This is a genomic window from Phenylobacterium sp., from assembly GCF_028290885.1.
In the GTDB taxonomy this organism is placed as follows: Bacteria; Pseudomonadota; Alphaproteobacteria; order Caulobacterales; family Caulobacteraceae; genus Phenylobacterium.
Window position 1 is genome coordinate 1 of the sequence record NZ_JAQGIZ010000038.1, and the last position, 54,033, is coordinate 54,033.

Annotated in this window: 56 protein-coding genes and 2 tRNA genes (1 of these 58 only partly in view); 22 read left to right on the plus strand and 36 right to left on the minus strand. The window is 70.2% G+C overall.

Going from position 1 to position 54,033, the window contains the following annotated elements; genetic code table 11:
* Window positions 1–53 precede the first annotated feature (53 nt).
* Complete coding sequence (locus JWP28_RS03065; RefSeq protein ID WP_299539853.1) at window positions 54–875, minus strand: SDR family oxidoreductase; 822 nt, start codon at window positions 873–875, stop codon at window positions 54–56.
* 89 nt (window positions 876–964) lie between these two features.
* Here JWP28_RS03065 and JWP28_RS03070 point away from each other — a divergent pair, with 89 nt between their 5' ends.
* Window positions 965–1,462, plus strand: coding sequence for a helix-turn-helix domain-containing protein (locus JWP28_RS03070; RefSeq protein ID WP_299539856.1), 498 nt, complete (start codon window positions 965–967; stop codon window positions 1,460–1,462).
* On the opposite strand, the gene JWP28_RS03075 is transcribed toward JWP28_RS03070, so the two are convergent.
* From JWP28_RS03075 to mutM, 6 genes are all read right to left on the minus strand, one after another.
* A complete protein-coding gene (locus JWP28_RS03075) occupies window positions 1,459–1,815 on the minus strand; it encodes a DUF6481 family protein (RefSeq protein ID WP_299539857.1) in 357 nt (118 codons plus the stop codon). The genes JWP28_RS03070 and JWP28_RS03075 overlap by 4 nt on opposite strands.
* A gap of 88 nt (window positions 1,816–1,903) precedes the next feature.
* Window positions 1,904–3,364, minus strand: a complete 1,461-nt coding sequence (dnaA, locus tag JWP28_RS03080) for a chromosomal replication initiator protein DnaA (RefSeq protein ID WP_299539858.1) — start codon at window positions 3,362–3,364, stop codon at window positions 1,904–1,906.
* A gap of 394 nt (window positions 3,365–3,758) precedes the next feature.
* On the minus strand, window positions 3,759–4,028 hold the full coding sequence (rpsT, locus tag JWP28_RS03085; protein ID WP_299539859.1) for a 30S ribosomal protein S20: 270 nt from the start codon (window positions 4,026–4,028) through the stop codon (window positions 3,759–3,761).
* Between the two features lie 131 nt (window positions 4,029–4,159).
* The gene (locus JWP28_RS03090) at window positions 4,160–4,936 is read right to left on the minus strand and encodes an enoyl-CoA hydratase (RefSeq protein WP_299539860.1); all 777 of its coding nucleotides are present in this window, start codon (window positions 4,934–4,936) and stop codon (window positions 4,160–4,162) included.
* 31 nt (window positions 4,937–4,967) lie between these two features.
* Window positions 4,968–5,837 (minus strand): TraB/GumN family protein, encoded by an 870-nt coding sequence (locus JWP28_RS03095; RefSeq protein WP_299539862.1) that lies wholly within the window; start codon window positions 5,835–5,837, stop codon window positions 4,968–4,970.
* Window positions 5,834–6,712: a bifunctional DNA-formamidopyrimidine glycosylase/DNA-(apurinic or apyrimidinic site) lyase gene (gene mutM / locus JWP28_RS03100; RefSeq protein WP_299539863.1), complete on the minus strand. Its 879-nt coding sequence runs from the start codon at window positions 6,710–6,712 to the stop codon at window positions 5,834–5,836. The genes JWP28_RS03095 and mutM overlap by 4 nt, the downstream gene beginning before the upstream one ends.
* Before the next feature lie 96 nt (window positions 6,713–6,808).
* Between mutM and JWP28_RS03105 the strand changes: the two genes are divergently transcribed.
* Window positions 6,809–7,567, plus strand: a complete 759-nt coding sequence (locus JWP28_RS03105) for a class I SAM-dependent methyltransferase (RefSeq protein WP_299539865.1) — start codon at window positions 6,809–6,811, stop codon at window positions 7,565–7,567.
* 47 nt (window positions 7,568–7,614) lie between these two features.
* On the plus strand, window positions 7,615–9,099 hold the full coding sequence (gene ubiB, locus JWP28_RS03110; RefSeq protein WP_299539866.1) for a 2-polyprenylphenol 6-hydroxylase: 1,485 nt from the start codon (window positions 7,615–7,617) through the stop codon (window positions 9,097–9,099).
* Window positions 9,100–9,106: 7 nt separating this feature from the next.
* Here the strand turns inward: ubiB and JWP28_RS03115 are convergent, their stop codons facing one another.
* Together JWP28_RS03115 and JWP28_RS03120 are read right to left on the minus strand one after the other, a co-directional pair.
* Window positions 9,107–9,613 carry a cupin domain-containing protein gene (locus tag JWP28_RS03115; protein ID WP_299539868.1) on the minus strand — a complete coding sequence of 169 codons (507 nt, stop codon included), beginning with the start codon at window positions 9,611–9,613 and terminating at the stop codon, window positions 9,107–9,109.
* A gap of 69 nt (window positions 9,614–9,682) precedes the next feature.
* Window positions 9,683–10,261, minus strand: a complete 579-nt coding sequence (locus JWP28_RS03120) for a hypothetical protein (RefSeq protein ID WP_299539869.1) — start codon at window positions 10,259–10,261, stop codon at window positions 9,683–9,685.
* A 140-nt stretch (window positions 10,262–10,401) separates the two neighbouring features.
* On the opposite strand from JWP28_RS03120, the gene coaBC reads away from it, so the two are divergent.
* Genes coaBC through JWP28_RS03140 form a run of 4 tightly spaced genes read left to right on the plus strand, consistent with a single transcriptional unit; the run spans window position 10,402 to window position 13,235 of the window.
* The gene (gene coaBC / locus JWP28_RS03125) at window positions 10,402–11,601 is read left to right on the plus strand and encodes a bifunctional phosphopantothenoylcysteine decarboxylase/phosphopantothenate--cysteine ligase CoaBC (protein ID WP_299539870.1); all 1,200 of its coding nucleotides are present in this window, start codon (window positions 10,402–10,404) and stop codon (window positions 11,599–11,601) included.
* Between the two features lie 10 nt (window positions 11,602–11,611).
* Window positions 11,612–12,064, plus strand: coding sequence for a dUTP diphosphatase (gene dut, locus JWP28_RS03130; protein WP_299539872.1), 453 nt, complete (start codon window positions 11,612–11,614; stop codon window positions 12,062–12,064).
* Entirely contained in the window at window positions 12,061–12,699 is a 639-nt protein-coding gene (locus tag JWP28_RS03135) for a hypothetical protein (RefSeq protein WP_299539873.1), read from the plus strand. The genes dut and JWP28_RS03135 overlap by 4 nt, the downstream gene beginning before the upstream one ends.
* Entirely contained in the window at window positions 12,696–13,235 is a 540-nt protein-coding gene (locus JWP28_RS03140) for a GNAT family protein (protein WP_299539874.1), read from the plus strand. Before JWP28_RS03135 ends, JWP28_RS03140 begins: the two co-directional genes overlap by 4 nt.
* Here JWP28_RS03140 and JWP28_RS03145 read toward each other — a convergent pair.
* The 6 genes from JWP28_RS03145 to JWP28_RS03170 form a co-directional block, all read right to left on the minus strand.
* On the minus strand, window positions 13,232–14,674 hold the full coding sequence (locus JWP28_RS03145) for an amidase family protein (RefSeq protein ID WP_299539875.1): 1,443 nt from the start codon (window positions 14,672–14,674) through the stop codon (window positions 13,232–13,234). The two genes, JWP28_RS03140 and JWP28_RS03145, sit on opposite strands and share 4 nt — an antisense overlap.
* Window positions 14,675–14,676: 2 nt before the next feature.
* Complete coding sequence (gene dapB / locus JWP28_RS03150; protein ID WP_299539877.1) at window positions 14,677–15,432, minus strand: 4-hydroxy-tetrahydrodipicolinate reductase; 756 nt, start codon at window positions 15,430–15,432, stop codon at window positions 14,677–14,679.
* A gap of 116 nt (window positions 15,433–15,548) precedes the next feature.
* A complete protein-coding gene (locus JWP28_RS03155) occupies window positions 15,549–16,208 on the minus strand; it encodes a glutathione S-transferase family protein (RefSeq protein WP_299539878.1) in 660 nt (219 codons plus the stop codon).
* Between the two features lie 33 nt (window positions 16,209–16,241).
* A complete protein-coding gene (locus JWP28_RS03160; RefSeq protein ID WP_299539880.1) occupies window positions 16,242–16,715 on the minus strand; it encodes an SRPBCC family protein in 474 nt (157 codons plus the stop codon).
* A complete protein-coding gene (locus tag JWP28_RS03165; RefSeq protein WP_299539881.1) occupies window positions 16,712–17,050 on the minus strand; it encodes a metalloregulator ArsR/SmtB family transcription factor in 339 nt (112 codons plus the stop codon). Before JWP28_RS03165 ends, JWP28_RS03160 begins: the two co-directional genes overlap by 4 nt.
* Window positions 17,051–17,146: 96 nt before the next feature.
* Complete coding sequence (locus JWP28_RS03170; RefSeq protein ID WP_299539883.1) at window positions 17,147–17,599, minus strand: hypothetical protein; 453 nt, start codon at window positions 17,597–17,599, stop codon at window positions 17,147–17,149.
* Window positions 17,600–17,793: 194 nt separating this feature from the next.
* On the opposite strand from JWP28_RS03170, the gene JWP28_RS03175 reads away from it, so the two are divergent.
* The 3 genes from JWP28_RS03175 to JWP28_RS03185 are packed head-to-tail and all read left to right on the plus strand — an operon-like array spanning window position 17,794 to window position 22,130.
* The gene (locus JWP28_RS03175; protein WP_299539884.1) at window positions 17,794–20,085 is read left to right on the plus strand and encodes an NADP-dependent malic enzyme; all 2,292 of its coding nucleotides are present in this window, start codon (window positions 17,794–17,796) and stop codon (window positions 20,083–20,085) included.
* A 45-nt stretch (window positions 20,086–20,130) separates the two neighbouring features.
* Window positions 20,131–21,495, plus strand: a complete 1,365-nt coding sequence (locus JWP28_RS03180; protein ID WP_299539886.1) for an Hsp70 family protein — start codon at window positions 20,131–20,133, stop codon at window positions 21,493–21,495.
* On the plus strand, window positions 21,495–22,130 hold the full coding sequence (locus tag JWP28_RS03185) for a glutathione S-transferase family protein (protein ID WP_299539887.1): 636 nt from the start codon (window positions 21,495–21,497) through the stop codon (window positions 22,128–22,130). The genes JWP28_RS03180 and JWP28_RS03185 overlap by 1 nt, the downstream gene beginning before the upstream one ends.
* On the opposite strand, the gene JWP28_RS03190 is transcribed toward JWP28_RS03185, so the two are convergent.
* The 6 genes from JWP28_RS03190 to acs form a co-directional block, all read right to left on the minus strand.
* Window positions 22,131–23,363, minus strand: a complete 1,233-nt coding sequence (locus tag JWP28_RS03190; RefSeq protein ID WP_299539888.1) for an NAD(P)/FAD-dependent oxidoreductase — start codon at window positions 23,361–23,363, stop codon at window positions 22,131–22,133.
* A 23-nt stretch (window positions 23,364–23,386) separates the two neighbouring features.
* Complete coding sequence (locus tag JWP28_RS03195) at window positions 23,387–26,224, minus strand: pitrilysin family protein (protein ID WP_299539889.1); 2,838 nt, start codon at window positions 26,222–26,224, stop codon at window positions 23,387–23,389.
* Between the two features lie 91 nt (window positions 26,225–26,315).
* Complete coding sequence (locus JWP28_RS03200) at window positions 26,316–27,299, minus strand: NADP-dependent oxidoreductase (protein ID WP_299539890.1); 984 nt, start codon at window positions 27,297–27,299, stop codon at window positions 26,316–26,318.
* Between the two features lie 82 nt (window positions 27,300–27,381).
* Window positions 27,382–28,356 (minus strand): small ribosomal subunit Rsm22 family protein, encoded by a 975-nt coding sequence (locus tag JWP28_RS03205; protein WP_299539891.1) that lies wholly within the window; start codon window positions 28,354–28,356, stop codon window positions 27,382–27,384.
* Entirely contained in the window at window positions 28,353–28,925 is a 573-nt protein-coding gene (locus JWP28_RS03210; RefSeq protein ID WP_299539892.1) for an SRPBCC family protein, read from the minus strand. Before JWP28_RS03210 ends, JWP28_RS03205 begins: the two co-directional genes overlap by 4 nt.
* Window positions 28,926–28,950: 25 nt before the next feature.
* Entirely contained in the window at window positions 28,951–31,278 is a 2,328-nt protein-coding gene (gene acs / locus JWP28_RS03220) for an acetate--CoA ligase (RefSeq protein ID WP_366143782.1), read from the minus strand.
* A gap of 141 nt (window positions 31,279–31,419) precedes the next feature.
* On the opposite strand from acs, the gene JWP28_RS03225 reads away from it, so the two are divergent.
* Window positions 31,420–31,929, plus strand: a complete 510-nt coding sequence (locus JWP28_RS03225) for a hypothetical protein (protein ID WP_299539893.1) — start codon at window positions 31,420–31,422, stop codon at window positions 31,927–31,929.
* 53 nt (window positions 31,930–31,982) lie between these two features.
* A complete protein-coding gene (locus JWP28_RS03230) occupies window positions 31,983–32,732 on the plus strand; it encodes a creatininase family protein (protein ID WP_299539895.1) in 750 nt (249 codons plus the stop codon).
* 188 nt (window positions 32,733–32,920) lie between these two features.
* Here the strand turns inward: JWP28_RS03230 and JWP28_RS03235 are convergent, their stop codons facing one another.
* Genes JWP28_RS03235 through tsaD form a run of 4 tightly spaced genes read right to left on the minus strand, consistent with a single transcriptional unit; the run spans window position 32,921 to window position 35,647 of the window.
* Complete coding sequence (locus JWP28_RS03235; protein WP_299539897.1) at window positions 32,921–33,283, minus strand: Rieske 2Fe-2S domain-containing protein; 363 nt, start codon at window positions 33,281–33,283, stop codon at window positions 32,921–32,923.
* Window positions 33,270–33,554 (minus strand): YciI family protein, encoded by a 285-nt coding sequence (locus tag JWP28_RS03240; protein WP_299539898.1) that lies wholly within the window; start codon window positions 33,552–33,554, stop codon window positions 33,270–33,272. Before JWP28_RS03240 ends, JWP28_RS03235 begins: the two co-directional genes overlap by 14 nt.
* A gap of 3 nt (window positions 33,555–33,557) precedes the next feature.
* Window positions 33,558–34,544: an NAD(P)H-dependent glycerol-3-phosphate dehydrogenase gene (locus tag JWP28_RS03245; RefSeq protein WP_299539900.1), complete on the minus strand. Its 987-nt coding sequence runs from the start codon at window positions 34,542–34,544 to the stop codon at window positions 33,558–33,560.
* Entirely contained in the window at window positions 34,541–35,647 is a 1,107-nt protein-coding gene (tsaD, locus tag JWP28_RS03250) for a tRNA (adenosine(37)-N6)-threonylcarbamoyltransferase complex transferase subunit TsaD (protein WP_299539902.1), read from the minus strand. Before tsaD ends, JWP28_RS03245 begins: the two co-directional genes overlap by 4 nt.
* 118 nt (window positions 35,648–35,765) lie before the next feature.
* On the opposite strand from tsaD, the gene hemC reads away from it, so the two are divergent.
* Window positions 35,766–36,710 (plus strand): hydroxymethylbilane synthase, encoded by a 945-nt coding sequence (gene hemC, locus JWP28_RS03255; RefSeq protein WP_299539931.1) that lies wholly within the window; start codon window positions 35,766–35,768, stop codon window positions 36,708–36,710.
* Here hemC and JWP28_RS03260 read toward each other — a convergent pair.
* Entirely contained in the window at window positions 36,707–36,877 is a 171-nt protein-coding gene (locus tag JWP28_RS03260) for a hypothetical protein (RefSeq protein WP_299539903.1), read from the minus strand. The genes hemC and JWP28_RS03260 overlap by 4 nt on opposite strands.
* 88 nt (window positions 36,878–36,965) lie before the next feature.
* Between JWP28_RS03260 and JWP28_RS03265 the strand changes: the two genes are divergently transcribed.
* The 4 genes from JWP28_RS03265 (at window position 36,966) to JWP28_RS03280 (ending at window position 40,184) form a co-directional block, all read left to right on the plus strand.
* On the plus strand, window positions 36,966–37,670 hold the full coding sequence (locus tag JWP28_RS03265) for a uroporphyrinogen-III synthase (protein ID WP_299539904.1): 705 nt from the start codon (window positions 36,966–36,968) through the stop codon (window positions 37,668–37,670).
* Entirely contained in the window at window positions 37,667–38,533 is an 867-nt protein-coding gene (locus tag JWP28_RS03270) for a mitofilin family membrane protein (protein ID WP_299539905.1), read from the plus strand. The genes JWP28_RS03265 and JWP28_RS03270 overlap by 4 nt, the downstream gene beginning before the upstream one ends.
* Window positions 38,530–40,056, plus strand: a complete 1,527-nt coding sequence (locus tag JWP28_RS03275; RefSeq protein WP_299539906.1) for a heme biosynthesis HemY N-terminal domain-containing protein — start codon at window positions 38,530–38,532, stop codon at window positions 40,054–40,056. The genes JWP28_RS03270 and JWP28_RS03275 overlap by 4 nt, the downstream gene beginning before the upstream one ends.
* 52 nt (window positions 40,057–40,108) lie before the next feature.
* Window positions 40,109–40,184 (plus strand) — tRNA-Thr (locus JWP28_RS03280).
* 462 nt (window positions 40,185–40,646) lie between these two features.
* On the opposite strand, the gene JWP28_RS03285 is transcribed toward JWP28_RS03280, so the two are convergent.
* Window positions 40,647–41,753, minus strand: coding sequence for a DNA methyltransferase (locus JWP28_RS03285; protein ID WP_299539907.1), 1,107 nt, complete (start codon window positions 41,751–41,753; stop codon window positions 40,647–40,649).
* Window positions 41,754–42,537: 784 nt separating this feature from the next.
* Here JWP28_RS03285 and JWP28_RS03290 point away from each other — a divergent pair.
* On the plus strand, window positions 42,538–42,999 hold the full coding sequence (locus tag JWP28_RS03290; RefSeq protein ID WP_299539908.1) for a translation initiation factor 2: 462 nt from the start codon (window positions 42,538–42,540) through the stop codon (window positions 42,997–42,999).
* Window positions 43,000–43,424: 425 nt separating this feature from the next.
* Here JWP28_RS03290 and JWP28_RS03295 read toward each other — a convergent pair whose 3' ends face one another.
* The 3 genes from JWP28_RS03295 to JWP28_RS03305 all read right to left on the minus strand — a co-directional run bounded on the left by JWP28_RS03295 (window position 43,425) and on the right by JWP28_RS03305 (window position 46,783).
* Window positions 43,425–43,961, minus strand: coding sequence for a hypothetical protein (locus tag JWP28_RS03295; RefSeq protein WP_299539909.1), 537 nt, complete (start codon window positions 43,959–43,961; stop codon window positions 43,425–43,427).
* A 78-nt stretch (window positions 43,962–44,039) separates the two neighbouring features.
* Window positions 44,040–45,803 carry a hypothetical protein gene (locus tag JWP28_RS03300; RefSeq protein ID WP_299539910.1) on the minus strand — a complete coding sequence of 588 codons (1,764 nt, stop codon included), beginning with the start codon at window positions 45,801–45,803 and terminating at the stop codon, window positions 44,040–44,042.
* Between the two features lie 53 nt (window positions 45,804–45,856).
* The gene (locus tag JWP28_RS03305) at window positions 45,857–46,783 is read right to left on the minus strand and encodes a TIR domain-containing protein (RefSeq protein ID WP_299539912.1); all 927 of its coding nucleotides are present in this window, start codon (window positions 46,781–46,783) and stop codon (window positions 45,857–45,859) included.
* A 286-nt stretch (window positions 46,784–47,069) separates the two neighbouring features.
* Between JWP28_RS03305 and JWP28_RS03310 the strand changes: the two genes are divergently transcribed.
* Complete coding sequence (locus JWP28_RS03310; RefSeq protein ID WP_299539913.1) at window positions 47,070–47,534, plus strand: hypothetical protein; 465 nt, start codon at window positions 47,070–47,072, stop codon at window positions 47,532–47,534.
* 19 nt (window positions 47,535–47,553) lie between these two features.
* On the opposite strand, the gene JWP28_RS03315 is transcribed toward JWP28_RS03310, so the two are convergent.
* From JWP28_RS03315 to JWP28_RS03325, 3 genes are all read right to left on the minus strand, one after another.
* Window positions 47,554–48,309 (minus strand): Sir2 family NAD-dependent protein deacetylase, encoded by a 756-nt coding sequence (locus JWP28_RS03315; protein WP_299539914.1) that lies wholly within the window; start codon window positions 48,307–48,309, stop codon window positions 47,554–47,556.
* Between the two features lie 194 nt (window positions 48,310–48,503).
* Entirely contained in the window at window positions 48,504–48,788 is a 285-nt protein-coding gene (locus JWP28_RS03320; protein WP_299539933.1) for a DUF167 family protein, read from the minus strand.
* Complete coding sequence (locus JWP28_RS03325) at window positions 48,785–49,090, minus strand: YggT family protein (RefSeq protein WP_299539915.1); 306 nt, start codon at window positions 49,088–49,090, stop codon at window positions 48,785–48,787. The genes JWP28_RS03320 and JWP28_RS03325 overlap by 4 nt, the downstream gene beginning before the upstream one ends.
* 123 nt (window positions 49,091–49,213) lie before the next feature.
* On the opposite strand from JWP28_RS03325, the gene JWP28_RS03330 reads away from it, so the two are divergent.
* Window positions 49,214–49,289, plus strand: a tRNA-Ala gene (locus JWP28_RS03330).
* Between the two features lie 173 nt (window positions 49,290–49,462).
* Here the strand turns inward: JWP28_RS03330 and JWP28_RS03335 are convergent.
* Window positions 49,463–50,929 (minus strand): serine hydrolase domain-containing protein, encoded by a 1,467-nt coding sequence (locus tag JWP28_RS03335; RefSeq protein ID WP_299539917.1) that lies wholly within the window; start codon window positions 50,927–50,929, stop codon window positions 49,463–49,465.
* A 507-nt stretch (window positions 50,930–51,436) separates the two neighbouring features.
* On the opposite strand from JWP28_RS03335, the gene JWP28_RS03340 reads away from it, so the two are divergent.
* The gene (locus tag JWP28_RS03340; protein WP_299539918.1) at window positions 51,437–52,132 is read left to right on the plus strand and encodes a class I SAM-dependent methyltransferase; all 696 of its coding nucleotides are present in this window, start codon (window positions 51,437–51,439) and stop codon (window positions 52,130–52,132) included.
* Window positions 52,125–52,538, plus strand: coding sequence for a GtrA family protein (locus JWP28_RS03345; protein ID WP_299539919.1), 414 nt, complete (start codon window positions 52,125–52,127; stop codon window positions 52,536–52,538). The genes JWP28_RS03340 and JWP28_RS03345 overlap by 8 nt, the downstream gene beginning before the upstream one ends.
* Here the strand turns inward: JWP28_RS03345 and JWP28_RS03350 are convergent.
* Both JWP28_RS03350 and polA read right to left on the minus strand, forming a co-directional pair.
* A complete protein-coding gene (locus JWP28_RS03350) occupies window positions 52,535–53,416 on the minus strand; it encodes a DUF1206 domain-containing protein (protein WP_299539921.1) in 882 nt (293 codons plus the stop codon). The genes JWP28_RS03345 and JWP28_RS03350 overlap by 4 nt on opposite strands.
* A gap of 54 nt (window positions 53,417–53,470) precedes the next feature.
* Window positions 53,471–54,033: the 3' end of a DNA polymerase I gene (polA, locus tag JWP28_RS03355; RefSeq protein WP_299539922.1), read on the minus strand. It continues 2,311 nt past the right edge of the window; 563 of the gene's 2,874 nt are visible here — the last part of the coding sequence; its start codon lies beyond the right edge, outside the window; its stop codon occupies window positions 53,471–53,473.

Genomic DNA, 54,033 nt, shown 5'->3' on the forward strand with positions numbered 1-54,033 from the left:
CGCCCTCTCCCTACTCTCTCCTTCTCTCGCCGCACTCGGGGGAGAGGCGAGGCCTACGCGGGTTCCGCGACGACCGCCTTCACGCCGTAGCGCGGCGCCGGATGGGCGTTGGAGAAGTTCGGCGACATCTTCAGCCGCGCTGCCTGGAACGCGTCCCATTCGGCCGGATCCAGCAGCGAGGGGATGGTGACCAGCTCGCCCCTGTCGAGGCCGGCCAGGGCCGCGTCGACCAGCTCGTCGACGTCCATGGTTCTATTGGGATCGAGGTCCGCCGGGTTGCGGCCGGCGCGCTCCCAGATCTCGGTGCGGGTGGCGCCGGGCAGGACTGCCTGCAGGCGTACGCCCGCCCCGCCGAGTTCCTCGTTCATCCCCTGGGTCAGATAGAGCACGAAGGCCTTGGTCGCGCCGTAGACGACGCTGCGGTACTCGGGCAGCAGGCCGACCACGGAGCCCAGGTTGACGATGGTCCCGCGCCCGCGCCGCACGAAGGCCTTGGCCGCCGCGTTGGCCAGGCGGGTCACGGCGACGACGTTCAGCTGGATCAGGCCCTCGATCCGCTCGCCGTCCTGTTCCAGGTAGCCGCCGAACAGGGCCGCGCCGGCGTTGTTGATCAGTAGCTCGATGGCCTCGTCGCTCGCCAGCCGGTCCTCGATGCGGGCGAGATCGGCCTTGTCGGTCAGGTCGGCGCGGAACACCTCGACGGCGACGCCGGTCTCGGCGCGCAGCTTCCGGGCGAGGTCTTCGAGCCGCGCAGCGTCGCGGGCGACCAGGATCAGGTCGTGGCCGCGCCGGGCCAGGCGGTCGGCGTAGGTCGCGCCGATGCCGGCGGAGGCGCCGGTCACGAGGGCGACGCCAAGGGATTGAGGCTGGGTCATGAGAAGTCTCCTTAGGCGGCGTCCATCGTCGCCTGGGGGCTAGCTGGTGAGTAACTTGCAAAATGCAAGTGACGCCCTAGATTGGCGATATGAAAAACGACCGCTTCGACCGGACGCTGTGTCCCGTGGCGCGCACGCTGGAGCGCGTCGGCGACGCCTGGAGCCTGATGATCCTGCGCGACGCAACGCACGGGCTCACCCGCTTCGACCAGTTCCGCAAAAGCCTCGGCGTCGCGCCGAACATCCTGACCGACCGGCTAGGCCGGCTGGTCGAAGCCGGCTTCCTGGAACGCCGTCGCTACAGTGAACGGCCGCCGCGCGACGAATATGTGCTCACGGAGATCGGACGCGACTTCCAGCCGGTGCTGTTCTCGCTCATGGCGTTCGGCAACCGCCACTTCGCCAAGGAAGGCGTGGCCAGCCAGCTGGTCGACGCCGCGACCGGAGCGCCGGCCGATCCGGTGCTGGTGGACGCCCACACCGGCCGCCGGGTCGACGAGCCCGGCTTCAGGTTCGCCGCCGGTCCGGCCGCCGACGAGGGGGTTTTGACGCGGATGGCCTTCGCCAACCGCAGAGCGACCGCCTAGCGCGCCTTACGGGCCGCGTAACGGGCGTCGCGCTTGGACTGGGCTTCGGCCTTGGTGAGCTGCTTGCGCTCCTTGCGGGCGCCGCGCTTCTCGGCGAGCGCGGCTTCTTCGGCGGCCGCCACGCCCGCCTGGACCGCGGCGTGGGCGTCAGCCGTCGCCTGCACGGCCGCGGCCTTTTCCGCCGCTCGCGCCGCGCGGACATCCTTCAGTTCCGCTGCGCGCATGGCTTCGCGCTCGGCGAACAGCGGGTCGGTGATGGTGGGCTTCGGCTTCATCTTCGCCAGCAGCGCGGCCTTGGCCTCGGCGGCCGAGGCCAGGCGGTCGGTCAGGCTTGAACCCTTCAGGTCTCTCATGGATCGCTTTCAGGCGGAACGGCCGCGATTGCGCGACGGGCCACCCTACAACACTTCGGCCTTCAGAGCCGCCGGAAAGCCTTGAGGACTAACCCCTGAGCTTCCGCAGCAGCACGTCGGTGTCCCGCGCGATCGCCGGGTCCTCGGCCTTCAGCGACTCGATCCGGCGCACGGCATGCAGGACCGTGGTGTGGTCGCGCCCGCCGAAGCGCCGGCCGATGTCGGGCAGCGAGCGGGTGGTGATCTGCTTGGTGAGCCACATGGCCACCTGCCGGGGCCTGGCCACCGCGCGCGCCCGGCGCTCGGAGATCAGGTCGGCCTGCTTCAGGCCGTAGTGCTCGGCGACCACCTTCTGGATCTGGTCGACCGTCACCTTGCGCTCGTTGCACGACAGATGCGGGCGAAGGATGGTCTGCGCCTCGTCGAGGGTGAGGCGGGCGAGATCGCCGCCGACGCGGGCCACCAGCGTATTCAGCGCCCCTTCCAGCTCGCGCACGCTGTCGGTGAAGCGGTCGGCCAGGAACTGCATGACCTCGGGCTTGGCCGAGGGCAGGAAGCGGCCCTGCTGGGCCAGCGTCTGCAGCTTGCGCTCCAGGATGCCCAGGCGAAGGTTGCGGTCCGCCGGCTCGATGCCGCAGACCAGGCCGGCCTGCAGGTGCGAGCGCAGGCGCGGCTCCATCTCCGACAGCTCGGTCGGCGAGCGGTCGGCGGTCATCACCACGCGGCGGCCGTCCTCCACCAGCGCGATCAACGTGTGGAACAGTTCTTCCTGCGTCGAAGTCTTGCCGGCCACGAAGTGCACGTCGTCGATCAGGAGCAGGTCGGCGTTGCGCAGCTCGTCCTTGAAGGCCGCGGTCTGCCGGTCCTGCAGGGCGCGCACGAAGGTGGTGGTGAAGCGCTCGGCGGTGAGGTGGACGACCCGCTTGGAGGGCTCGTTGCGCATGGCCTCCCAGGCCAGCGCGTTCAGAAGGTGCGTCTTTCCGAAGCCGTAGGGGCCGTGGAACATCACCGGGTTGAAGTGGCCGTCGGACCAGGACGCCACGCGGCGGGCCACGGCGAAGGCGAACTCGTTGGAAGGACCCGCGACGAAGGTCTCGAAGGAGAACCGCTCCTGCAGGCCCAGCAGGCGGCCCTGGCGGGCGGCGGCGGGGGCGGCTTCGGCCTCGATCTCGAAGACCTCCGGCGCGACCGGCGCCGGGCTCGCCGCGACCGGCGCGAGCGCCGGCGCAGCGGCCGCCAGGCTGTCGGAATCGAACTCCATGCGTGACTTCAGGTCGAGCCGGCGGCCGAGGGGATCGTTCTGCGCCCAGAGCTCTCCGATCCGGCGCCAGGCGTGGCGGGCGATCCAGTCGCGCGCCACGCCCGTGGCGGCCACCAGGCACACCTCGTCTCCGGTCTCCCGCAGCGCCGCCTGGCCCAGCCAGGAGCCGAACGTCGCCTCCCCCAGCTCGCGTTTCAAGACCAGGCAGGTCTTGGTCCACACGATCCCGGCCGGTGCGCTCGCCATAGCTCCCGCAACCCCCCCGCTCATCATCACAGCCAACCCCATCGTGCCCGCGTCACGGTCTCAGCCCCACGCATGAAACCGCACCTTTTTTTTCAACACACAGGCTCTCGTCCGGCGATCGCTTGCGCTTCGCCGGCGCCCCGTTTTGATCCGGGATCAGATGCAAGACGCCTGTAAGGAGGCTGACACTAATCGGGGGCCGAGGCCGGTCAACGGTGATTCTTCAACGGCCAAGGCGATATTTTAATTGACTCGCGCTGAGCCCTTTTCGCGCCAAGGGAAACGCTCATTTCCGTTCCGTGCGCTGAGTAGATTCGCCGCACGAGTCGCGCCGGAGTGCTCCCTCCACGCACGAAAAACGGCGCCGAAATGGGCGCCGCTGGGCCGTCTAATTCCGATGGGAGAGGCGGGGTATGGCCCCGCTTAGCGGCCTATGTCAGGCGGCCGACATTTTCCGCAGGGCGGCCGCCAGGCGCGAGACTTTCCGGGAGCCGGTGTTCTTGTGCACCACGCCCTTGGAGACGGCGCGCATCAGCTCGGATTGGGCCTTCACGAAGGCGTCCTTGGCCGCCGCCGCGTCGCCCGCGGTCAGCGCCTCGTCGAACTTGCGCAGGAAGGTGCGCACGCGCGAGCGGCGGGCGGTGTTGACTTCGGTTCGGCGGGCGATCTTGCGGACCGCCTTCTTGGAGCCGGGCGTATTGGCCATTCTCTAGAGCTCTTCAAACGTACGCGCCCGGCGAGCCGGGGCGGGGAAAATCGGAGGCGCGGATATACGGGAGGCGGAGCGGCGGGTCAATGGAAGGGCGACGCAATTCGACCTGCCGTCTTCGGCGCCGCCTACTTGCCGGTGAACTTCGCCGGGCGCTTCTCCACGAAGGCCGCCATGCCTTCCTTCTGGTCGTCGAAGGCGAACAGCGAATGGAACAGCCGGCGCTCCATCTTAACGCCCTGGCTGAGCGGCATCTCGTAGGCGGCGTTTACCAACTCTTTCGCGATCATCACCGAATTGGGCGATAGCGCGGCGATCTTCTGCGCCGCTTCCATGGCGGTCGAAATAAGCTCGGCCAGCGGCACGACCCGGCTCACCAGGCCGCAGCGCTCGGCCTCGGCTGCGTCCATCATCCGGGCGGTCAGCACCATGTCCATTGCCTTCGACTTGCCGGCGAAGCGGGTGAGGCGCTGGGTGCCGCCGGCGCCCGGGATGACGCCTAGGTTGATCTCCGGCTGGCCGAACTTGGCGTTGTCGGCGGCGATGATGAAGTCGCACATCATGGCGAGCTCGCAGCCGCCGCCCAGGGCATAGCCCGCGACCGCCGCGATCACCGGCTTGCGGCAGCGGGTCACCCGCTCCCAGTTGGCCGTGATGAAGTCCTCGGTGAACACATCGGCGTAGCTCTTCGAGGCCATCTCCTTGATGTCCGCCCCGGCGGCAAAGGCCCGGTCGGAGCCGGTGATCACCACGCAGCGCACGGTGGGATCGGCCTCGGTCCCGTCCAGCACCTGGGTCAGCTCGTCCATCAAGGCGCCGTTCAGCGCGTTGAGCGCCTCGGGACGGTTCAGCCGGATCAGGGTCACGGCCTCGTGGCGTTCGACGATCAGGGTCTGGAGGGTCATGGGCGCGCTCCTTGAGGTCCAGCCGCCGCCCTTAAGGCCCCGTGACGGAATAGCCAAGCGCCCGCAGGCGGGCCGGCACCCCGTCGGGGCCGATCAGGTGGCCGATGCCGACCACCACCACCGTGTGGCCATGGCCCTTCAGGCGGGCCTGCAGTGCTTTCGTCCAGCTCGCGTTGCGCTCGGTGACCAGCCGGCGGAACAGGCCCGGCGTGGCGTCGCGGATCGGGGCCAGGGCTTCGCGGTCGAGCGCCGTGGTGTCGCCGTCGACCCAGGCCTTCACCAGCACCTGGAACTCATCGGGCTTCTCGTCCATGTCGCGCATGGTTTCGTGGAGCGAGGCGATCTGCTCGTCCATCGCGCCGCCGGAGAGCAGGGCGATCTGCTCCGCCGGAGTCTCGAAAGCCTTCCGCGTGGCCTTCGGGGTCGCCATGGCGGCGATGGTCTTCTCGACGCCCGACGCGGCATCCGCGCCGGCCCTGCGATAGGCCGCGCCGGCCAGGGCGATCTCCGCGAGCCAGGGCTGCAGGCGGTCGAGCAGGGCCGGCGAGACGTCGTAGGCCACGGCGAGCTTGCCCATCAGCTCGGCGTCTTTCGGCGGCAGCAGCTTGAACAGCGACTGGTCGGGTGGCAGCACGCCGTTCTGCCCGGCGAGCGCGGCGGTCTGGGCCTCGCTCTGCGGGTCGATCGGCAATTCGAACCAGATGTCGTCGGCGGCCTTCAGGGCGCGGTCCAGCGCCGGCGGGGACCAGTCGAGCCCGTGCGGCAGGATGTGCACCGAGCCGAACAGCATGATCTCCGAGTTCTTGTCCTTCACCACCCAGACGGGCGGCATGGCCCCGGCCTGGCCGGCGACGGACAGGGCGGCGACAGCGCCGGCGATCGATCTCCACGCGCGGCTCACCTTTGGCAGACCGGGCAGTGGAAGGTCGAACGCCCCGCCTGGAGCTTGCGCGCGATGACGCCGTCGCAGCCATCGTTGGGACAGGGCCGCCCCTCGCGGTCGTACACTCGGAAGCGGTGCTGGAAGTAGCCCAGCGCGCCGTCGACCTGGGCGTAGTCGCGCAGGGTCGAGCCGCCAGCGGCGATGGCCTCGCCCAGCACCGTGCGGATGGCGAGGACCAGCTTCTCGAGCCTCGGCTTCGAGATCCCTCCGGCCGGCTTGAACGGCGAGATGCGCGCCCGGTGCAGCGCCTCGCAGACATAGATGTTGCCGAGGCCCGCCACGATCCGCTGGTCGAGCAACAGGGTCTTGGCCCCCTGCTTGCGGCCCTTGAAGGCGGCCTTCAGATGCTCGGCGTCGAAAGCGTCCGACAGCGGCTCCGGGCCCAGCCCCGCGAACCATGGATGCAGCAAGAGCGTCGCGGTGTTGACGAGCGCCATGTAGCCGAAGCGGCGAGGGTCATAGTAGGTCACCCGCGCGCCGGCCTCGGTTTCGAAGACGATATGGGCGTGCTTGGGGTCCGGGTCGGGGGCGTAGTGGAACTGGCCTGGCCCGACCGAGCCCTCCGGCCCCTCTTGCCTGGGCTTGGCGATCTCGAAGCGGCCGCTCATGCCCAGGTGCATGACCAGGGTGTCTTCCCGGTCGAGGGTAGCCAGCAGGTACTTGGCGCGCCGGGCGAGGCGGGTGATCGTGGCGCCGGTCAGCACCTGGACGAAGTTCTCCGGCAAGGGGAAGCGCAGATCGGGGCGGCGGGCCTCGACCCGGGCCAGCCTCTGACCCTCCAGCACGGGGGCCAGGCCGCCCCGCACCGTCTCGACCTCGGGAAGTTCCGGCATGGTGACGGCTTGGCACGGCGGGCGCCGCGCGCCAAGGGCCTTGGAGCCCCCAATAGGCTTGGAGCACAGGAGGCGTGGGGCTAAGAGGCTGGGCCCATGACCGGACCTGGCGCCACCTTCGGCTTCCGCGACGTCGACCCGACCGAAAAGCCCGGCCTGGTGCGGGGCGTCTTCGACCGCGTGGCGCGCCGCTACGACCTGATGAACGACCTGATGAGCGGGGGCGTCCACCGACTGTGGAAGGACGCTGCCGCCGCGCGGCTGAACCCGCAGCCCGGCGAGACCATCGTCGACTGCGCCGGCGGCACCGGCGACATGGCGCGGCGCTTCGCCCGCATGGCTCGCCGCGCCCAGCTACGCCGCGGCGGCCCCGACGCCCAGGTCGTGGTGATCGACTACAACGCCGAGATGGTCGCCGCCGGCCGGGAGAAGGGCTCCGAGCCGGAGATCTGCTGGGCGGTGGGCGACGCACAAGCCTTGCCGCTGCCCGACGCCAGCGCCGAGGCCTATGTCATCGCCTTCGGCATCCGCAACGTCACCGATATCGCCGCGGCCTTGCGCGAGGCGCGGCGGGTGCTGAAGCCCGGCGGCCGGTTCCTCTGCCTGGAGTTCTCGCGGCCGACAACGGAGGCGTTGCAAAAGGCCTACGACGCCTATTCCTTCAAGGTGATCCCCGAGGTGGGCGCGCGCGTCGCCGGCGACCGCGAGGCCTACCAGTACCTGGTCGAAAGCATCCGCCGGTTCCCCGACCAGCGCCGGTTCGCGGCCATGATCGGCGAGGCCGGCTTCGGCCGGGTGGACTACACCAACTTCACCGGCGGCGTCGCGGCCCTGCACACCGGGCGGGTGATCTAAGAGATGGGCTGGGCCCTTCGGTGACGGCGGGGCGCGCCTTCGGCCGCATGGTTGGCGCGGCCTGGATCCTGGTGCGCAACGACGCCCTGCTGCCGCGCGAGCTCGACGCGCTCTATCCGCCGTCTGTCAGCACGCTCGCCAAGACCCTGCGGCTGTTCGCCGGCCGCGGCGCGCAGAGCGGCCGTCCGGGAGAGCGGCTGGCGCGGTCGCTGGAGGGCATGGGGCCGGTGGCGATCAAGCTCGGCCAGCTGCTCTCCACCCGCGGCGACTTCTTCGGCCGGGAGTTCGCCGAGGACCTGTCGCGGCTGAAGGACCGCCTGCCGCCGTTTCCGACCGCCGAGGCCCGCGCGGAGGTGGAGCGGGCGCTGGGGCGGTCAGTCGAGAGCCTCTATGCCGAGTTCGGCGAGCCGATCGCCGCCGCGTCCCTCGCCCAGGCCCACGAGGCCAAGATGCTGGACGGGCGCAAGGTGGCGGTGAAGGTGCTTCGGCCCGGCATCGAGCGGCGGGTCGCCGAAGACGCCGAGGGGCTGACGCTGGCAGCGCGGCTGATCGATCGTTGGATCCCGCTGGCGCGGCGCCTGGAACCCAAGGCCTTCGCCGAGACGGTGGTCCGGGCCACGCTGCTGGAGCTCGACCTGCGGCTGGAAGCGGCGGGGGCCGACGAGCTGCGCGAGGTGATGGCCAAGGACGGCTACATGAGCGCGCCGCCGATCGTCTGGGAAGGCGTCGGCAAGCGGGTGCTGACCATGGAGTGGGCCAGGGGCTGGCCGCTCTCGGACCCCGCCGCCCTGACCCAGCCCGGGCTCGACCGCAAGGCCATGGCCGACAACCTGATCCGCGCCTTCCTGGCCCAGGCGCTGGACCACGGCGTCTTCCATGCCGACCTGCACGAGGGGAACCTGTTCGCCGCCCCGCCGGCCCAACTCACCGCCGTCGACTTCGGGATCATCGGACGGATCGGCGCGCCGGAGCGCCGCTACCTGGCCGAGATCCTCTGGGGCTTCCTGGAGCGGGACTACGAGCGGGTGGCGCGCGTCCACTTCGACGCCGGCTATGTGCCGCGCCACCACAGCGTCACCGCCTTCGCCCAGGCGCTGCGGGCGGTGGGCGAGCCGGTGTTCGGCCGCGCGGCGACCGAGGTGCCGATGAGCCGCGTCCTGATGCAGCTCTTCGAGATCACCTCGCTTTACGAGATGCGCCTGCGCCCCGAGCTCGTGCTGCTGCAGAAGACCATGATGACGGTCGAGGGCGTCGCGCGGCGGATCTATCCCCACCACGACATCTGGTCCGCCGCCGACCCGGTGGTGCGTCGCTGGATGGCCCGCGAACTCTCGCCCGCCGCCCGCATCAGGCGCTTCGTCGACGAAGCCGCCACGGCGCTGCGCAACATCGCCCGGCTGGTGGAGAACCCGCCCGCGCCGGTGGCGGTCGAGGTGGGTGACTCCGGCTGGGAGCGCTCGGCGCTGCTGTGGTTCGCCATGGGCGCCGCCGTCGCCGGAGTGGCCTTCCTGGTGGCGCCGTATTTTCGTTAGCTGAGCCTCAGTCCTCGATCTTCGTCCGCGCCATCCACTCGGCCTGGGTCAGCCGCTCGGCGCCGTCCTCGCCGAACAGCTCCATCTGGCCGTTGCGGAAGACCATTGTCTTGCCGATCGACGGCATGTCGGCGACCTCCACCGGGTCGCGCCGCCCGCCGGTCAGGTAGAGGAGGTCGCCCGGCCCCTTGGACTTTAGCGAGTGGACCACTCCGTCAATGGGGAAGCCCACGAAGTCGCCGGGTCCGACCGGATGGCCGACGCCGTCCAGCACCATCTCGCCCGCGCCCTCCAGGATGAAGACGAACTCCTCCGACACCGTGTGCGCGTGCGGAATGAAGCTCTCCTTGCCCGGCGGGATGCGGATCAGGTGGACGCCGAGCTGCGTCATTCCCGCCTGATCACCTAGCGGGACCATCCGCATGTCCGACGCCGGATTGAACGGATGCCGTCCGCGCCAGACCTGCGGCCAGTCGGTCTGGCCGGTGCGCACGATATGCTTCGGGTCGGCCACCGCCTCGTCTCCTGGGTGTCGAACGTCAACCCGCAGGCGGAGCTACGGTTGCTCGCCGCCTCGGCGGGCTCAGGCCTGATCGTCGGCGTTTTGGGACTTGCGGCCGGAACGCGCCGATTGGCTGTGCGCCTCGCGGTCTTTCTGCTTTTCCCAATAGGCCATGCCGTCGTCCGGCTTGAACATGGTGCGCGGCGCGCCGTCCTTGTTGGCCACGGCGAAGACATTGCCCTTGGGGTCGTAAAACAGCGTGTCGCCGTTCTTGCGCGTCAGGGTCAGCGTGCCCTTCGGCGGATGGCCCACGAAGGCGTGCGCCCTGGTGACGAACTGGTCGAGCGAATGGGCTCCGAAAGCCTCGCCGTTGCGTTCGAAGGCGCGCTGCGCGCCCTCTTCGGCCGAGCTGCGCCGGCTGGGGGCCCACACGGGCTTGCCGTCGTCGGCGGCCGCCACGACGTCCTTGCGGTGATCGACCTTCGGCGCGTCGCCTAGGCTGCGGTCGGAGCCATAGGACCGGTCCGGCGCGTTGGCCGTCGCCATCTGGTTTCCCGCGGCCTGTTTGCTCACCGCCGAGGGGCCGTTGTCGCAGGCGCCGAGCAGCGCCATCGCCGAAATTCCAAGCGCCAGGGACAGCGCCGTCTTCAACCCAGCCATCGTGTTCTCTCTCCAAAAACAGCAAAGCTTGCGAACAAAGAAAGAACAACTTGCAACAGTTGTCGAGTCCAATTTGCCGGATTTGTCCCGCGGCCCCATCTGGCATAAGGCTGGCGGGCGTCGAATGAGGGGCCAAGGCCTTGCCAAGTACTTGGGGCGAAAAGCGGATTCTCCTGATCGTCGGCGGCGGGATCGCGGCCTATAAGGCGCTCGAGCTGACCCGCCTGCTGCGCAAGGCGGGCGTGGCCGTGCGGCCGATCCTGACCAAGGCGGGGGCGGAGTTCGTGACCCCGCTGTCGCTCTCGGCGCTGGCTGAGGACAAGGTCTATGCCGAGCTGTTCTCCCTGACCGACGAAGCCGAGATGGGCCACATCGAGCTCTCGCGCTCAGCCGACCTCGTGGTGGTCGCCCCGGCCACCGCCGACCTGATGGCCAAGGCGGCCAATGGCCTGGCCAACGACCTAGCCTCGACGACCCTGCTCGCGACCGACAAGCCGGTGCTGATGGCCCCGGCCATGAACGTGCGGATGTGGCAGCACGCGGCCACCGTGCGGAACCTCGCGACGCTTGAGGCCGACGGGGTGGTGTTCGTGGGCCCCGACGAGGGCGCCATGGCCTGCGGCGAGTATGGCCCGGGCCGCATGGCCGAGCCGGCGGCGATCTTCGAGGCGATCATGGCGATCCTGCCCGGCGTCCGGCCGTTGGCCGGCAAGCGCGCGCTGGTGACCGCCGGCCCGACCGCCGAGGCCATCGACCCGGTGCGGGTGCTGACCAACCGCTCGTCCGGCAAGCAGGGCTATGCGATCGCCGGCGCGCTGGCGGCCCTGGGCGCCGAGGTGGTGTTGGTCAGCGGACCGACGGCCCTGCCGACGCCCGCCGGGGTCAGCCGGGTGAACGTGGAGAGCGCCCGCGAGATGCTGACCGCGTGCGAGGCGGCCCTGCCGGCCGACATCGCCGTCTGCGTCGCCGCCGTGGCCGACTGGCGGCCCGCCGACGCCGGGGGGCGCAAGCTCAAGAAGGGCGCCGGCGCCCCCGAGCCCATCGCCCTCGTCGAAAATCCCGACATACTTGCCTTGCTGTCGAAAGATGTTCGTCGGCCCCGCCTGGTGATCGGCTTCGCGGCCGAGACGCACGATCTTGAGGCCAACGCCCGGGCCAAGCTCGGCAAGAAGGGCTGCGACTGGATCGTCGCCAACGACGTCAGCGTGGCGGGGACCATGGGCGGCGACGACAACGCCGTGGCCATCGTCAGCGTCAGCGGAATCGAGCGATGGGAGCGGATGGCCAAGGGCGAGGTGGCCCGGCGTCTCGCCCAACGCATCGCCGCCGAGTTTGCTTGAGGGAGTTCGCGTGAACCCGACCGTTCCGATCCTGCGCCTGCCGCACGGCGAGGGCCTGCCGCTCCCGGCCTACGAGACCGGCCAGGCCGCCGGCATGGATCTGCGCGCCGCGGTGCCTGAGGACGAGCCCTTCGTCCTGCGCCCCGGTTCGCGGCATCCGATCCCCACGGGCCTCGCCTTCGCCCTGCCGCCGGGGTTCGAGGGCCAGGTGCGGCCGCGCTCGGGCCTGGCGGTCAAGCACGGCGTCACCTGCCTGAACACGCCGGGCACCGTCGACGCCGACTACCGGGGCGAGGTGAAGGTGATCCTGATCAACCTTGGCGAGGAGGACTTCGTCATCCGCCGCGGCGAGCGCATCGCCCAGTTGGTGATCGCCCCCGTGGTGCAGGCCGTCTGGTCGGAGGTGGCGAGCCTCGACGAGACGGCGCGCGGCGCCGGCGGTTTCGGCTCGACCGGCCGATGAGCGAGCAGCCGGCCCGCAAGAGGCGCCTGCCGTTGCGCTGGCTTTCGCTGGCGGAGCTGGTGGGCATCGTGGCCGTGGCGATCGCGGCGCTCGGCTATTGGGACAGCCACCGCGAGCGAACCCAGACCGACCGCGAACGCGCCGCCGCCGAGCAGGAGAAGCAGGCCGAGGCCAGGGCCGGGGCCCTGAAGCTGTCGTTCCTGATGACCGGAACGCCGGAGAGTGGCGGCGACCGCCTGCGGCTGGCGACGGTGCACCCAGAACAGGTGATCCAGACCCAGACGCTCAGCTTCCCCAGCGACGTGCGCGGCGACGCGGTGCAGACCACCGGCAATCCGCGCATCGAGGCCGGCTGGTTCGAGGGCGGCCTCGACAGGGCGCTGCACGCCCGCGGCTCCAAGGCGCGTCAGGGCCGGCTGCCGGTGGGCATCGTCACGGTGTTCATCGAGGACGGGCAGACCAAGACCGACCGCGCGCTCTACCTGGTGGGCTACAGCCTGCATCCGCGCGTGCTGCGCAGCGACAAGGTCGAGCTGGAAGGCCTGTCGCTGGTCCGGCGCGGGGTGGGCGAAGACGTGCAGGCTGCCGTTGACGCCCTTTGGGCGCGCGAGGCGCCGGCGCCCGCCAAGCCGTGAACCGCTCCGGCCTGGCCTCGGCCAACTATGAGCTGACGCCGCTGTCTTCCGCCGACCGGGCCGACCTCTTCGCCCACCTCTCCGACGCCCGCACCGTCGAGCACATGGACATCGAGCCCTTGGCCGACCTGGCGGGCGCCGACGCGGTGATCGCCTGGGCGACCGGCCTCGCGGCCTCCGGCGACGGGATCCGCTGGGCGATCCGCGACCGGACCGGCGCCTTCGTCGGCACGGCGGGCTTCAACGCCCTGGTGCGCGAGCGCGGGTCGCGCGGCGAGGTGGCCTACGACGTGGTCCGCCCGCGCTGGCGGCAGGGCGTGATGGCGGAGGTGTTGCCACTGGTCCTCGGCCACGGGTTCGGGGCGCTCGGCCTGCATCGCATCGAGGCCATGGTCACCCCGGGCAACGTCGCCTCGGCCGCCCTGTTGGAGCGCCACGGGTTCGCACGCGAGGCGGTGCTGCGGGACTACGCCTTCTGGAAGGGCCGCTACTGGGACCAGTGGCTCTACGCGCGCCTCGCGGACGACGGGGGCTAGCTCGCCAGCTCCGGGGCGGTGAAGCCGCGGACGTTCTCCTCGATCGCCTGGGCCAGCGCCAGCATGCGCGCGTCGCCGTTCAGGGGACCGATCAGCTGCACCCCGACCGGCAGGCCGGAGCTGGAGGGTCCGGCCGGGATCGCCGTGGCCGGCAGGTGCAGGGCGGTCGCCAGCGAGATCCAGTTGAGCATCGAAGTGTAGGGCATCGCCTTGCCGTCCGACGCTGTCAGCCTACGCCGGCCGAACGGGCGGTGGTCATGCGGGAAGGCGGTGATCGGGGCGATCGGCGACAGGATGGCGTCGAAGCGGCTGAAGACACCGGCGATCTCATGGCGCAGCCGGGCGCGCACGGCGTCGGCGGCCATCCACTCGCGGTGGGTTGCGGTGTAGGCCAGCGTCATGGCCGCGGTCGAGGTCGGCGCAGCCCCGCGGCTCATCTGCCAACGGGCCCAGCCGCGCAGGCGCTCCATGCCGCGGATCATGCCGGGCGGCATGTCCTCGCCGAGCACGCCGCCGAGCAGCACCTGGTAGGCGCCCATCAGGCTCGGCATGTGCACGGGGGAGGCGATGGGCGTCACCTCCGCGCCCGCCGCGGAAAGCTCGGCGGCGAAGCTCTCGATCGCCGCGCGGACCTCCGGGTCCAGCGGGAAGCTCGGCTCGTCGAGCCAGAGCGCGATCCGGGCCTCCTTCAGGTCGGCCGGCGGGGCCCTGGGCGCCAGCGGCCCGCCCTCGAGCACCGAGAGCAGCAGGCGCAGGTCGCGGGCCGAGCGGGCCATGGGGCCGACGACGTTCAGGTCGCGCTCGCTCCAGGAGCCGGGGGAGGGCGGCACGTGGCCGTGCTGGTCGACCAGGCCCCAGGTGGGCTTGTGGCTGTAGACGCCGCAGAAGCTCGCCGGGATGCGCAGGGAGCCGCCGATGTCCGAGCCGATCTCCAGCGCCGTGACGCCCGTGGCGAGGGCCGCCGCGGCGCCGCCGGACGAGCCGCCGGTTGTTCGAGCCTGGTCCCAGGGATTGTTGGTGGTCCCGTAGAGCGCGTTGAAGGTCTGCCAGTCGCCGGCCATCACCGGGGTGTTGGTCTTGCCCCAGATCACCGCGCCGGCCTGCCTGGCGAGCTTCACCACCGAGGCGTCCTCGGCCTGGCGCTGGCGCAGGCTCCTGAGCCCCGAAGAGGCCGGCAGGCCGACCACGTCGAGCGTGTCTTTCACGGTCATCGGCAGCCCGGCCAGCAGGCCGAGGGTCTCGCCCTTCATCCGCAGGTCGTCGATGGCCCGCGCCCGCTCCAGCGCCCGTTCCAGGTTCACCGCGACGACGGCGTTCAGTTGTCCATGGGTCTGCTCGTGCCGGGCCAGCGCCGCCTTCAGCAGTTCGACCGCCGAGACCCGCCTGGCGTTCAGCGCCGCGAGCTGGTCGGTGGCGTCGCGCTTGAGGAGGTCGTCCACGATCAACCTCGCCCGGAAAAGCCCAGGACGTCACGCATGTCGTACTGGCCGGGCGGGCGGCCGGCGACCCAGCGCGCTGCGACGACAGCGCCTCGCGCGAAGAGGCCGCGGTCGCGGGCGGAGTGCGACAGGGTGAGGATCTCATCCTCCGCGGCGAAGGTGACGCTGTGCTCGCCGACGATGCCGCCGCCGCGCATGACCGCGAAGCCGATCTCGCCCGCGGGCCGCGGGCCGGTGATCCCATCGCGGCCCCGCTTGGCGACGTTGGAGAGCGCCACGCCTCGGCCCTTGGCCGCCGCCTCGCCCAGCATCAGGGCTGTGCCGGAGGGGGCGTCGACTTTGCGCCGGTGGTGCGCCTCGAAGACCTCGATGTCGTAGGCCTCGGGGCCGAGCTGGCGCGCCGCCTGTTCGACCAGGCCCATGAGCATGTTGACCCCCAGCGAGAAGTTGCCGGCCCGGACGATCGCGACCTTCAGCGCCGCGGATTCGATGGCCGCCAGCTGGGCCGCGTCAAACCCTGTCGATCCGATCACCAGAGCCGGACCGCCGCGGCCCGCGCAGACCTGGGCCAGCGCCGTCGAGGCCGCCGGTGTAGTGAAGTCGATGACCACGTCGGCGGCGGCCAGGGCCGCGTCCTGGCCCACCAGGCCTTCACCCGTCCGCCCGGGTCGGCCGAAACGCGCGGCGAGGCTCAGCGCGGGCTCGGCCTCCACGGCCGCGGCCACGGCCCTGCCCATGCGCCCGAGCGCGCCGGCCACGGCGATCCCGATCTGGGGGCCCTTTATCTGGGTTTGGGGCAGCGGCTTCCCTCCGGCCTGTTTGCAAGAACAGCTAGTCTCGCGAGCCGGAGGGGCCGGTCAAGGCGCCGCTTCAGTCAGGCCGCGGCAGTCTCGGGCAGGTTCATCATCTTGTGCATCGTGGTCTTCTGCACGCTTGGCCGTTCGGCCATGCGGTCGAGCCAGGCCAACAGCGGCGATCCGGCCATGATCTTGGCGCCCTCGGGGGTTTGCACGAGGAGGTCGAGGTGCGAGACGGCCATCAGGTCCGCAAGCGAGACCTGGTCGCCGGCGAAGTAAGGCTTGTCGGCCAGGATGTCTTCCAGGGCCGCGACGCAGACCTCGGCCAGCGGCCCCGCCGCGGCCACCACGGCCTCGTCCACCGGCATGCCGAAGATCGGCTTGACGATCCGGTTGAAGCCGATGCCCATGCTGATCGAGGGCATGACGTACCAGTCGATGATGTTCATCACCTGGTTCATTCGCGCCTGCGCTTTGGGGGCGGCCGGCGTAAGGCTGGGGCCGTCCGACACCTGGTCGATGTAGCGGATCATCGCCTGGGCCTCGTAGAGCCAGAACCCGTCGTGTTCCATGTAAGGAATCCGGCCGAACGGCTGGCGGGCCAGGTGCTCGGGGGTCTTGGTCTTGCCGAACTCCATGGCGGCGAGGCGGTAGGGGACGCCCTTTTCTTCGCAGGCGAGCAGCGGCATGCGCACATAGGGGCTGCCGGGAATGCCGTGGATGACGATGGTGGGCATGGGAATCTCCTCTTCCTGGGTTGATGCGAAGGTTCAGCCGTTCACGACGGCCTTGAAGCTATCGAGGATGGTCCCCCAGCCGCCGTCCATGGAGACGCGGGTCTGGTTGGCCGCCTCGCTGTCGCCGAAGCGCTCGAGGTCGCGGTGTTCGAATTCGACGCGGGTCTCGCCGCTAGGCAGGGCGACGAACCGCACCTCGACCTCGGTCAGCAGGCTGGGGTCGTAGGTCCAGGCCGGGCCGATCCGCCAGGCGAGCACCAGGCGCCCCGGCGGCTCCCAGGCCAGGACATCGCCCCACAACCCTTCGCTGCCGTCCTCGTGCAGGCCGTACCAGCGGCCGCCGACGCCGGGCTCGATCACCGCCTTTTTCAGCGGCGAGGCGCCGATGGAATGGGTCTTCGGCCACCAGCGGTCGAAGCCGTCGGTGAACACCGCGAACGCCTTTTCCGGCGTTGCGCGGACGGTGAAGGTCTTGGCGATCGCGGCGGGTTTGATCGTCTGGCTCACGGCTGTTCCTTGTCTGTCGGGTGGGTGTCTTCGTCATGGCCGCGTTCCACCTCGGCCTTGAAGGCGTCGAGGGCGGTGTCCCAGAACTGGTCGAGCCAGGCGCGGATCTGGCCGAGGCCCTTGGGGTCGATCTGGTAGATGCGGCGCGCGCCGTCCGGCCGATCGGTGACCAAGCCGGCCTCCTTCAGCACCTTCAGGTGTTGGGAAACGGCCGGCCGGCTGACCGGCAGGCCCTGCGCCAGTTCGCCCACGGCCAGTGGCCCGCGCGCGAGGCGTTCGAACACCTCCCGCCGGGTGGGGTCGGCCAGGGCCGCAAAGGACAGAGCGTTAGTCATGGCTTACCGTAAGTCATGACTAACGTATGAGTCAAGCGACGGTGCGATCGAAAGCGCGGGAGCGGGCTCGGCCCGTCCCGGCTCCGGACCCGACGGCTACTTCTTCGGCAGCATCTTCCTGATGTCGGCCTGGCTGGCGTTGATCGTCGCCGCCCCGTTCTGCACGCCGAGCTTCGACGTATCGACGGCGAAGGTGTCGGCGCCCATCTTGATGGTCGCGACGCCGTTCTTCACCTCCGTCACCTGGCCGATGGCGGCGCCGGTGTTGTCCTTCACCGACATGCCGCTGCTGACCTCAGCGCTGGCCCCGACGTTGGCCGCCGCGTTCGTTCCGGACGAGGTGGTCGCACTGGGCGACGTAGCCGAGGACGCGGGGGGCAGGGCGCTGGATGACGTGGTCGCGCTCGGGGCGGTGGAGGTCGCAGGCGGCGGCGCGGCGGTCTGGGGCACAGCCTGTCGCGCGGCGCCGGGCGAGGTGGCCTGGGCCAATACAGGGCCGGCGATGGCGAGCGCTGCCGCCAGCGCCGCATAGGAGAGGGTCTTCGGCATGGTTTCTTCCCGTGTGAAAGGCCCCCGGCCAGCGTCTCCATAGCGAGCGTGGCCGGGAATTGTTCCAAACCCGCAATTCGCCCTGCAATATTCGCCAGGAACGCCCAAGCTCGACCAAGGTTGTTTCAGCCGCCCCGGGTCTGTAGGTTCCCGCACTCATCGCAACCGACGCCTTAGGGGGACCCGCCGCCGCCATGAGCGACGCCGAGAAACGCACCTTTACCGACGAGGAGGCCCTTGCCTTCCACCGGTACCCGACGCCGGGAAAGATCGCGATCGCGGCCACCAAGCCGATGGCGACCCAGCGCGACCTCAGCCTGGCCTATTCGCCGGGCGTGGCCGCCCCTGTGCTGGCCATCGCCGCCGATCCGGACGCCGCCTACGATTACACCTCCAAGGGCAACCTGGTGGCGGTGATCACCAACGGCACGGCTATCCTGGGCCTCGGCAACCTTGGCGCGCTCGCCGCCAAGCCGGTGATGGAAGGCAAGGGCGTGCTCTTCAAGCGCTTCGCCGACGTCGACGCCATCGACGTGGAGGTGGCCGCCACCGACCCCGACGAGATCATCACGGTGATCAAGAACATCGGCCTGACCTACGGCGGCATCAACCTCGAGGACATCAAGAGCCCCGAGTGCTTCCGCATCGAGACCGAGCTGCAGGAGCTCCTCGACATCCCGGTGTTCCACGACGACCAGCACGGCACGGCGATCATCTCCGCCGCCGGCCTGATCAACGCCTGCCACATCACCGGGCGCGACATCGCCGACGTCAAGGTGGTGCTGAACGGCCCGGGCGCGGCCGGCATCGCCACCCTCGAGCTGATCAAGGCCATGGGGGTCAAGCCCGACAACGTCATCGCCGTCGACCGCAAGGGCGTGCTCTGGCGCGGCCGGTCGGAGGACATGAACCAGTGGAAGTCGGCGCACGCCATCGACACGCCGCACCGCACGCTGGCCGAGGCGCTGAAAGGGGCGGACGTGTTCATCGGCCTCTCCGCCAAGGGCGCGCTGAGCGGCGAGCTGGTGAAGACCATGGCCGACAAGCCGATCATCTTCGCCATGGCGAACCCGGATCCGGAGATCACCCCTGAGGAGGTCTACGCCGTCCGTCCCGACGCCATCGTCGCCACCGGCCGGTCCGACTATCCGAACCAGATCAACAACGTCCTGGGCTTCCCCTACATCTTCCGCGGCGCCCTCGACGTGCGGGCCCGCCGCGTGAATATGGAGATGAAGATCGCCTGCGCCGACGCGCTGGCCATGCTGGCCCGGGAAGACGTGCCGGACGAGGTCGCCGCCGCCTACCACGGCCTGCAATTGAAGTTCGGGCCCGAGTACATCATTCCGACGCCCTTCGATCCGCGGCTGATCTCCTACATCCCGCCGTTCGTGGCCCAGGCCGCCATGGACACCGGCGTCGCGCGCAGACCCATCGAGGACATGGACGCCTACCGCGCCAGCCTCGCCCAGCGGCTCGACCCGACCGCGGCCTTCCTGCAGAAGCTGCAGGGCGCGGTGCTGTCGGGTCCCCGGAAGCGCGTGGTCTTCGCCGAGGGCGAGGAACCCAGCGTCATCCGCGCAGCCTACGCCTTCCAGACCGCGGGCCTGGGCTCGGCCGTGCTGGTCGGCCGCGAGGACCTGGTGCACGAGAACATGCGCGGCGTCGGCCTCGATCCGGCCGAGGTGAAGATCGAGATCATCAACGCGCGGGTCTCCGACAAGAACGCCGAGTACGTCGACTACCTCTATGGCCGCCTGCAGCGAGAGGGCTACCTGCGCCGCGACGTGCAGCGGCTGATCAACCAGGACCGCAATGCGTTTGGCGCCTCCATGGTGGCGCTAGGCCACGCCGACGGGATGGTGACCGGCGTCACCCGCTCCTTCGACCAGGTGCTGGAGGAGGTGCTCCGCGTCATCGACCCCTCGCCGGACGGTCGCGTGATCGGCATGAGCGTGGTGCTGGCCAAGGGCCGGACCATCTTCATCGCCGACACCAGCGTCACCGAGATGCCGGAGGCCGAAGACCTGGTGGAAATCGCCAAGGAAGCGGCCCGCGCGGTCCGCACCCTCGGCTACGAGCCGCGGCTGGCGTTCATGAGCTATTCGACCTTCGGCAATCCGATGGGCCTGCGCTCGGAGAAGGTGCGCGAGGCGGTGGCCATGCTGGACGAGCACGACGGGGTCGACTTCGAGTACGAGGGCGAGATGCCGCCGGAGCTGGCCCTGGAGCCGGAGGCGCGGGTCAACTACCCGTTCATGCGGCTCTCCGGCCCGGCCAACGTGCTGATCATGCCGGCGATCCACTCGGCGGCCATCTCGACCCAGCTGATCCAGTCGCTGGGCGGCGCCACGGTGATCGGCCCGATCCTGCTCGGCCTCGACCGCGCGGTGCAGATCTGCCCGCTCTCGGCGTCGGTCTCGAAGATCCTGCACATGGCCACGGTCTGCGCCTATGACCGCCCGCTGGTGGAGATCGACGCGTAGCGCTGAAGTTTGCTATGGGGCGCGCCCTGCACAGGAGCGCGTCGCGTGAGCTCGACCTTAAGCCTCGGCATCGACTTCGGGACGACCAACACCGTCGTGGCCCTGGCCGACGCGCACGGGCCGGCGCACCTGGTCCGCTTCCCGGCGCCCAATACTTTGCCTTCTGGAGGCGTCGAAGACGCCTCCGGGGGCGAGCTGTTCGCCTTCCGCAGCTGCCTGTCCTTCCACGCCGGCGACCGCCCCAGCGACCGCGCCGTCGCGGCGGGTCCCTGGGCCATCGAGGCCTATGTGGAGGACCCGGCCGAGACCCGCTTCATCCAGTCGTTCAAGAGCTTCGCGGCCTCGGAGAGTTTCAGCGAGACCCAGGTGCTTGGCCGGCGTTACCGGTTCGAGGACCTGCTCTCGACCTTCCTCCTGAAGCTGCGCGCCTATGCCGACGTGGGCATGGCCGAACTGCCGAGCCGGGTGATCGTCGGCCGCCCGGTGACCTTCGCCGGCGCCGCGCCCAGCGAGGCCCTGGCGCTGTCGCGCTATGAGACCGCCTTCGCGCGTATGGGCTTTTCGGAGATCCTCTATGCCTACGAGCCGGTGGGCGCGGCCTTCTTCTTCGCCCGCGAGCTCGACCATGACGCCACCGTGCTGGTCGGCGACTTCGGCGGCGGCACCTCGGACTTCTCGATCATCCGCTTCGAACGCCCCAAGACAGGAGAGGGGGCGGGCGAGATCCGCGCCATCCCGCTCGGGCGTTCCGGCGTCGGGGTGGCGGGCGACGCCTTCGACTACCGGATCATCGACCACCTGGTCTCGCCGGCGCTCGGCAAGGGGTCGAGCTACCTGAGCTTCGGCAAGACCCTGCCGATCCCCAACCGCTACTATTCGGCCTTCGCGCGCTGGGACCAGCTCGCCCTGATGCGCGCCAGCCGCGACATGCGCGAGATCCGCGCCCTGGTCCGCGAAGCGACCGAGCCCGAGAAGATCGCGCGGCTCGTGGAGACGCTCGACGAGAACTACGGCTACCAGCTCTACCGCTCCGTCTCGCGGCTGAAAGAGGCGCTGTCGGCGGAAGAGGCCGCCGAATTCCGCTTCGAGGCAGGCTCGATCTCGCTCGCCGGCACGGTCCGCCGCACGACCTTCGAGCGCTGGATCGCCCCGGAGCTGGCGCGGATCGAAGCGGCGGTAGACGCGGCGCTGGCCAACGCCGCCCTGGCGCCCGAGGGCATCGACCGCATCTTCCTGACCGGCGGCTCGTCGCTGGTGCCGGCCGTGCGCGCGATCTTCCACCGCCGCTTCGACCCCGCGCGCATCGAGACCGGCGCCGAATTGGAATCCATCGCCTCGGGCCTGGCGCTGATGGGCCGCGAGCGCGACCTTTCCCGCTGGACCACGCGGGCCAAGCCTGGAGGCGCCTGATGATCCTGATCGGCCACTACGACAGTCCCTTCGTGCGCCGTGTGGCGATCGCATTGCGCCTCTACAGCATGCCCTACGAGCACCGCGCCTGGTCGGTGTTCTCGCAGGCCTCGGAGATCGCCGCCTACAATCCGCTCAAGCGCGTGCCGACCCTGGTCCTCCAGGACGGTGAGGTCCTGATCGAGAGCGCCGCCATCCTCGACTGGCTGGACGAGGTCGCGGGGCCCGAGCGGGCGCTGATCGCGCAGGACGGCCCCGAGCGGCGGCAGGCCCTGAAGGTCTGCGCGCTCGCCAGCGGTCTCGCCGACAAGGCGGTCAGCCTGGTCTACGAGCGGGCCGTCCACGGACGCGAGACGCCGCTCTGGGTCGAGCGTTGCCGCTCGCAGATCGGCGGCGTGCTGACGGCCCTGGAGGCCGACCGCGCCGGTCAGCAGGGCCCTTGGTGGTATGGCGCGAAGATCAACCACGCCGACATCATGGTGGGCTGCGTGCTGCGGTTCCTGGGCGAGGCCCGTCCGGACGTCTTCGTCGCCGCCGACTGGCCGGCGCTGGCGGCCCATGCGGCGGCCTGCGAGGCGTTGCCGGAGTTCGCCGCGGTGGTCATGCCATTCTTCGTGGCGCCGCCGAAGGCCTGATCAACCGAAAGCGGTGATCGCCTCGTCCGCCGCCCGCAGGCCGGTCTCCCAGGCGCCGTGGACGGTCGAATAGAAATGCGGATGGGTCGCCTCGCCGGCGAAGAAGATGCGGTCGTCGACCGGCGCCGCCAGCGTCGCGCGGCAGCCCGCGCGCCCGGGGAGAGCGTGAGAATAGGAGCCCAGGGCCCACGGGTCCGCGGCCCAGGCCGTCTCGGCGAGGGGATGGATTTTGCGCCGGAAACCCGAGCCCATCAGGGCGCCCAGCTCTTCGACGACGAAGGCGGTCGTGGCCCCGGGTCCCTCGGCCTCCAGCTCCCGCGCGCATCGGCCGCCCAGGAAAGCCTCGATATAGGGCCTGCCGAAGGGGCGCAGGTGGTAGCTGCCGGTCTCGGTGCGGTCGGTGTGGCCGAACAGGTGCCCGTCGATCGGCAGATCGTCCGGCTTGTCCAGGCCGAGGAAGACCTTGTCTGCGAGACCCAGAGGCAGGTCCGCGGCCGCCTCGCTCTTTTCCGGCAGGCTTGGCGAGAAGGTCAGGCGACCATCGGCCAGCGTCGAGGTGGGAACGCAGACGACGATGGCGCGCGCGGTGACGCGGCCCTTCGCCGTGTCCAGGGTCAATTCCCGATCGTCGTGGCGGATCGTCGCCACGGGGCAATGGACGATGATCCTGCCCATGTCGGCGAAGCTGGCGATGGCGGCGCCATAGCCTTCGCTCACCCGCCAGTTCACGCCGGAGTCTTCATAGGCGACGAAGTCCTTGGTGGAGACCTGGTCGAACTCCGCGCCGTTGTAATAGCTGGAGAACGCCTCGATCAGGACGTTCCAGCGTCCGCCCGGCTCGAGGAAGTCCGACCCCGGCCGGTCGATTCCAGCGGCGGCAGCGGCTCGGAGCCGGTCCTCGAAGTGACTCAGGGCAGCCCGGAACGCGCGTTGCTCGTCCGGCGGGAAGTCCCGATTGAACGACTGGCGCATCCAGTGCGGTGGGGTGCGGTCGATCGTAAAGCCCGCCTGCTCGATCGGCTTGGCCAGCAGGTTCTTGTCCGCCGAGTGCACCCAGCCCGCGCCGCAATCCACCGGCAGGTCGGGCCCGGCCAGGACCGTGTGCGTCCGTCCCCCGACCCGCGGGCGGGCCTCCAGCGCAACGACCGAAAGGCCGGTCGCGGACAGCCGGCGTAGCGCCGCGATCCCCGCCGCGCCCGCGCCCACCACCACCACGTCGAACCGGTCCTGCATGGGCTTGAACGCGAAGCGCCGGCCTATTTGCCGGCCACCCTCAGGCTAGACGAATCCAGATCGAGCTGGTCCGCCGGGATCACCTCCAGGTCGGGGCGCTTGGCCTTGAGCGTCGGCGCGAAGGTCTTGGCGTCGCCGGCGACGATGACGCTGGCCTTGGCCGGGTCCATCACGCGGGCGGCGAAGGCCTGCACCTGCGCCGGCGAGACCGCCTCGACCTTGCCGGTGTAGCGGGTGATCTCGTCCAAGGGCACGCCGTAGAGGGCGAGGTTGCCGAGGATGTCGGCGAGGCCGCCGGTGGTGGCCAGTCTGCGCCCGTAGTTCCCCACCAGGTTGGACTTGCGCGCGGTGAGCTCGTCGGCGCTGGCGGGCGCGGTCGCCAGCGAGGTCATCTGCTCGGCTATCAGGTCCAGCACCTGCGGCGCGGACTCGTTCTTGGTCTGGGCCGCGGCCCGGAACGAGCCGGTGCTGCGGTTGACGCTGAGGCCCGAGGACGCGCCGTAGGAAAGGCCGCGCTTGACGCGGATCTCCAGGTTCAGCCGCGAGGAATAGCCGCCGCCCAGCAGGGTGTTGGCGACGATGCCCGGGTAGTAGTCCGGGTCGCTGCGGGCGATCCCCGGCTTGACCAGGGTCACCGCCGCCTGGCCGGTCCCCGGCAGGTCGATGGCGATGGCGCGGGGCTTGGCCGCCGGTGTGATCGTGGGCGGCGCGGGCAGCGGCGTCGGCGGTTTCGCCCAGCCGCCGAAGGTCTTCTCGGCGAGCGCGAACCCCTGCTCGGCGGTGATGTCCCCGGTCAGCACCAGGATGGCGTTGTCCGGCCGGAACCAGGCCTTGTGCAGGGCGGCGAGGTCGGCAGGCTTGATCCTGGCGATCGAGGCCGGCGTCCCCGTGGACACATGGCCGAAGGGCGTGCCGGCGAACACCACCGGGGCTGCGGCGAAGCCCGCGACCTGGCCGGGCTCCTGGTAGGAGACCCGCAGGCCGTCGAGCGCCTGGGCCCGCTGGCGTTCGAGCTCGTCGGCGGCGAAGGCCGGGTTGCGGGTCACGTCGGCCATGATCGCCATGCCGGTGTCGAGCTTGTCGGGCATGACGTTGAGGGTGACCGACGAGGCCTCCAGGTTGGCGCCGGATTCCAGCGTCGCCCCCAGGGCCTCCACCTGGCGGGCGACCTCCCGGGCCGAGCGGGTCCTGGTGCCCTCGGTCAGCATGTCGGCGGTCATGCCCGCCGCGCCCGACAGCCCTGGCGGATCGGCCCAGCCGCCGGTCTTCAGCGTCAGGTCGGCGGTGACCAGCGGCAGGTCGGAGGAGCGCGCCACGATGACCCGCAGGCCGTTGGGCAGGGTGCGTTCGGCGGGCTTGGGCAGCACCGGGGCGACCGGCGGCCCGATCGGCGGCGGCGCCTGGCGCTGGCCTTCCGGCGCGAGCGCGAAGACCGGGCCGGCATAGGTCGCGACCGTCTTCGGCGGCGCGGGCGGCGTGGCCGGGGCCTCGCCCTTCGGCCGCTCGCTCTCCGGACGGTACCGGATGGTCATACGCCGCTGCGGATCGAGATACTTCTTCGCCACCCGTTGGACGTCGGCGGCAGTGACGGCCTGGAGGTCGGCGAGCTCGGTGTTGGCCTTGGCCGGGTCGCCGTTGATGCGCAGGGCGTAGCCCAGCGCAAAGCCGCGGCCGTCGATGGTTTCGCGTTCGCGCAGTTTGCCGGCGACCAGCTCGTTCTTGGCCTCGTCCAGCTCCGCGGCGGTCGGCGGGGCGTCGCGCAGGCGCTTCACCTCCGCCAGCAGGGCGGCCTCGCCCTCGGCGATCGAATGGCCCGACGCCATCACCGCGCCGACCATGAAGGCGCCGGGCTGGGCCGGCAGGTCGGCGTTGGAATAGATCTCGGCCGCCACCTGCTTCTCGTAGACCAGGCTGTCGTAGAGCCGCGACGACTTGCCGGCCGACAGGATCGCGTCCAGCACCTTCAGCGCCGGGGCGTCGGGGTCAGAGGCCTTCGGGCCCAGCCAGGTGATCGCCACCGCCGGCAGCGGCACGTTCGGACCATAGCCCTCGTAGACGCCGGGTCCCCTGCGCGGTGGCTCGACGGCGGTCACCCGCTTGATCGGCTGGGCGGGGTTCTTGAGCGAGCCGAGATACTGGTCGATCCAACCGTCGAGTTGCGCCTCGTCGAAGTTGCCCACCACAATCAGGGCGGCGTTGTCGGGCCGGTAGTAGGCTTGGTGGAAGGCGCGCACGTCGTCGATGGTGGCCGCGTCAAGCTCCTCGATCGAGCCGATGCCGGGCCGGTGGTAGGGATGGGTCTGGTAGGTGGCCTGCGGAACGTAGAGGGTGAACAGCCGACCGTACGGCGACGCCAGCACGCGTTGCCGCAGCTCCTCCTCGACCACGCTGCGCTCGGATTTGAAGTTGGCGTCGTCGACCACCAGCGTGCCCATCCGCTCCGCCTCGGCCCAGAGCAGCCGCTGCAGGTGGTTGGCCGGGACGACCTCGTAGTAGTTGGTGAAATCGTCGTAGGTCGAGGCGTTGTTGAGGCCGCCGACGTCCTCGGTCAGCCGGTCGAAGCTCTCCGCCGGCAGGTCCTTGGTGGCCTTGAACATCAGGTGTTCGAAGAGGTGGGCGAAGCCCGAGCGCCCCTGCGGATCGTCCTTCGAGCCGACCCCGTACCAGAGCTGCACGGTGACGTTGGGGGTGGTGCGGTCGAGCGAGGTCAGAACCACGAGGCCGTTCGGCAGGGTCCGCTGCTTGTAGACGATCGGCGGGACCTTGCTGGCCGGGACCGGGCTCGCCGGCGCGGCGACCGCAGGGGCGGCTAGGGCCAGCGACAGGGAAAGGACGAGGGCGCTGAAGGTTTGGCGGATCATGAGGCTTCCGGAAAATGAGCAGCCGCCATCCTTAGCACCGGCGGACGGTGGCGAAACTTACAGGTCTGTCATCCGGATCGGGAGCCCGGGCTCAGCCAGCCAGCCTGACCAGCATCTTGCCGCTGTTCTCGCCGGCCATCAGGCCGATGAGCGCCGAAGGGGCGGCGGCGATGCCGTCGACGATGGTCTCCTGGTACTTGACCCGTCCGTCCTTCAGCCAGCCGGCCATGTCGCGTTGGAAATCGCCGTAGAGATGCATGAAATCCGGCGCCACGAAGCCCCGCAGCATCACCCGCGAATAGATGATGTTGGAAAGGTTCGAGACCGCCGAGTGGCCGGAGTTGTAGCCCGAGATGAAGCCGCACACCGGAATGCGGCCCAGCGTGTTCATCCGACGCAGCGCCGCCTCCAGGTGGTCGCCGCCGACGTTGTCGAAATAGACGTCGAGGCCGTTGGGCGTGGCCTCTTCCAGCGCCTGGCGGATGGGTTGGGTTTTGTAGTTGATCACCGCGTCCAGCCCGACCTCGTCGCGCAGCCAGGCGGCCTTCTCGTCCGAGCCGGTCGAGCCCACGACATGGCAGCCCTTGAGCTTCGCGATCTGGGCTGCGACCGATCCCACGGCGCCTGCCGCGGTGGAGACGAACACCTGCTCGCCGTCTTTCAGCTGCCCGATGTGCAGGAGGCCGCCATAGGCCGTGAAGCCAGTGCCGCCCAGCGCGTGCATGTGGATGGTGAGCGGCAGGTCCGGGTCCGGCGAGAGCTTGGTCAGGCCCTTGCCGTCCGAGGTGAAATATTCGCGGAAGCCCAGGCGGTTGGAGACCAGGTCGCCGAGCGCGAAGCCCTCGTGCTTCGACTGCACGACGCGGCCCAGCGCCCCGCCCATCATGGCCTCGTCCAGCGCCTGGCCGGCGGTGAGCCTGGGGCGCATGGCTGGGTCCACCGACATGTAGAGGTTCTCGACCAGCACCTGGCCGTCCGCGGCGTCGGCCACCTCGCGCTCGACCAGGGTGAAATCGTCGGGCTTCGGCGCGCCGGTCGGGCGCTGCACGAGATGGATCTCACGGCTCTTGGGCATGGTCGGGCTCCGGAAAATGGATGAGTGCAAATACGCGCGATTTGTGGACCGGCGCCGCCACCCCCTCAAGCGTCATCCCGGTTTAGATGACATCCCCCCAGCGGAGCCTTCGCGCCGCTGCATAACCGGGCTTGTCGCGCTTGGCGACCACACGACCTTCGACCTGGCCGTCCGGCCCGCAGAGCTTCAGCGCGATGCCCGGCTTGCCGACCCGGGGCGGGGCCAGGACGCGGGGCTGGCGCGGGGCGATCGCGACGCCCGGCCGGGCGGCGATCAGATAGCTGAAGCGCTCGTCCTCGAAGGGGACATCGGCGCCCTTGGCCAGGCGATGGTCGCGGCTGCGGGGCAGGCGGACGGAGAAGTGACACCAGTCGTCGCCGACGAGCGGACAGGCCGCCTCGTGCGGGCAGGGCGCCACGATGGCCGCGCCGGCCTCGATCAAAGCGGCGCGGGCGGCGAGGACGCGGCCATACCCAGCCGGCGTTCCCGGCTCCACGAGCGCCAGCACGCCCCCACAGGCAGTCCACAGTTCGTCGATGACCGAAGCTTGTCGGTCGGGTGCGATCTCGGCCAGCGCATAGCTCGCGACGATGAGGTCGGCTTTCGGCCACGGCCCAGGTGAGGTGAGATCGGCGCGGCGGGCTTCCGCGCTCCTCAGCGCGGGCGGGCCCTCGGTGGCGAGCCGCGCGGCCAGCGCCAGGAACGGCGGGCTGGCGTCCAGCCAGGTGATCGAGCCGAGGCCCGGCCATGCCTCCGAGGCCGCCCAGCTCGCCGCCCCTGTGCCGGCGCCGGCGTCGAGCAGGGTCTTCGGCGCGAACTGCGGCGCCATCCGGGCAGCCTCTGCGAACACGGCCGCGCAGGCGGCGTAGGTGGCGGGCAGGCGGGTGAGCGCATAGGCCAGCGCATCGTCTGCCTCGCGGATCACGCCGGAGGACGGGCGGCCCGCGCGATAGGCCTCGGAGGTCCACGCCGCGCGCTCGGCCAGGCCCTTGCGGGGAACCCCTTCCAGCGCCCGGCCGAGGGCGGCGCGCAAGGCCGCCGGCAGGTCCGGGTTCATTGCACCCGGGCCATGGCCTCGCGGCGGAGCGCCAGCAGCGCCATCGGCACGTCATGGCGCAGCGCCAGCCTCGCCAGCCACCCCGGCACGGAGAAGGGCGCCGCCACGTGGGCCTCGTAGGTGACCCGGGTGCTATCGCCGTGCTGGGTCAGCAGCCACTCGCCCTCCAGCACCTTCAGGTCGCCGCCGACCCGGTGGAACGTCATGCGGCTCGGAGGCTCGAAATCCTCCCGGAAGACGCTGCGGATGGAGGGCAGGAAGGTCATCTTGCTGACCTGCTCGCGCACGTCCCAGCGGCCCTGCGGGTCCCGCTCGAGGATGCGGCAGCTCTTCAGGTTGGCGACCATCTTCGGCGCCAGGTCGCAGTCGGTCATCACGCTCCAGATGACCTCGGCGGGCGCGGCGATGTCGATGGCGGCGCGGATCACGCCCGAGGCGCCGTCGGCGCCGGGCATGACCTCGGCGTAGGGCTTGCCGCGGTCCAGCGCAGCCTGGGCCTTGGGCGGCAGCTCCAGCGCCGCCGCCGGCGAGGCCGCGGCGAGCGCTGCGATGGCGAGGAGGACGCGCATGGCGCCGGTCGGGTTCAGTCGGACCTCAGGCCGTCGCCGGCTTCTTCAGGAGCTCATCGAGCACCGCCGGATCGGCGAGCGCGGCCGGATCGCCGAGGTTCGCCAGATCGCCGGCCGCCACCTTGCGCAGGATCCGCCGGACGACCGCGCCTGACTTGCTGCGCGGCAGGGCTGAGAGGAAGCGCACCTCCTGCGGCACGGCGGCCGGGCCGACTTCGCGGCGGATCAGGCCCTTGAGATCGGCCTCCAGGATGTCGGTGGCCCGCGTGTCGCGCGCGACGACCACATAGGCGTGGACCCCGTCGGGCGCGCCGACGCAGGCGGCCTCGGCGACCCCGTCATGGGTCTCCAGCAGGCGCTCGAGTTCGTTGGCGTCGATCTTCAGTCCGTCCAGGTCGATCAGGTCCGGCCCGTGGTCCTCCGCGCGGTTGCGCACCAGGTCGTCGACGACGCTGGGGTCGGCCAGGGTCGAGGTGTCGCCGAGATTGCCGATGTCGCCCTCGGCCACCTTGCGCAGGATCCGGCGCATGATCTTGCCGGAACGGGTCTTCGGCAGCCCCGGCGCGAACTGGATCACGTCCGGCGAGGCGAAGGCCCCGATCTCGCGGCGCACCCAGTTGCGCAGCTCCGGCTCCAGGCTGGTCGTCACCTCCACATGGGCCTTCAGCGTCACGAAGCAGTAGATGCCCTGGCCCTTGATCTCGTGCGGGTAACCGACCACCGCGGCCTCCGCGACCTTGGGATCGGCGACCAGGGCCGACTCGATCTCGGCGGTGCCCAGCCGGTGGCCGGAGACGTTGATCACGTCGTCCACCCGGCCGGTGATCCAATAATAGCCGTCCTCGTCGCGCCGCGCCCCGTCGCCGGTGAAGTACTTGCCGGGATAGGTGGTGAAGTAGGTGGTGATGAACCGCTCGTGGTCGCCGTAGACCGTGCGCATCATGCCGGGCCAGCTGTCCGTCAGGCACAGGTTGCCGTTGATCGCGCCCTCCAGCACCTTGCCGTCGGCGTCCACCAGCTGCGGCTTCACGCCGGGCAGCGGCTTGGCGCAGGAGCCGGGCTTCAGCGCCGTGGCGCCCGGCAGCGGGCTCATCAGCGCCGCGCCGGTCTCGGTCTGCCACCAGGTGTCGACGATCGGGCAGCGCCCCTCGCCGACCACGCGGTGATACCAGAGCCAGGCCTCGGGGTTGATCGGCTCGCCGACCGTGCCGAGCAGGCGGATGCTGCTGCGAGAGGTACGCTTCACCGGCTCGTCGCCCTCGCGCATCAAGGCGCGGATCGCGGTCGGCGCCGTGTAGAAGATCTCGACCTTGTGCTTGTCGCAGACCTCCCAGAACCGCGACGAGGTCGGGTAGTTGGGCACGCCCTCGAACATCACCGAGGTCGCCGCATTGGCCAGCGGCCCGTAGACCACATAGCTGTGGCCGGTGACCCAGCCCACGTCGGCGGTGCACCAGAAGACCTCGCCCGGCCGGTAGTCGAACACCAGCTCGTGGGTGTGCGCCGCCCAGGTCAGGTAGCCGCCGGTAGTGTGCAGCACGCCCTTGGGCTTCCCGGTCGAGCCGGAGGTGTAGAGGATGAACAGCGGGTCCTCGGCGTTCATCGGCTCGGGGTCGCACTGGTCGGAGACCGTGGCCTTCACCTCGGAATAGAAGACGTCGCGGCCCTCGGTCATCGGCACCGCGGCGCGCGTGCGGCGGACCACGATGACGTCGGTGACGCCCGGGCACGAGGTCAGCGCCTCGTCGACGTTCTTCTTCAAAGGCACCGGCTTGCCGCCGCGCAGGCCCTCGTCGGCGGTGATCACGATCCGGGAATCGCAGTCCTGGATGCGCCCGGCGATGCTGTCGGGCGAGAAGCCACCGAAGATCACCGAGTGGATCGCCCCGATCCGCGCGCAGGCCAGCATGGCGTAGGCGACCTGTGGGATCATCGGCAGGTAGATGGTGACGCGGTCGCCTTTCTCGACGCGCTTGGCCTTCAGCACATTGGCCATGCGGCAGACTTCGGCGTGCAGCATGGCGTAGGTGATGAGGTCGCTGGTCTCCCCGTCGTCGCTCTCCCAGATGATCGCCGTCTGGTCGGCGCGCTCGGGCAGGTGGCGGTCGATGCAGTTCACCGAGACGTTCAGCATGCCATCGGCGTACCAGCGCACCCGGAAGTCCTTGGCGTCGAAGGAGACGTCCTTCACCTGGGTGAACGGCTTGATCCAGTCGAGCCGCCGGGCGACGTCGGTCCAATAGCCGTCGGGGTCGCGCTCGACGCGCGCCACGGCGGCCTCGTAGCCCGCCGCATCCATCAGGGCGTTCTTGGCCCAGGCCTTGGGGACCGGAAAGACTTCGCTGTCGGACACCTGCGTGCACTCCCGAAATAAGCCGTCCCCAAAGAGCCGTACGCGTGGAGTATGCGGAGAGGGCGCCCCCGCGCAACAACCCCGCGCAACAAGCTGCGGCCACGCTTGCCCGAAGCGGCGAGCGCCGCCATGGTCCGGCGCATGCTTGGCAAAGGTTTGACGGCCGCGCTTTCGGCGCTGGCGTTCGTATTGGGCGGCTGCGGCGTCGACGTTCGGGCCGACGCCGCGAACGGGGTCGCGAAGTTCCTCGACGCCGTCCGCCGCGGCGACCAACCGGCGTTCGAGGCGGCGCTCGACCGGCCCGCCCTGCGCTCCGACCTGCGCGATCAACTGACCGCGCTCGGCCGCGCCAACGGGGTCGACGTGAACGGCGGTCCGTCCGACTTTGCGCTCGACCGGATGATCACGCCGGAGGCCTTCCGCCTGGTGGAAGCCCGCACCGGCCAGGCCCTGCCGATCGCCCCCACCGCGGCCCAGGTGGCGCTCTCGATGGCGGTGCGCGACCCCAACCATGCCTGCGTTCAGGACCCCGGCAAGGGGCGTTGCCTGCTGTCTTTCGCCAAAGAGAACGGCGTCTGGCGGCTGGTGGGCATGCCGGCCACCGACCTGAAGATCGAGGTGCTACCGGAGCCTTCCAAGAAGCGCCCCTAGTGTCCCCGCGCGCGAACGCTTATGCGGGAGGGACGCATCTACGAGGCCCGCCCATGCTGCTGCACCTCTCGACCTGGCAAGAGATCGAGGACTACCTGAAGCGCTCGAAGACGGTGGTGATCCCCATCGGCTCCAACGAGCAGCACGGACCCACGGGCCTCCTGGGCACCGACTGGCTATGCCCGGAGATCATCGCCCACGAGGCGCAGAAAAACTCCGACCTGCTGGTCGCGCCGACCTTCAACATCGGCATGGCCCAGCACCACCTGGGCTTCCCGGGCACCATCGCGCTTCGGCCCTCGACCTTCATGGCGGCGATCGGCGACTGGTGCCGCAGCCTCGGCCTCGCCGGCTTCGAGAAGCTCTATTTCCTGAACGGCCACGGCGGCAACGTCGCCACCATCGACGCCGCCTTCTCGGAACTCTACGCGGAGGCCACCTACGCCCAGCGCAACCGCGGCTTCGCCTGCAAGCAGAAGAACTGGTGGGAGCTGAGGGGCGTGCTCTCGCTCGCCAACCGGCAGTTCCCGACCGGTCACGGCAGCCACGCGACGCCGTCAGAGATCGCCGTCACCCAGTGGGGCTATCCCGACGCCATCAAATCCGCCAACTACGCGCCGCAGATCGCGCCGACCGGACCGATCCGCGAGGCGCTCGACTTCCGCGCCCGCTATCCCGACGGCCGCATGGGTTCCGACCCCGGCCAGGCGACGCCGGAAAAGGGCGGCGAACTGGTGGCCGCCGCGGTGGCCGGCCTGATCGAGGATGTGGCGGCCTTCAGCGCGGAAGTGGCGCCGGCCTGATCAGTTGCTCCCCCAATTCTCCCCTTCGGGGGAGATGGCGCGTAGCGCCAGAGGGGGCCGGGCCGCAGGCCCCGGGGGGAACTGTCAGCGAAGCTGACTGAGGGGGTCCTCAACGGTCTGAGCGGACCCCCTCCGGCGCTTCGCGCCACCTCCCAAATCGCGCTACGCGCTGGGGAGGAACTATCCTTTCACGCCGTGAAAATCTCGCCGTCGCGCTCGGCGATTGGCCAGGGTGTCAGGCGCAGGCCGAGGCAGGGGTGGGTGGCGCCTTCTCCGTCAAGGGTGAAGAGCGCGCCGTGGCCGGTGCAGAGGATGTGTCCGGCGTCGCGTGTCAGGTAGCGGTCGTCGAAGGTGGCGAGCGGCCACCCGGCGTGCGGGCAGCTGTCCACATAGCCGGCGAGCTGCGCGCCCTTGCGGATCACGAAGCCCGCGAAGATGCGGCCCTCGACGCGGAAGCGGAAACCCTTGCCGCCGGGGTCGGCGACTTCCGCCAGCGCGCAAAGCCTGACGCCGGGCTCCGGCCGGGCGGGGTTGTCGCTAGAGCTGGCCAACGGAGGCGCGGAAGCCGCGAATCTCGACGCGCCCGAACAGGCCTGCCTGCTGGTACGGGTCGGCGGCGTGGAAGGCCTCGACGGCCGCGCGATCCGCGGCATCCAGGATGAACAACGACCCGGCCATGACCTCGGCGTCGTCCAGCATCGGCCCGGCCACCTTCAACGCGGCGAGGTTCTCCTGCACATAGGCCAGGTGCCTCTCGCGGGTGGCCATGCGCAGGTCGAGCGAATCGGGCTTGTCGAAGCAGGCCAGCACGTAGAGCGGCATCGGCTATTCCTCGCGAAGGGGTCGGGAGAGCAGGCCGCGGATGGCTTCGTCGACGCCAACCTCCCCGGCCAGGATGGCGGCGGTGGCCTCGCAGATCGGCACGTCGACGCCGAGCTTTCTGGCGAGCTGCCGAACGGCGGGCGCCGAGGCCACGCCCTCGGCCACCGAGAGCTTGCCCGCCAGCGCCTCCTCCAGCGTCTGGCCGCGGCCGAGTGCGAGGCCCACGCTCATGTTGCGCGACTGCGGGCTGGAGCAGGTCAGCACCAGGTCGCCAAGCCCGCAGAGCCCGGCCACCGTCTCGGCCTGGCCGCCCAGCGCCACGGCCAGGCGGGTGAGTTCGGAAAAGCCCCGGGTGATCAGGGCGGCGTGCGCGCTGCGGCCGAGGCCGCGGCCCTCGACGATGCCGCAGGCGATGGCCAGCACGTTCTTCACCGCCCCGCCGGCCTCGGCGCCGATCATGTCGGTGGCGAAGTAGGGCCTGAAGGTCGGCGTGGCGATCAGTTCTGCGAGGTCGCGGGCGCAGTCCTCCTCCGGGCAGGCCAGCGTCACCGCGGTGGGCAGGCCGCGGGCCACCTCGCCGGCGAAACTGGGCCCCGACAGCACCGCCGGCGCGGCGCGGGGGATCGTCTCGGCCAGCACCTCGGTCATCAGCTTCAGCGAGCCCTGCTCGACGCCCTTGGCGCAGAGCAGGATCTGCAGGCCATCGCGGACGTGCGGGGCGAAGGCCGCCAGGGTGGCGCGCAGGTGCTGGGCGGGCGCGACCGCCAGGACCAGGTCGCTGGCCGCGAGCTCGGCGAGGTCGCCGGTGGCGCGGATGGCCGCGTCGAGGTCGATCCCCGGCAGGAAGCTGGTGTTCTCGTGGCTGGCGTTCACCGAGGCGACCACGTCGGCCTCCCGCGCCCAGAGCGTCGTCTCCAGGCCCGCCCGCGCGCAGACCTGGGCGAGCGCCGTGCCCCAGGCGCCGCCGCCGATAACGCCGGCCCTTTTCATGCCTTCGCACCCTTGCGGCCGGGCACGTGGGTCGGGTTGGCGTTGGCCGCCGCCTCGTCCAACGGCCAGCGGGGCCTTGCGGGCGCATCGAGCGGATCGGAGATCCCCAGCGCCAACCGCTCGGCGCCGGCGAGCGCGATCATCGCCGCGTTGTCCGTGCAGTAGGCCAGCGGCGGGGCGGTAAAGGAAAAGCCCCGCGCCTCCGCCGTCGCCTGCAGCCGGGCCCGCACGGCGCGATTGGCCGCGACGCCGCCGGCCACCACGAAGCGCAGGCCGCGCCCCTCGTGGGCGACGGCGTAGGCGGCCATGGCCCGGTTGCTGCGCTCTGCCAGTTGGCTGGCGATGGCGGCCTGCACCGCAGCGGCCAGGTCGGCGCGTTCGACGGCTGTGGTGAGGCCCTCGGCGATCCGCGCGGCGGCGGTCTTCAGGCCCGAGAAGGAGAAGTCGCAGTCCTTGCGGCCGAGCAGCATGCGCGGCAGCACGAATCGCTCGGCATCGCCGCGTTCCGCCAGCGCCTCCAGCGCCGGTCCGCCGGGGTAGGGCAGGCCGAGCGTCTTGGCGATCTTGTCGAAGGCCTCGCCGGCTGCGTCGTCGATGGTCGAGCCCAGCCGCCGGCATGCGCCCACGCCGTCTACGGCGAGAAGCTGGCAGTGGCCGCCGGAGACCAGCAGCAGCAGGAACGGATAGTCGACTTCCGACGCCAGCCGCGCCGAGACTGCATGGCCCTCCAGGTGGTTCACCGCCACCAGCGGCAGGCCACGGGCGAGCGCCACCGCCTTGCCGAACGACAGGCCGACCATCACCCCGCCGACCAGGCCCGGCCCGGCGGTGGCCGCGACCCCGGTGAGGTCTTCAAAGCCCACGCCCGCGTCGGCCAGCGCCCGCGCCGCGATGCCGTCGATGCTCTCCACATGCGCCCGGGCGGCGATCTCCGGCACCACCCCGCCAAAGGGCGCATGCGCCGCGATCTGGCTGGCGATCGCCGAGGACAGCACCTCGACGGCCCCGTCCGGCCCACGGCGCACAACCGCCGCGGCGGTCTCGTCGCAGCTGGTCTCGATGCCGAGTACAACTTGGGGGACGGTCTGTGTGGTTGAGGTCATCCGGTTGCCGGGGGGCGCCCGCTCCTGTAGCAGGCGCATCTCGCTTCCGCTCCGAGGTAGACCGCCGGCCGTGCCCACGCAACCGCCCGCCCCAAAAGCGCCAGGGCCCTGGGCGCAAGTGCGGATCGGCGCCCGCGGCTCGAAGCTGTCGCTCGCCCAGGCCGGCCACATGCAGCGCCGGATCGCCGCCGCGCTCGGGGCGGATCCCGAAGACGCAGCCGCGGTCGCGCGCGTGGCCCCGCTGGTGGTCATCACCACCACCGGCGACCGGGTGCAGGACCGCCGCCTGCTGGAGATCGGCGGCAAGGGCATGTTCACCAAGGAGATCGAGGAGGCGCTGCTCGACGGACGCATCGATTGCGCCGTCCACTCCCTGAAGGACATGCCGGCGCTCTTGCCCCAAGGCCTGTGTATCGCCGCCATCCCCGAGCGCGAGGACCCGCGCGACGCCTTCTTGAGCCCGCGGGCCGAGCGGCTGGAGGACCTGGCCGAGGGCGCGGTGCTCGGCACCGCCAGCTTGCGGCGCCAGGCGCAGGCGCTGTATCGCCGCCCCGACCTCGACGTCCGCATGCTGCGCGGCAACGTCGACACCCGGATCGCCAAGCTCGCCGCCGGCGAGGCCGACGCAATCCTGCTGGCCGTCGCGGGCCTGAAGCGCCTTGGCCTCGGTCACCTGCCCAAGAGCCTGATCGATCCCGTGGAATGCCCGCCCGCCCCCGGCCAGGGCGCGCTCGCCATCGAGACCCGCACCGGCGACTGCGACGCCGCCTGGGTGCAGGCGATAAGGCACGGTCCCACGACCGTCGCCGTCGCCGCCGAACGTGGCGCGCTCACCGCCCTGGAAGGCTCCTGCAAAACCGCCATCGGGGCGCACGCCTGGTTCGAGGGCGCGCACCTGAAGCTGATCGTCGAGGCCCTGGCGCCGGATGGCAGCGTCCGCTTCCGACACGCCGGCGAGGCGGACCTGACCGAGCTCGCCGATCCCGAGGCCTCGGCCCGCGACCTCGGCCTGTCGCTGGGGATCGCCGTGCGCGACCAAGCCGGCGACGCGATCTTCGTCTAGCGCGACATCCAGGGCTTCGACTTGGACGAGGCGTGGGCCGCCGCGGCCTGCTCGCGCTGGAACCGGCCGCCGCGGGGCGGCTTCGGCCTGGCCTCGATGGCGGCCTTCTTCAGCCGGAGCGCCCGCTGGATGGGGGTTTCCGACGGTGGCGTCTTGTCGTCCGGCATCGGGGTCCCTTCACGGCGGCTATGGCTTAGATCGACCCCTCATATAGGGTTTGCGGAAGGTTAAGGCTCTCTGCCCTAAAAGGTCTCCATGGCTCGTCGTCGCCAAAAAATCTGGATCACCCGCGCCCAGCCCGGCGCGGACGCCACCGCCGAGCGGGTGCGGGCGCTGGGGCATGAGGCGATCGTCGCCCCGCTGCTGGCCGTGCGGGCGCTGGAGGACGTCGAGGTCGATCTCCGCGGCGTGGCCGCGCTGGCCTTCACCAGCGCCAACGGGGTGCGCGCCTTCTCGGACCTGAGCGGCGAGCGGTCGCTGCGGGTGTTCGCTGTGGGCGCGGCGACGGCGCAGGCGGCGCGGGCGGCGGGCTTCAGGCTGGTGCTCTCCGCGGACGGCGACGTTGAGGCGCTGGCCGAAGGCATCGCGCTCCGCCGCACCGAACTGCGCGGCGCCGTGCTGCACCCCGGCGCGGCGGAGCCGGCCGGCGACCTGGCCGCCGCCCTCGAGAAGCACGGCGTCGAGGCGCGCCGGTTGATCCTCTACGAGACCGCCGCGGTGAAGCTGGAGGCGGAGATCGCCAGGCAGCTGGTGCAGGCCGATGCGGCCCTGCTGCATTCGCCGCGCGCCGCCCAGGTGCTGGCCGCCCTGCTGAAGCTCCATCCCGCCCCCAGGCTCAGGGCGCTCGGACTATCGAAGGCGGTGGTCAAGCCGCTGGCCCGTATCCCGCTGGCCGCCAAGGTCTTCCCGCCCATGCCCCTCGAAGGGGCGCTGCTGAATCTGATAGACCGCAACCCATGATCCCGCCCGCCGACGCCCCGCCGACCGCCGCGCCGAAGGACCCAGCCGCCTATCGGCCGCGCCCGGTCCTTGGCCTGACTGTCTGGGCGATGCTCGCGTTCGGCCTGCTCTGCATCCTGGCCGGCGTGGCCATCGCCGACCTCGGGCCCCGGCTGTTCGCCGCGAAATCCACGTCCAAGGCGCCCGCCGAGGCCGCCTCGCCGGCCGACCCCCCTGCGCCCGCGTCGGCCTCTGCGGCGCCGGCGCCCGTCACGGCGCCTGCCGCTCCCACGCCGGACGTCGAGCGGCTGAGCGCGCGGGTGACCACTCTGGAGTCGCAGCAGGCCCACACCTCTCAGGCCGCCGCCGCCGCGCTCGCCGTCTCCGCCGTGGTGGAGGCCTCGCAGGGCACGGGGCCCTTCGCCGAAGAGCTGGAGAGCCTGCGGGCGATCTCGCCGCCCTCGCCGGAGCTGCAGTCGCTGGCGCGGCTCGCCCAGGCCGGCGCGCCCAGCCGCACGGCGCTGGCGGCCAGCTTCCCTGATTACGCCGCCCGCGCAGCCAGCGCCGCCCGCGCGCCGGGCGACAAGGCCGGACTCGGCGACCGCATCGTCTATGAGCTCTCCCGCATCGTCACCCTGCGCCGCGTCGGCGACGTGCCGGGCGACGGCGTCGACGCCCTTCTCGCCCGCGCCGAGCGGCAGGTGGAGGACGGCGACCTCGACCGGGCGCTGCGCACCCTCGACCGGCTGCCGCCGAAGGCCCGCGAGGCCATGGCGTTGTGGCGCGCCCGGGCCGAACGGCGCGCCGAGATCGACCGCAACGCCCAGGCGCTGCGCGCCCGCGCCCTGCAGGCCCTGGCCGCCGAGGCGAGGGGCGCCGCATGATCCGCGCCAGCCTGGTGGTGCTGTTCGTCGCCGCGGCGGCGGTGGCGATCCTGGCGCTGGCCGGCGACCCGGGCCGCGCCAGCGTGGTGTGGCTGGGCTGGCGCGCCGATATGACCGCCGCGGCGGCCGCCCTGATCGTGATGTTCGCCGCCCTCTTCGCGACCGTCGGCTGGCGGACGCTCTTGTGGATCCTGGCCGCGCCGCAGCGCGCCGAGCGGATCCGCGCCGAAAGCCGCCGCCGCCAGGCCAACGAGACCCTCACCCGCGGCTTCCTGGCCGCGGCGGCCGGCGACGGCTCGGAGGCGCGGCGCCTGGCGCAGAAGGCCGCCGGCCTCGCCGAAGAGACGCCGGGCCTGGTCCGGGTGCTGGCCGCCCAGGCCGCCGAAGCCGCCGGCGACGTGGCCGCCGCGCACGCGGCCTACACAGCCATGCTGGGCTTCCCGGAGATGCGGCTCGCCGGTCATAAGGGGCTGATGCAGCTGGCCCTGGCGGAGGGCGAGCGGGAGACCGCCCTGCGCCACGCCCAGGAAGCCTTCGGCGAGACCCGCAGCGCCCGCTGGGCCTGGCGCGCCCTGCTGGAGGCCCGCCTGGACGCCGCCGAGTGGGGCGCGGGCTTGGACCTGGTCAAGAACGCCCTCGACCGGAAGATCGTCCCGCCGGTGACCGCCGAGCGGGCGCGCGCCGCCCTGCTCGCGGCGCTGGCCGCCCAGCTCGAACACGCCGCCGAGCCCAGGGCGCGGGCCCAGGCGCTCGACAGCGCGGTGGAGGCGGCCAAGCTGCAGCCGGGCTTTGCGCCGGGCGTGGTGATGGCCGCCCGCCTGCTGGCCGCCGACGGCAAGACCGGCCGCGCTTCGGCGACGATCGAGAATGCCTGGAAGGCCGCGCCGCACCCGGCCCTGTGGCTCGCCTACCGCGACCTGAAGACCGCCGAGACGCCGCGCGAGCGCGCCCAGCGGCTGATGGTGCTGGCCGCCCAGAACCCGTCGCACCGCGAAAGCCGCATCCTGGGCGTGGAGGGGGCGCTGGTCACGGGCGACGTCCCGGCCGCCCGCCAGGCGATGGCCGCCCTCGACGGCGAGCCGGTCACCGCCCGCATCGCCGGCCTGCGCGCCCGGATGGCCTTCGCCGCCGGCCAGCCGGACGAGGCGCGGCTGTGGCTGGCCCAGGGGATGAACGCCCCGCAGGAACCCGACTGGTCGGACCTCGACCCGGAAGGCCGCGCCTTCGCCTACCAGGCCTCCGACTGGGCCCGGCTGGTGATCACCTTCGCCGAGACCGGCGTGCTCATCCATCCCCGCCACGAACGCCGCGAACGGACCCTGAGCGAGCTGCCCGAGCTGCCCATCGCCTATGCCGACTCCGCGCCGTTCCTCACCGCCGACGGCCTCGAACCCGCGCCCTATCCGGTGGACGAGGAGAGTTATGACGAGGACGAGGCGATGACCGAGGCGCAGGCCCCAGCCCCGCCGCGCCGCCGCGCGGGCCGTGGCCGCTTGGCGAGCGCGCCGAGAGCCGCTAAATAGGCGCTCCTTCGCGGCGGGGGCTCCCGACCGCAACCGGATTCAAGGCCCATGGGCCGCCTTAGCTCAGCCGGTAGAGCGGCGCATTCGTAATGCGTAGGTCAGGTGTTCGAGTCACCTAGGCGGCACCATCCCTTCCAGTAGGAAATCGGAACCCGATAGGCGGAGAGGCCTTAAACCGGGTCGCCGCTTGGGTCCCAGCTGGGAGTGGCTTCCAGAGCTGACACTGCCTTTCCTAGGATAAAAGCCGCCGTAGCACGCTCAATATGTCCGCTCATTCGTAATGAGGGGGTCACAGGTTCGAGTCCTGTAAGCGGCACCATCCTTCCGAACAGCCTCTAACGAGGAAATCCCCGGGACAAAAGGCCAGAGGCTCGAACGCTCGGCAGCCGTATGGGTGCAAGCTGGGTGTGGCTTCCAGAAGGATCTTGTGGTGGACTCGTCAGCAGGATTGGCTGCGTGCGAATCCCACTCCCCGCTACGTCCGAATTACACGTTTCGCCAAACTATGGTGGTGCCACCAACTGTTTTAGCGGTACGCCCAAGCAATCTTGCCAACCCAACGCCGTCCGTCTCAACTGATAGTTTGCTCCTTAGAAATCCTCGGGGGATTCGGGAGGCTTGCCTATATCAATGATTGTTCGACGATCGGGATCGATGAAGATTGGGTAGAACTGTCCCGGCCTCTGGGCCCGCACGACACCTATTCCCCGGCGAACCATCCCCTCCCAAAGACTCGACTCACTTAAGCCCTCTGGGGTTTCGCGCTCTGTAAGGCCAAGCATATTGTCGGTTGTTCGCGAAAGTTCAGCCGCGCCGAAAAATACGAAGTACACATACTCTTCAACGCGAGAAAATTCCTTCGTTCGAGACGTGCCACCAGGCTTAATAACGCTTGTTATCATTTGAATCTTTGCGTCGGGAAACAACTGCTCCAACAACAGGCCGAGCCTCAAATATTCTTTCTCATCTATAGTAACTATAAGAACTGATTTCTCGACTTTCAGCAACTCCCGAGCCAATATGAGTCGCCTCTCCATAAAGGCTAGCCATTTTGAGTGTCTATAAAGATCATCTCCTTCAACGTAATCATTGTTATACTTCCAATCTCTTGAGCCCGTATTGTACGGGGGGTCGATATAGATGACGTCCACCTTTCCGCGGTGCGTAAAAGTGAGACCTTCCAAGGCGTGGAAGTTTTCGGCATTGATTACGGTGTGAAAAGGCTTGTCGCCGCCGCGCTCCACGCGACCCGTGCTGACAAGGCCCGGATAGATGTAATCGCGGAACTCAGCGACTACGACAAGATCCTCGAGGTCAGCTTCGTGCGTCTCGAAAACATCACCCAACAACTCGAGTTGGGCGCGGAGGCCAGCGATCGAGACGACCTTCCAGAGGCGCGGATCGTTACCCGCCGTAGATCCCCGCGGTGGCAGGATACGAACCTTGTCCCCTCGACGGACGGCGCGGCCGGGCAGCTGCACGCTCTCCGGCCGATGGCGCTCGAAGTTGTCCGTCTCTGAGTCTTTCCCGGTCTCCGGGTCTCGATACCAACGCTGATGCCACTTCTCGTCCGCAACGAGGGTGAGCGTTCGGCCCCAGAACTTCGTTCGGCGCTGTAGCCAAGACCGCATTTCCGCGTCGACTGACAGCGCTGACCAGAACGCGTGGTCAAGTGCAAGTTCGTCAGGATTTGGCATGAAGTCCCCCCGCTACTTTTGAGGCCCCCCGGATTTCCGCCCTCGGCGGTTTGACCGGCAAAACCCCCTCCACCACCTACGGGCTTCGACTCGGTCCTGGCGGGAAGCCGGGGTAGTGATCCGAGTGGTCACCCGTATAGTTCTCTTCACCCGGCTTCGTCAGACATTCCACGGGCTTTGCGTAGCTATCGATCCGCCTCTCGGGCTCCTCCCGCCACGACAGATTGAAGGCCGCCCGCTTCGGGAAGAACTCCATGCGGGAGTAGGGAAGATGGTCGTGGACCCACCACGCCATCGCCTGCCACGGCATTCCATCGTCGTATCGATCGGCGATGGCACCACCAAGCCAACGGCGTTTTGAACGCCACTTCCCCGCAACGGTCGGCCCGCCACCGGAATCGTTCGACGCTACCATGACGCCCTCCTACCAACGGGCTTTCGTTTCAATGGTAAGGGTACAACCAACAGACGGGTATTCGATATTCCAGCGAATGCCGTGTAAGTCCGCTGCGGGGGTCTCGACCAGCCCACGAGATAATGATTTGATATTCGGGCGGAATACGCGCGTCATCAGATTGTAGACGAAAATGGCGCGCAGTGACGGAGGCGCTCATGTCGCCTGCGGAGCTTAAAACAAGCTAAACATCGAGCACCGCCAAGCAGCACTCGACTGAAGCGCGACCGCGACAAGCGGAAGTAAATTGAAAAATTACTGGCAATCATTCGCTTGGCAGCCGTTGGCAGCCATGCCGCTCCTCCACAGCGAATTGAAACGGAGGATCAAATGCGTTTGATGATTTTGGCCGTCGCCGGCCTCGCCCTCGCGGGATGCGCTACCATCACGCGAGGGACCAATGACACCTGGACCGTGAACACAACGCCGACCGGCGCGGGGGTTCGCACATCCAATCAGCTCGCCTGCGACTCCACGCCCTGCACGTTCAGGATGGCGCGGAAATCCGAGTTCGACGTGACGATCACGAAGCCAGGCTACAAGATTTGGACGGGACATATCACCCACCATGTGGCGGGGGGTGGTGGCGCGGGCATGGCTGGGAACGTGTTATTCGGCGGGCTCATCGGCGCTGGCGTCGACGTCTCCACCGGGGCGATGATGGACCTGGTGCCTAACCCGCTCAACGTCGCGCTGGAGTCCGACGCAAGCAAAGCTGGCGCGACAATTGCGCCGATCCCATCCGCCTCCCCGCCACAGCTGCTAGTTTCCCCGTCTAAGGTGCCGGGCTAGATTCACACGGACGATGTAACGCTGGCTGAACCGGCGAAGCCTTCCATAGCGCGCCGAAGAGTCAGCTCAGGGTCGGAAGCCGGCATTGGGATCGGACCCCGAAGCGGACGATCACCTGGCCGCAGGTGGACAAGGCCGCTGGCGGCGGGTGGACGATTGTTCGGCGATATCCGCAGGTATAGCACAGGTCGCATTTTCGGCTACTTCCTACGGGAGGCGCGTAAAGTAGGGAAGCGATCGAACACGTGCTTCGGCCAGTCTGGGAAGAGCTTGGGTCGTGGCAAGCCCGGCTTCCCTCGCTGGTGCTAAGCCGACGGAAATATTCGTTTTTCTCCGATCTCGTGACTCGAGTTCGTAATGCGTAGGTCGGGTGTTCGAGTCGCCCAGGCGGCACCATTCCTCCCCCAGTCGAGGGGGGCGAGGCGCTACAGCTTCACCTTCGCCATCTGCCCGTTGCGCAGGGTCACCCGGCGCATGATGGCCACGTCGCGGCCGGCCGCGCCGGGGGCGACGGGCTTGGCCACGGTGATCACGAACCAGGCCCCGTCGGGCAGGGCCGAGAAGGCGAAGTGGTTCTGCGCGTCGCAGGTGGTGCGGCGGACGAAGGCGGAATAGTCCTGGCTGCGCTCGGGCGGGGTGCGGCCGCGCACCTCGGCCGCCGGCAGGGCCGCGGACTGCTCCGAGTTGTAGAGGATCATCATCCGGCGCTTCACCCACGGCGTCTCGGGCGTCAGCACGACGGCGGAATTGGCGCAGGTGAAGGCCTGCCCCGCCTGGCTGTAGGCGAGCTGGCCGTCGATCCCGCCCTTGCCGGCGGCCTGCGACCAGGTGAAGTCGGCCGCCCGGAAGGCCGCCGACGCCGCAGCCGTGGAGGCGGGCGCCCCCGGCGTCGGACCGCCGGGGCTCGCGCAGGCGCCGAGCAGGAGGAAACCGCCCACCGCGCAGACTAAGCGTGCACTCATCGACAACCTCCCCAAATAAGCTTGGCTAGAATTGCACGCCCGCCGCGGTGGCGAAAGCGCTTGCGCCACGCTTCCCCATCAGCCGGCCCGCAGCAGGCGTCGGCGGACCGCGCCTTCCGCCCAGTGATTCTCCTGTGCCCGCTGCAGCCGGATGGCCGCCTTGGCCGCGCTCTGTTGAGCCTCCAGGCCGGGCTCCGGACCGAGGTCGTCGACGATCGCCTCGAGCCGCACGGCGAGCACCCGGCTGCGCTCGGCCTGTTCGCCGAGCGCCAGGGTGGCCTCCAGCGCCAGGCACGCCGCGCCGATGGCCGGCACGATGGAGCCTGCCACGGCGACCAGGATGCTGAGCCAGTGCGGCGTGTGCTCGCCGAACGCGGCCATGCCGACGGTGGCCGCCACATAGGAAAGCAGCACGACCATCAGCAGGGCGAAGCTGCCGTTCTCCAGCTGATGCACCCGGTGGGAGACCCGGCCGTTGATGGTCGACTGGGCGCGGTGATAGGCGGCCTGGCCGGCAATCAACTCGTCGACCGCCCAGGCGCCCCAGGTCGCCACCCGGTCCGGCCCGAACACGCCGCTGGGCAGACCGGCCCGACGCCGCACGTGCCGGGCCCCCGCGCTGCTGGAGAGCAGGTTCGCGCCGTGCGGGACGGTGCTGACGCCGAGCGCCCAGGCCACCCGCTCCAGCCGCAGGTCCTCGGCCAGGCGCCGCGCGTCCCCCCAACGGTGGTGCCGCCGCCCGCGCTCGGAATCCAGCCAGACGAGGAAGGCGCCCAGGGCCAGGAAGATCTCGATGCTGACCATCAGCAGCTTGGTGTTGGGCCAGATCCCCGAAGCCGAGCCGGCGATGGCCGCCAGGATGGCGACGGCGAGCAGGATCACCTGGTGCGATCGATGGACCGACCCCAGGCGGCTGGCCTCCACGTCCGCGGCCGCGTGGGCCTGGGTCAGCAGCACGAAGCCGGGTTCCGCCGCGAGGTCGGCCGGCGTCGCAAGCCTTGCGAACGGCGGCGCCTTTCCCCCCAGGATCCGGCGGAACAGGGCGTAGGTCCGCCAGTTGCCGTCCAGGCGGTGCTGGCGTGGCGGGCGATCCGCGTGCGGCCCGGCCTCGCCCTCGTCCTCCGGCGGGTCGGCCCGAAGCCCCAGGTCCGCCAGGGCCTCATGCAGGGTCGTCGGGCCCGCCGCCCGCACCAGCGGTTCGCGGCCGAAACGCAGCTCTTCGAGGAACTCCAGGAACCCGAAATCCTCGTCCAGGTGCTCGGGCCGGATCAGCCGCAGGACGTCGGGGTCGCCGGGCTTGATCCAAAGCACCGGGATGCCGTGCTCCAGCGCCAGCCGCACGGCGTCGGCCGTGCCGCCGGCGCCGCGTGCGTGCTCGCCCGTCCAGACCACCACCAGCAGGTCGGCGGCGCCGATCAGCCAGCGCGTCTGGGCCAGGTGGGGGTTGCGGCCGAGCGCCTCGGTCGCCCGCCCGTCCAGCCAGGTGCCGGACTCCATCAATCCCGCCGCGCCCGCCGCGGCCTCCTCGTCGAGGAACGGATAGACCGCATGCACCGGTCCCAGGCCTGCGGCCTTCCAGGCCTCGGCAGCGAGCAGGTCCGCCCCCGGCGCGAGTCCCGTGACCAGCCGCGCGTCGCTTACGCCGGCCTGGGACAGCATGGCGAAAGCGGTCTCCAGCCCGGCCGAGACGTGGATCGTGTCGCCCAGGTCCTCGGTCCGGTTGTGGCCGGCGAAGGCGACCTGGGTGAACTGCAGACCGGGCAGCGGCCGGCTCGCCGCCGCCCTGGCGTCGCCGGTCCCGGTGCGCGCCGTTCGCCGCCGGCGCAGGCCTGCGTCGTTCATCGCGGGCTGATCCTCAATCGAAGCGCATAGTCATGCGGTCAGCGGCCGGCAGGCTAGTAGGGCACGTCGTCAGCCGCGGCGGCCGCCTTCGCCTTTTTCTTCTTCGGCGGCGCCTTGACCGGCGTGGCGTCGGCGTCGGGCGCAACCGCGGCGTCTGCGGCCGGGGTCGCCACGGAGGCCCGCTGCAGGGCTGACGGCGGCGCGGTCGGCAGGAGCGCGGTCATCGCGCGCGGCTCCGCGGAGGCGGTCTTGGACCGCATCAGGCTGGGCGTCGCCACACCGATGGCCACCGCGACGAGCGCGGCGACCGAAAGCCCGACATAGAGCACCAGCCGGCGCGGCGCGGCGGTGGCCTCGGACGTCTCCAGGGCGTCATCCGGATCCGCCGCGCCGGGCGTTCCGGCCTTGCTGAATGTCCTGGTTTCCTTGACCGGCGCGGTCCGCGCAGCCGATTTACCTGCGTCCGGCAGCCGGCGGGGAAGCTTGAGCTTGCGCGCGACCGCCAGGGCGGGCCCCTCGGCCTCGACCACCGGCTCCGGCGCTGCGGGGCTGGCCTCGGGGGCGACCACCGCGGACGGCGCTTCCCGGGTGGCGGCCTCGATCCGGTGGGCGAGTTGCTGGATCGCCACCTCCCAATCGGCGAAGAAGTCGATCCACTGCCGGGTGGCGAACTCATAGGCGAAGGCGTCGTTGGGCGTGACGTCCTCGATGCGCAGCGGCACGACCATGAGCTTGTTCTGGCTCGCCAGCGCCAACTCCTTGTTCATCTCATCGGAGTTGTTGGAGTTGGCGGTGAAGACCAGCAGCATGATCTTCGCGTTTCTGATCGCCCGGACGATGGAGATCTGGAAATTCTCGCCGGGGAGAATGTCGCGTGACGAGATCCAGCACTTGAACCCGCGGCCCTCCAGGGCCTGGCAAAGCGTCATCGCGACCCGGTGGTCCTGCGACGCGAAGCTGATGAAGATATCGGCGGCCATTGTCCCCGTGCCCCACGCCGCCGAAACGGCGCTCGTTCAGTATCCGTTAAGGTCTACCGCAAGCAAGGCCATTCTCGTTAGAAGAGAGCGCAGGGGATCGGCAACCGCACAAAGCTCAGTGATCGGGCGCGCCATGTCCTCTGCGGAGGTGGGAGATTCGCTCGCCGCACGAGCCCGGACGACATCGGCGTCAAAGCGTGCCATTGCACGAAAACGTCACGTCGCCTGCAAGGAGGGCGATGGCGCACGGCGGGCCGCGCGAGACCCGGCCAATTGAGGATGTGACATGAGAACTCTGTCGAAGGCGCTGACCGTCATCCTGTTGCTGGGCGCCGCCTCGCCGGTCGCCGCCGCTGTGCAAAAGGCCCCGGCGCCCGGCGGCGCGGCAGGTCTGACCACGGGCGTGACCGGCGACGTGCGGTGTCTGCTGACCATGGGGGCGCTGGCCTCGAACAAGGCGAACCAGCAGGCCGCCACCCTCGGCGTCTACTTCTTCGAGGGCCGGATCACCGCGCGCGCGCCGACCCTCGACCTGACCGCCGCCCTGAAGACGGAGGTCGCGCGGATGGGGCCCGCGGACCTGCAGTCCGAAGCCCAGCGGTGCGGATCGCTGGTGCGCCAGGCGGCCCAGGCCCTGCAGGCCGCGCAGGCCAGCTTCTCAGGCCCGGTCTCCACGCCCGGCGCCGCGCCGGCCACGCCCGCGCCCACGCCCGCCCCCGTGCCCAAGACGCCGACGCCGACGCCGAAGTAAGCAGCGGGATTCCCCGGGACTAGTTAGCCGGCGCTGCGGCGGTCAGGGCCGGTCCGATCTCGTCGTGCAGCGCGAGGTCGGCGAAACCGTCGAGGTCGGTGGGCTCGCGGTTGACGATGGCGAGCTTGGCCCCGTTGCGCTTGGCGAGCAGCGGAAACCCCGCCGCAGGGTGCACCACCAGGGACGAGCCCAGCACCAGGAACACGTCGCACTCCAGCGTCGCGGCCTCGGCGCGCGCCATGGGCTCGGCCGGCATCGCCTGGCCGAAGGAGATGGTGGCGGTCTTCACCAACCCTCCGCAGCGGCGGCAATAGGGGATTTCGCCGGCCTTCAGGAAGCTGTCCTTCAGCTCCGCCAGCTCATGCCGCTCGCCGCATTCCAGGCACTTGGCGTAGCTGGCGTTGCCGTGCAGCTCGATCACCTTGTCCGTAGGCACGCCGGAGTCCTGGTGCAGGTTGTCGACGTTCTGGGTGATCACCGCGCTGACCGTGCCGCGCTCCACCAGCCGGGCCACTGCGAAATGCCCGGCGTTGGGGGCGCGGCCCACCCAGCCGGCGCGGCCGCTGAAGGCGCGTTCCCACGCCTCCCGGCGCTTGGCCGGGTCGGAGACGAAGTCCTGGAAGTAGATCGGCTTCATCCGGCTCCAGACCCCGCCGGGGCTGCGGAAGTCGGGGATGCCGGACTCGGTGGAGATGCCGGCGCCGGTGAACACCACCATGCGGCGGGCGTCGGCGATCAGCCGGGCGAGGTCGGCCCTGGTCGGTCTCGGGGACATGGCTCATCTTGGCGCCAGCAGCCCCATCGAGGCCAGGGGTGACGGCGGGAGAAGGTGGCCGGCCCAGCTTGGTCGGGGGATGCCAGGGCGTTCGCCGGACCGGCCGGTGATCCTCCGGCGGGGGGGAAGTGCCGACGGATCGCGGGGGTTAACCGGCGCCCGAACGATAGGTTCCGACGGCCGCATCGGAATACCTAAGGCGCGGGCGGCGGTCCGAAGGCTGCGGCCAGGTCGGCGTCGCTCACGTCTTCGGCGGCGATCCGTTTCAGGCGGGCGGTCTGGCCGGAGACCAGGGCGAGCGTCGATTTCGGCCGGCCGAGCGCCCTGGCCAGCAGCGCGATCACCGCCGTGTTGGCCTGGCCGTCGGCCGCCGCGGCCGCCACCCGCAGCTTCAGCACCGGCCGCCCGGCGTCGTCTCGCATCCAGCCCTCGACGGCGTCGCGGCCGCCGCGCGGCGTGACGCGGACGGCCAGGATCAGCCGAGGGCCGCGATGATCGGGCTGAACACCATCGGCAGCAGGTAGAGCCGGATCCCCTGGATCACCAGCAGGACGATGATCGGGCTGATGTCGACCCCGCCGAGCGGCGGAATGACCTTCTGCACGGGCCGAAGGATGGGCCGGGTCACGGCGTCCAGGAACCGGGTGAAGCTATAGACGAACCGGTTGCGCAGATTGATCACGTCGAAGGCCACCAGCCACGACAGGATCGCGCTGATGATGATGGCGATCACCAGCAGGCCCAGCAGGCCGTCGACGATGAAATAGAGGAATCTGCCCATGGAGCCCGGTTCTACGCGGCTTTGGCGGGCTGGCAAGGCTCTGCCTTGGGGCGCAACCCCACGTCGCGACCGCAACCCGGCTTGACAGAGCCCGGCCCAAAAGAGTTATTCCGCGCCTTCCTGGGGGCCGTAGCTCAGTTGGTAGAGCGCCTCGTTCGCAATGAGGAGGTCAGGGGTTCGACTCCCCTCGGCTCCACCAGGACCGTTCAAAAGTGGGCGCCGCATGCCCATTCTTCTTCATTATCTATCGAACTTCGACGCCAGCGGCCCGCGCCGCGGCCGTCGACGGCGTCCAGAACGAGAGGGCCAGGGCCGAGATGGGCCACGCCGGTTCTCGACCCTCTCCCTTCCCAAAAACCCGCACCGCGATCGTCAGCGGACTCTCTGATAGGTGAAGCTCTTGCCGTCCTGGTGAAGAACGACCGACGCCGCCGGACCCGGCCCGGCGGCGAAATCCAGCTGCACGTCTGCCACTTTCGCAAAGAAATGCGTCGGCGTTTCCGGATAGATCGGGAACTGGCTCGTGCCGCCGCCGACCAGCAAGCCCACGGCGCCACGCGTCACGGGAAACTCATCGCCGGGCGCGTAGCGGTAGACGCCGATGAACCGGTCTATGGCCGCCGCCGGCAGGTTTATCTGGTGGCGAATCTTGGGGATCTTCAGGTTCACCGCTTGGCCGGGCGCGATCACATGGGCGCCGATGTCGTCGATCCCCTCGCCGGTGGCGGCGTTCGCCAGCACCACCACGGCGATGCGCCGCGCCGGGTTGAAGCCCATGAAGGTGCGCGAGCCGTCGCCGCTGCCGTCGCTCCAGTAGAAGGTCTCGCCATCCGCCTGGGTGCGCCGCCAGCCCAGCGCCATGCGGGTCTCCTTGCCGTCGCCGGGCCGGTCCACCGTCAGCATCAGCCGCGCCGCTTGCGGCAGGTCCCCGGGGCCACGGCCGTTCAGAAACAGGTCCAGGAACCGCAACAGGTCGTTGGCGGTGGAGCGCAGACCGCCGCCAGGATTGAGGGCGCCGAAGTCGGTGGGCCCGACCGGCTTCAGGTCGATGTCGTAGCCCAGGCTTCGCCGGGTCTGCGCGGCCGGGTCGTCGCCGAAGCGGGTGTCCACCAGCGCCAGCGGCGTCGTGATGCGGTCCCGCACGAGGTCGTAGTAGGTCGTCCGGCGGCGCAGCGCGAGCCCGTGGCCTAACAGGCTGGGACCCAGGTTCGAATATTCGAACTGGGAGCCCGGCGGTCGGGTCAGGCGATAGTCCGGGAGGCCGGCGTAGAGTTGGTCCAGGCTGTAGCCGGCGTACTTGTTTATCGCGTCAGGCGGGGCGTGGAGGTTGTTTGGCCGCAACGGAAGGCCCGCGGTATGTGTCGCCAGGTCCGTGAGGGTGATGGCGCGCCCCTCGAACTGTGGGACCTGCACCCCCACGGGCACATAGGCCTGAAGTGGATCATCAAGGCCCGTCTCGCCCCGCGCAGCGGCGTCGGCCAGCAGCAGCGCGGTGAACACCTTCGTCAGCGATGCCACCTCATAGACCGTATCGCCGCCCACGTTGCGGCCGCCCTTCAGGGCGGTCTTCCCATGGGCAACGATGCTTTGGCCGGACGGCCGCAGGATGCCGACCACGATCCCAGTGGCCGCGTGCTGCTTTTCGAGGCGAAAGCGGATCAGCCGCGCAATCTCCTCGTCAGTGGGCGCCGCCGCCGTGCTTGCGTGGGAAGCGGGGCTGGCGAGGGCGCGCGCAGGCAGGGCGGCCAGTAGGGGAAACATCCCGGCGGCTCCCGAAATCCAGCGCCGGGTCAGGGCGCCTGCCGCCGGCCTCAGCCGGGGTTCGTCATCGTTCCGCATGCCGTGGTCTCCACGTCTTCTCGGGAGGCCTACGCGCAGGCCTTCGATGGCGTCTTGAACATTATTGCGAGCCGCCGACTCAGGCTACGGCAGCCGCCGAATCTACACCAAGCGGCGTTGGGCTAGGTTCGATCTGCTCGTCCGACGGTTCAAACAAAATGTCGGCTTCCGGGCTTCAGACCAAGGTCAACTCATGGCGCGAAGCGGACGCCGAGACAGGGCTGTCCAATGTCGGATCGCCCCCAGTGTCGCTAGCCGTCGAACCGGGATCGCTTGCTGCCGATGTCAGTGGGGAAGTGGAGGCGCTTGGCGAAACCTTGGGTTCGGCTCCTATCGGCTCCGCCAGGAAGCCCGCCACTGCACCGTTGCGCGGTCCGGCCGACCGAGGCACTCATAGGCGATGACGTCCCGTCCGCCGAAAGCCGACCGCCTCCCGCTCAGCGTCGTCGCGCCCTGCTGCAATGAAGCGCCGGGCCTGATGTTGCTCGTCGACCGCATGGTGGCCTGATGGACCCCGCCGAGTTCGACAAGTTCGCCGAGGAATATCTCGCGACCCACGCCAAAAACCTGAAGATCAGCGGCGAGGATTCGGACTATTTCGCCCGCGCCAAGGCCGAGGTCCTGCGCCGCCGTTGGACCCGGCTCGGCTTGGCCGAACCGGCCGCGATCCTCGATTTCGGAGCCGGGATCGGCAACGCCTGGCCACACCTGGCTGCCGTCTTCCCGGGCGCCGCCATCACCGGCCTCGACGTCTCCGAAAAGAGCCTGGCGATCGCCGAGCGGCGGTTCCCGGGCGTGGCCACGGCGCTGCGCTACGACGGCGACCGCATCCCGCTGGCCGAGCAGAGCTTCGACCTGATCTTCTCGGCCTGTGTCTTCCACCACATCCCGGCGGAGCAGCACATCGACCTCTTTGCTCAGCTCAAGGGTCTGCTGCAGCCCGGCGGCCGGATGGCGATCTTCGAGCATAACCCGCTCAATCCGGTGACGCGCCACATCGTCGATACCTGCGAGTTCGACGAAAACGCCGTGCTGATCCCGGCCGCGGTGATGAGGCGCCGGCAGGCCAGCGCCGGCCTCCAGGCCATCGAGACCGCCTACACCGGGTTCTTCCCCGGCGCGCTCGCCGCCCTGCGACCCCTGGAGCAGTGGATGACCGCGCTGCCGATCGGCGCGCAGTACTACACGCTTGCCCGTGGCTGATCTGAAGGCCGCCGTCGGGCAGGCTGCACGGTTCGGCCTGGCGGGCGTCGTCAGCACGGCGGTCGGCTTCGCGGTCATCGCCGTCCTGGACGCCGGCCTGCGCGTGGCGCCGGCGCTCGCCAACGCCGCCGGCTACCTGGTGGGCGTCCCGGTGGGGTTCATGCTCAATCGCGGCTACGTCTTCCGGCACGGCGGCGCGCCGGGCGCGGCGGGGCTGAGGTATCTGGCGGCCGTCGCCATCGCCTTTGGCCTGAACCAGGTCGTCCTGCGCCTTGCCGGCCAGGTCCTCGGTCCGGCTCTCGGCCCTGGCGCGCCCGCGCACCTCGCCGCCCAGCTCGCCGGCATGGCGACCTACACGCTGACCACCTTCCTGCTCGCCCGCTACTGGGTGTTCCGCACAGCCTAGTCGCCGTGCTGGATCGCCGCCGCGCGGATCGGCCGGAAGATGGCTTCCAGGAACGCGAAGACGCCGAACGCCATGAGGCCGAGCGCGGTCAGGCTCAGCAGCAGGCCGCCCATCGGCTGCCGGTGCAGGGCCTCCAGCGCGCCGCCGATGCCGTGGGCCTCGACGGCGCGGGCGTGCCATCCGGCGCGGGCCATGAAAATACCCACCGGCGCCAAGGCTATGCCGCGGGCGAAGTAGCCGATCCTCGCGACCGTTCCCGCCCAGCGGGCGATGTGCGGGTCGCAGTCGAGCGTGCGGCCGAAGTGGCTGAAGACCGCCCGGACGATGTTGCCGACGCCCGACGCCAGGACGAACAAGCCGGCCAGGATCACCAGCATATTGCCGAACGGGAAGGTGAGGACCTTCTCGACCGTGCGCGCCATCGCGGCATGCTTGCTGTGCTGTTCCAGGTGATGCACCGCATGGAGCAAACCGAATACGGAGATGGCGAGGCCTCCGTAGACGAGGCCGCTTACCGCCTGACCGGCCCGCGCCGCGAGTCCCTTCGCCGTGGCGCCCTGGCGGTCCACGTCGAAGATCGATTGCAGGGCCCGCCAGCCCGCAAAACCGTAGAGGCCCAGGCCGATGAGCCAGAGGAAGATCACGCCGGCCGGCCACTCGCCCCAGGCCTCCAACGCACCGAGCGCGCCCCGGGCGTGCGGGGTGAGGCCGAGGGCGGCCAGGAGGGCGACGGCCCCCACGGCCAGGTAGACGCTCCCCCGAGCCACATAGCCGATGCGCGCGACCGTCTCGGCCACGCTGGACCATGGGGCGTTCGGAAACCGCGCCAGCAAGCGGCCAAGCGGGTTCGAACGGGCGGCGGTCAGCGGAGCGGTCATGGGGCAACCTTCACCGTGCGAAACGTCGCCCCGGTGCGGCGCGTTCCGCCCGGCCTAGTGCGCGTCGTCCCAGTTGGTGGCGGCGCGGGCGTCGACGACCAGCGGGACGGAGAGCGAGACCGCCGGCTCCGGCGCCTTCTCCATGATCCGTTTGGCCACGGCGATCACCGCCTCGGCCTCGGCCTCGGGCGCCTCGAAGATCAGTTCGTCGTGCACCTGCAGCAGCATCCTGGCCTTCAGGCCCGCCCCCCGCAGCGCTCCGGGCATGCGCACCATGGCGCGGCGGATCACGTCGGCGGCGGCGCCCTGGATCGGGGCGTTGATCGCCGCCCGGTCGCCGAAGGACCGCTCGGCCGGCGACTTCCCCTGCGCGGCCGGGATGAAGACCTTGCGGCCGAAGATGGTGGTCACGAACCCCTCGGCGCGGACCTGCCGCTGCATGCGGTCCATGTAGGTGCGGATGCCGGGGAAGCGCTCGAAGTAGGTCTTGATGTAGGCGCCGGCCTCCTCACGCGGGATCGACAGCTGGTTGGCCAGGCCGAAGGCCGAGATGCCGTAGACGATGCCGAAGTTGATCGCCTTGGCGCGCCGTCGGGTCTCGGCGGGCATGCCCTCCA

What these genes read in the sequence shown, in the direction of transcription:
- JWP28_RS03185 (WP_299539887.1), top strand. Translation starts at nt 21,495, where the DNA reads ATGATCCTGATCGGCCACTACGACAGTCCCTTCGTGCGCCGTGTGGCG.
- JWP28_RS03295 (WP_299539909.1), bottom strand. Translation starts at nt 43,961, where the DNA reads ATGAGTGCACGCTTAGTCTGCGCGGTGGGCGGTTTCCTCCTGCTCGGC.
- JWP28_RS03335 (WP_299539917.1), bottom strand. Translation starts at nt 50,929, where the DNA reads ATGCGGAACGATGACGAACCCCGGCTGAGGCCGGCGGCAGGCGCCCTG.
- JWP28_RS03265 (WP_299539904.1), top strand. Translation starts at nt 36,966, where the DNA reads ATGGCTCGTCGTCGCCAAAAAATCTGGATCACCCGCGCCCAGCCCGGC.
- JWP28_RS03070 (WP_299539856.1), top strand. Translation starts at nt 965, where the DNA reads ATGAAAAACGACCGCTTCGACCGGACGCTGTGTCCCGTGGCGCGCACG.
- JWP28_RS03270 (WP_299539905.1), top strand. Translation starts at nt 37,667, where the DNA reads ATGATCCCGCCCGCCGACGCCCCGCCGACCGCCGCGCCGAAGGACCCA.
- tsaD (WP_299539902.1), bottom strand. Translation starts at nt 35,647, where the DNA reads ATGACCTCAACCACACAGACCGTCCCCCAAGTTGTACTCGGCATCGAG.
- JWP28_RS03305 (WP_299539912.1), bottom strand. Translation starts at nt 46,783, where the DNA reads ATGGCCGCCGATATCTTCATCAGCTTCGCGTCGCAGGACCACCGGGTC.
- JWP28_RS03290 (WP_299539908.1), top strand. Translation starts at nt 42,538, where the DNA reads ATGCGTTTGATGATTTTGGCCGTCGCCGGCCTCGCCCTCGCGGGATGC.
- dnaA (WP_299539858.1), bottom strand. Translation starts at nt 3,364, where the DNA reads ATGGGGTTGGCTGTGATGATGAGCGGGGGGGTTGCGGGAGCTATGGCG.
- JWP28_RS03340 (WP_299539918.1), top strand. Translation starts at nt 51,437, where the DNA reads ATGGACCCCGCCGAGTTCGACAAGTTCGCCGAGGAATATCTCGCGACC.
- JWP28_RS03065 (WP_299539853.1), bottom strand. Translation starts at nt 875, where the DNA reads ATGACCCAGCCTCAATCCCTTGGCGTCGCCCTCGTGACCGGCGCCTCC.
- JWP28_RS03205 (WP_299539891.1), bottom strand. Translation starts at nt 28,356, where the DNA reads ATGAACCCGGACCTGCCGGCGGCCTTGCGCGCCGCCCTCGGCCGGGCG.
- JWP28_RS03105 (WP_299539865.1), top strand. Translation starts at nt 6,809, where the DNA reads ATGACCGGACCTGGCGCCACCTTCGGCTTCCGCGACGTCGACCCGACC.
- JWP28_RS03090 (WP_299539860.1), bottom strand. Translation starts at nt 4,936, where the DNA reads ATGACCCTCCAGACCCTGATCGTCGAACGCCACGAGGCCGTGACCCTG.
- rpsT (WP_299539859.1), bottom strand. Translation starts at nt 4,028, where the DNA reads ATGGCCAATACGCCCGGCTCCAAGAAGGCGGTCCGCAAGATCGCCCGC.
- JWP28_RS03310 (WP_299539913.1), top strand. Translation starts at nt 47,070, where the DNA reads ATGAGAACTCTGTCGAAGGCGCTGACCGTCATCCTGTTGCTGGGCGCC.
- JWP28_RS03190 (WP_299539888.1), bottom strand. Translation starts at nt 23,363, where the DNA reads ATGCAGGACCGGTTCGACGTGGTGGTGGTGGGCGCGGGCGCGGCGGGG.
- JWP28_RS03210 (WP_299539892.1), bottom strand. Translation starts at nt 28,925, where the DNA reads ATGCGCGTCCTCCTCGCCATCGCAGCGCTCGCCGCGGCCTCGCCGGCG.
- JWP28_RS03170 (WP_299539883.1), bottom strand. Translation starts at nt 17,599, where the DNA reads ATGCCGAAGACCCTCTCCTATGCGGCGCTGGCGGCAGCGCTCGCCATC.
- JWP28_RS03260 (WP_299539903.1), bottom strand. Translation starts at nt 36,877, where the DNA reads ATGCCGGACGACAAGACGCCACCGTCGGAAACCCCCATCCAGCGGGCG.
- JWP28_RS03195 (WP_299539889.1), bottom strand. Translation starts at nt 26,224, where the DNA reads ATGATCCGCCAAACCTTCAGCGCCCTCGTCCTTTCCCTGTCGCTGGCC.
- JWP28_RS03175 (WP_299539884.1), top strand. Translation starts at nt 17,794, where the DNA reads ATGAGCGACGCCGAGAAACGCACCTTTACCGACGAGGAGGCCCTTGCC.
- JWP28_RS03315 (WP_299539914.1), bottom strand. Translation starts at nt 48,309, where the DNA reads ATGTCCCCGAGACCGACCAGGGCCGACCTCGCCCGGCTGATCGCCGAC.
- JWP28_RS03155 (WP_299539878.1), bottom strand. Translation starts at nt 16,208, where the DNA reads ATGCCCACCATCGTCATCCACGGCATTCCCGGCAGCCCCTATGTGCGC.
- JWP28_RS03245 (WP_299539900.1), bottom strand. Translation starts at nt 34,544, where the DNA reads ATGAAAAGGGCCGGCGTTATCGGCGGCGGCGCCTGGGGCACGGCGCTC.
- JWP28_RS03135 (WP_299539873.1), top strand. Translation starts at nt 12,061, where the DNA reads ATGAGCGAGCAGCCGGCCCGCAAGAGGCGCCTGCCGTTGCGCTGGCTT.
- JWP28_RS03275 (WP_299539906.1), top strand. Translation starts at nt 38,530, where the DNA reads ATGATCCGCGCCAGCCTGGTGGTGCTGTTCGTCGCCGCGGCGGCGGTG.
- JWP28_RS03300 (WP_299539910.1), bottom strand. Translation starts at nt 45,803, where the DNA reads ATGAACGACGCAGGCCTGCGCCGGCGGCGAACGGCGCGCACCGGGACC.
- JWP28_RS03285 (WP_299539907.1), bottom strand. Translation starts at nt 41,753, where the DNA reads ATGCCAAATCCTGACGAACTTGCACTTGACCACGCGTTCTGGTCAGCG.
- JWP28_RS03165 (WP_299539881.1), bottom strand. Translation starts at nt 17,050, where the DNA reads ATGACTAACGCTCTGTCCTTTGCGGCCCTGGCCGACCCCACCCGGCGG.
- mutM (WP_299539863.1), bottom strand. Translation starts at nt 6,712, where the DNA reads ATGCCGGAACTTCCCGAGGTCGAGACGGTGCGGGGCGGCCTGGCCCCC.
- JWP28_RS03120 (WP_299539869.1), bottom strand. Translation starts at nt 10,261, where the DNA reads ATGGCTGGGTTGAAGACGGCGCTGTCCCTGGCGCTTGGAATTTCGGCG.
- JWP28_RS03075 (WP_299539857.1), bottom strand. Translation starts at nt 1,815, where the DNA reads ATGAGAGACCTGAAGGGTTCAAGCCTGACCGACCGCCTGGCCTCGGCC.
- JWP28_RS03350 (WP_299539921.1), bottom strand. Translation starts at nt 53,416, where the DNA reads ATGACCGCTCCGCTGACCGCCGCCCGTTCGAACCCGCTTGGCCGCTTG.
- JWP28_RS03200 (WP_299539890.1), bottom strand. Translation starts at nt 27,299, where the DNA reads ATGCCCAAGAGCCGTGAGATCCATCTCGTGCAGCGCCCGACCGGCGCG.
- JWP28_RS03325 (WP_299539915.1), bottom strand. Translation starts at nt 49,090, where the DNA reads ATGGGCAGATTCCTCTATTTCATCGTCGACGGCCTGCTGGGCCTGCTG.
- JWP28_RS03225 (WP_299539893.1), top strand. Translation starts at nt 31,420, where the DNA reads ATGCTTGGCAAAGGTTTGACGGCCGCGCTTTCGGCGCTGGCGTTCGTA.
- ubiB (WP_299539866.1), top strand. Translation starts at nt 7,615, where the DNA reads ATGGTTGGCGCGGCCTGGATCCTGGTGCGCAACGACGCCCTGCTGCCG.
- JWP28_RS03240 (WP_299539898.1), bottom strand. Translation starts at nt 33,554, where the DNA reads ATGCCGCTCTACGTGCTGGCCTGCTTCGACAAGCCCGATTCGCTCGAC.
- JWP28_RS03230 (WP_299539895.1), top strand. Translation starts at nt 31,983, where the DNA reads ATGCTGCTGCACCTCTCGACCTGGCAAGAGATCGAGGACTACCTGAAG.